The sequence below is a fragment of the Flavobacterium bizetiae genome (genome assembly GCF_024271895.1).
GTDB lineage: Bacteria > Bacteroidota > Bacteroidia > Flavobacteriales > Flavobacteriaceae > Flavobacterium > Flavobacterium bizetiae.
Map to the genome: position 1 here is coordinate 3,884,459 of NZ_CP091861.1, position 57,671 is coordinate 3,942,129.

The 57,671-nt window shown below is 33.3% G+C and carries 57 protein-coding genes (2 of these 57 running past the window's edge); 42 read left to right on the top strand and 15 right to left on the bottom strand.

Going from position 1 to position 57,671, the window contains the following annotated elements; translation table 11 throughout:
- The 3 genes from hisA to hisIE all read left to right on the top strand — a co-directional run.
- Positions 1 to 356 carry the final stretch of a 1-(5-phosphoribosyl)-5-[(5-phosphoribosylamino)methylideneamino]imidazole-4-carboxamide isomerase gene (hisA, locus tag L0669_RS16485; protein WP_263758870.1) on the top strand. 370 nt of this gene lie to the left of the window's left edge, so only the last 356 of its 726 coding nucleotides appear in the window; its start codon lies beyond the left edge, outside the window; its stop codon occupies positions 354 to 356.
- A gap of 80 nt (positions 357 to 436) precedes the next feature.
- Positions 437 to 1,192: an imidazole glycerol phosphate synthase subunit HisF gene (gene hisF / locus L0669_RS16490; protein WP_263758871.1), complete on the top strand. Its 756-nt coding sequence runs from the start codon at positions 437 to 439 to the stop codon at positions 1,190 to 1,192.
- 90 nt (positions 1,193 to 1,282) lie between these two features.
- On the top strand, positions 1,283 to 1,879 hold the full coding sequence (hisIE, locus tag L0669_RS16495; protein WP_073481261.1) for a bifunctional phosphoribosyl-AMP cyclohydrolase/phosphoribosyl-ATP diphosphatase HisIE: 597 nt from the start codon (positions 1,283 to 1,285) through the stop codon (positions 1,877 to 1,879).
- Between the two features lie 227 nt (positions 1,880 to 2,106).
- On the opposite strand, the gene L0669_RS16500 is transcribed toward hisIE, so the two are convergent.
- On the bottom strand, positions 2,107 to 2,805 hold the full coding sequence (locus L0669_RS16500; protein ID WP_263758874.1) for a carbohydrate-binding family 9-like protein: 699 nt from the start codon (positions 2,803 to 2,805) through the stop codon (positions 2,107 to 2,109).
- A 180-nt stretch (positions 2,806 to 2,985) separates the two neighbouring features.
- Between L0669_RS16500 and L0669_RS16505 the strand changes: the two genes are divergently transcribed.
- Both L0669_RS16505 and L0669_RS16510 read left to right on the top strand, forming a co-directional pair.
- On the top strand, positions 2,986 to 4,641 hold the full coding sequence (locus L0669_RS16505) for a M1 family metallopeptidase (protein ID WP_263758876.1): 1,656 nt from the start codon (positions 2,986 to 2,988) through the stop codon (positions 4,639 to 4,641).
- A 473-nt stretch (positions 4,642 to 5,114) separates the two neighbouring features.
- On the top strand, positions 5,115 to 5,321 hold the full coding sequence (locus tag L0669_RS16510) for a hypothetical protein (protein ID WP_263758877.1): 207 nt from the start codon (positions 5,115 to 5,117) through the stop codon (positions 5,319 to 5,321).
- A 191-nt stretch (positions 5,322 to 5,512) separates the two neighbouring features.
- Here L0669_RS16510 and L0669_RS16515 read toward each other — a convergent pair whose 3' ends face one another.
- Positions 5,513 to 7,057: a hypothetical protein gene (locus L0669_RS16515; protein WP_263758879.1), complete on the bottom strand. Its 1,545-nt coding sequence runs from the start codon at positions 7,055 to 7,057 to the stop codon at positions 5,513 to 5,515.
- A 155-nt stretch (positions 7,058 to 7,212) separates the two neighbouring features.
- Between L0669_RS16515 and L0669_RS16520 the strand changes: the two genes are divergently transcribed.
- The 7 genes from L0669_RS16520 to acs all read left to right on the top strand — a co-directional run bounded on the left by L0669_RS16520 (position 7,213) and on the right by acs (position 17,903).
- A complete protein-coding gene (locus L0669_RS16520; protein ID WP_173972243.1) occupies positions 7,213 to 8,388 on the top strand; it encodes a 2-isopropylmalate synthase in 1,176 nt (391 codons plus the stop codon).
- A 96-nt stretch (positions 8,389 to 8,484) separates the two neighbouring features.
- Positions 8,485 to 9,603 carry a 3-isopropylmalate dehydrogenase gene (gene leuB / locus L0669_RS16525; protein ID WP_263758880.1) on the top strand — a complete coding sequence of 373 codons (1,119 nt, stop codon included), beginning with the start codon at positions 8,485 to 8,487 and terminating at the stop codon, positions 9,601 to 9,603.
- A gap of 267 nt (positions 9,604 to 9,870) precedes the next feature.
- Positions 9,871 to 11,544 (top strand): dihydroxy-acid dehydratase, encoded by a 1,674-nt coding sequence (gene ilvD / locus L0669_RS16530; RefSeq protein ID WP_173972247.1) that lies wholly within the window; start codon positions 9,871 to 9,873, stop codon positions 11,542 to 11,544.
- Between the two features lie 142 nt (positions 11,545 to 11,686).
- Positions 11,687 to 13,375 carry a biosynthetic-type acetolactate synthase large subunit gene (gene ilvB, locus L0669_RS16535; protein WP_263758881.1) on the top strand — a complete coding sequence of 563 codons (1,689 nt, stop codon included), beginning with the start codon at positions 11,687 to 11,689 and terminating at the stop codon, positions 13,373 to 13,375.
- Between the two features lie 67 nt (positions 13,376 to 13,442).
- Positions 13,443 to 13,964 (top strand): acetolactate synthase small subunit, encoded by a 522-nt coding sequence (gene ilvN / locus L0669_RS16540; protein ID WP_173972251.1) that lies wholly within the window; start codon positions 13,443 to 13,445, stop codon positions 13,962 to 13,964.
- Between the two features lie 64 nt (positions 13,965 to 14,028).
- On the top strand, positions 14,029 to 15,498 hold the full coding sequence (gene ilvC / locus L0669_RS16545; protein ID WP_173972252.1) for a ketol-acid reductoisomerase: 1,470 nt from the start codon (positions 14,029 to 14,031) through the stop codon (positions 15,496 to 15,498).
- 494 nt (positions 15,499 to 15,992) lie between these two features.
- Positions 15,993 to 17,903: an acetate--CoA ligase gene (gene acs / locus L0669_RS16550; protein WP_263758882.1), complete on the top strand. Its 1,911-nt coding sequence runs from the start codon at positions 15,993 to 15,995 to the stop codon at positions 17,901 to 17,903.
- Between the two features lie 226 nt (positions 17,904 to 18,129).
- On the opposite strand, the gene L0669_RS16555 is transcribed toward acs, so the two are convergent.
- The 4 genes from L0669_RS16555 to L0669_RS16570 all read right to left on the bottom strand — a co-directional run bounded on the left by L0669_RS16555 (position 18,130) and on the right by L0669_RS16570 (position 21,899).
- Entirely contained in the window at positions 18,130 to 18,726 is a 597-nt protein-coding gene (locus tag L0669_RS16555; RefSeq protein ID WP_173972864.1) for a 3'-5' exonuclease, read from the bottom strand.
- A gap of 2 nt (positions 18,727 to 18,728) precedes the next feature.
- Positions 18,729 to 20,645, bottom strand: coding sequence for a DUF294 nucleotidyltransferase-like domain-containing protein (locus L0669_RS16560; protein ID WP_173972865.1), 1,917 nt, complete (start codon positions 20,643 to 20,645; stop codon positions 18,729 to 18,731).
- Between the two features lie 361 nt (positions 20,646 to 21,006).
- A complete protein-coding gene (locus tag L0669_RS16565) occupies positions 21,007 to 21,387 on the bottom strand; it encodes a hypothetical protein (RefSeq protein WP_263758883.1) in 381 nt (126 codons plus the stop codon).
- Positions 21,388 to 21,479: 92 nt separating this feature from the next.
- Positions 21,480 to 21,899, bottom strand: coding sequence for a hypothetical protein (locus tag L0669_RS16570; RefSeq protein WP_173972867.1), 420 nt, complete (start codon positions 21,897 to 21,899; stop codon positions 21,480 to 21,482).
- Positions 21,900 to 22,054: 155 nt separating this feature from the next.
- Here L0669_RS16570 and L0669_RS16575 point away from each other — a divergent pair, with 155 nt between their 5' ends.
- Entirely contained in the window at positions 22,055 to 23,284 is a 1,230-nt protein-coding gene (locus L0669_RS16575; protein WP_263758885.1) for a multidrug effflux MFS transporter, read from the top strand.
- 370 nt (positions 23,285 to 23,654) lie between these two features.
- On the opposite strand, the gene L0669_RS16580 is transcribed toward L0669_RS16575, so the two are convergent.
- From L0669_RS16580 to L0669_RS16600, 5 genes are all read right to left on the bottom strand, one after another.
- Complete coding sequence (locus L0669_RS16580) at positions 23,655 to 24,923, bottom strand: NAD(P)/FAD-dependent oxidoreductase (protein WP_263758887.1); 1,269 nt, start codon at positions 24,921 to 24,923, stop codon at positions 23,655 to 23,657.
- Positions 24,924 to 25,040: 117 nt separating this feature from the next.
- Positions 25,041 to 25,565: a GNAT family N-acetyltransferase gene (locus L0669_RS16585; RefSeq protein WP_263758889.1), complete on the bottom strand. Its 525-nt coding sequence runs from the start codon at positions 25,563 to 25,565 to the stop codon at positions 25,041 to 25,043.
- Positions 25,566 to 25,648: 83 nt separating this feature from the next.
- The gene (locus L0669_RS16590; RefSeq protein ID WP_263758891.1) at positions 25,649 to 26,983 is read right to left on the bottom strand and encodes a DEAD/DEAH box helicase; all 1,335 of its coding nucleotides are present in this window, start codon (positions 26,981 to 26,983) and stop codon (positions 25,649 to 25,651) included.
- Positions 26,984 to 27,198: 215 nt separating this feature from the next.
- Complete coding sequence (locus L0669_RS16595; RefSeq protein WP_173972871.1) at positions 27,199 to 28,743, bottom strand: DEAD/DEAH box helicase; 1,545 nt, start codon at positions 28,741 to 28,743, stop codon at positions 27,199 to 27,201.
- A gap of 108 nt (positions 28,744 to 28,851) precedes the next feature.
- Positions 28,852 to 29,385 (bottom strand): DUF6155 family protein, encoded by a 534-nt coding sequence (locus tag L0669_RS16600; RefSeq protein WP_173972872.1) that lies wholly within the window; start codon positions 29,383 to 29,385, stop codon positions 28,852 to 28,854.
- A gap of 103 nt (positions 29,386 to 29,488) precedes the next feature.
- Here L0669_RS16600 and L0669_RS16605 point away from each other — a divergent pair, with 103 nt between their 5' ends.
- Entirely contained in the window at positions 29,489 to 29,776 is a 288-nt protein-coding gene (locus tag L0669_RS16605) for a DUF3817 domain-containing protein (protein ID WP_173972873.1), read from the top strand.
- Entirely contained in the window at positions 29,769 to 31,025 is a 1,257-nt protein-coding gene (locus L0669_RS16610) for a mechanosensitive ion channel family protein (protein ID WP_173972874.1), read from the top strand. Before L0669_RS16605 ends, L0669_RS16610 begins: the two co-directional genes overlap by 8 nt.
- A 97-nt stretch (positions 31,026 to 31,122) precedes the next feature.
- Here the strand turns inward: L0669_RS16610 and L0669_RS16615 are convergent, their stop codons facing one another.
- The gene (locus tag L0669_RS16615) at positions 31,123 to 31,551 is read right to left on the bottom strand and encodes a hypothetical protein (protein ID WP_263758892.1); all 429 of its coding nucleotides are present in this window, start codon (positions 31,549 to 31,551) and stop codon (positions 31,123 to 31,125) included.
- A 174-nt stretch (positions 31,552 to 31,725) separates the two neighbouring features.
- Here L0669_RS16615 and L0669_RS16620 point away from each other — a divergent pair, with 174 nt between their 5' ends.
- The 4 genes from L0669_RS16620 to L0669_RS16635 all read left to right on the top strand — a co-directional run bounded on the left by L0669_RS16620 (position 31,726) and on the right by L0669_RS16635 (position 34,576).
- Positions 31,726 to 32,130 (top strand): glyoxalase, encoded by a 405-nt coding sequence (locus tag L0669_RS16620; RefSeq protein WP_263758893.1) that lies wholly within the window; start codon positions 31,726 to 31,728, stop codon positions 32,128 to 32,130.
- Between the two features lie 132 nt (positions 32,131 to 32,262).
- Entirely contained in the window at positions 32,263 to 32,646 is a 384-nt protein-coding gene (locus tag L0669_RS16625) for a hypothetical protein (protein ID WP_263758894.1), read from the top strand.
- A gap of 11 nt (positions 32,647 to 32,657) precedes the next feature.
- Positions 32,658 to 33,233, top strand: a complete 576-nt coding sequence (locus tag L0669_RS16630; RefSeq protein ID WP_263758895.1) for a Crp/Fnr family transcriptional regulator — start codon at positions 32,658 to 32,660, stop codon at positions 33,231 to 33,233.
- Positions 33,234 to 33,604: 371 nt separating this feature from the next.
- The gene (locus L0669_RS16635; RefSeq protein WP_263758896.1) at positions 33,605 to 34,576 is read left to right on the top strand and encodes a quinone oxidoreductase family protein; all 972 of its coding nucleotides are present in this window, start codon (positions 33,605 to 33,607) and stop codon (positions 34,574 to 34,576) included.
- A gap of 384 nt (positions 34,577 to 34,960) precedes the next feature.
- Here the strand turns inward: L0669_RS16635 and L0669_RS16640 are convergent, their stop codons facing one another.
- Both L0669_RS16640 and L0669_RS16645 read right to left on the bottom strand, forming a co-directional pair.
- The gene (locus L0669_RS16640; protein WP_263758897.1) at positions 34,961 to 36,703 is read right to left on the bottom strand and encodes a DUF885 domain-containing protein; all 1,743 of its coding nucleotides are present in this window, start codon (positions 36,701 to 36,703) and stop codon (positions 34,961 to 34,963) included.
- Positions 36,704 to 36,771: 68 nt separating this feature from the next.
- Positions 36,772 to 38,748 carry an alpha-ketoacid dehydrogenase subunit alpha/beta gene (locus L0669_RS16645; protein WP_263758899.1) on the bottom strand — a complete coding sequence of 659 codons (1,977 nt, stop codon included), beginning with the start codon at positions 38,746 to 38,748 and terminating at the stop codon, positions 36,772 to 36,774.
- Between the two features lie 172 nt (positions 38,749 to 38,920).
- On the opposite strand from L0669_RS16645, the gene L0669_RS16650 reads away from it, so the two are divergent.
- From L0669_RS16650 to L0669_RS16745, 20 genes are all read left to right on the top strand, one after another.
- Entirely contained in the window at positions 38,921 to 39,871 is a 951-nt protein-coding gene (locus tag L0669_RS16650; RefSeq protein WP_173972669.1) for an isopenicillin N synthase family dioxygenase, read from the top strand.
- A 102-nt stretch (positions 39,872 to 39,973) separates the two neighbouring features.
- Positions 39,974 to 40,306, top strand: a complete 333-nt coding sequence (locus tag L0669_RS16655) for a translation initiation factor (RefSeq protein WP_199000842.1) — start codon at positions 39,974 to 39,976, stop codon at positions 40,304 to 40,306.
- Positions 40,307 to 40,610: 304 nt separating this feature from the next.
- Positions 40,611 to 41,480 carry a nucleoside phosphorylase gene (locus L0669_RS16660; RefSeq protein ID WP_173972671.1) on the top strand — a complete coding sequence of 290 codons (870 nt, stop codon included), beginning with the start codon at positions 40,611 to 40,613 and terminating at the stop codon, positions 41,478 to 41,480.
- A gap of 80 nt (positions 41,481 to 41,560) precedes the next feature.
- On the top strand, positions 41,561 to 41,998 hold the full coding sequence (locus L0669_RS16665) for a DinB family protein (RefSeq protein WP_263758901.1): 438 nt from the start codon (positions 41,561 to 41,563) through the stop codon (positions 41,996 to 41,998).
- Positions 41,998 to 42,471, top strand: coding sequence for a DUF4265 domain-containing protein (locus L0669_RS16670; protein ID WP_263758903.1), 474 nt, complete (start codon positions 41,998 to 42,000; stop codon positions 42,469 to 42,471). Before L0669_RS16665 ends, L0669_RS16670 begins: the two co-directional genes overlap by 1 nt.
- Before the next feature lie 48 nt (positions 42,472 to 42,519).
- Complete coding sequence (locus tag L0669_RS16675; protein WP_263758904.1) at positions 42,520 to 43,371, top strand: substrate-binding domain-containing protein; 852 nt, start codon at positions 42,520 to 42,522, stop codon at positions 43,369 to 43,371.
- A gap of 21 nt (positions 43,372 to 43,392) precedes the next feature.
- Entirely contained in the window at positions 43,393 to 44,325 is a 933-nt protein-coding gene (locus L0669_RS16680) for a transglutaminase-like domain-containing protein (RefSeq protein ID WP_263758906.1), read from the top strand.
- Positions 44,326 to 44,793: 468 nt separating this feature from the next.
- On the top strand, positions 44,794 to 45,162 hold the full coding sequence (locus L0669_RS16685) for a hypothetical protein (RefSeq protein ID WP_173972676.1): 369 nt from the start codon (positions 44,794 to 44,796) through the stop codon (positions 45,160 to 45,162).
- Between the two features lie 263 nt (positions 45,163 to 45,425).
- Entirely contained in the window at positions 45,426 to 47,012 is a 1,587-nt protein-coding gene (gene abc-f / locus L0669_RS16690; protein ID WP_263758907.1) for a ribosomal protection-like ABC-F family protein, read from the top strand.
- A 648-nt stretch (positions 47,013 to 47,660) separates the two neighbouring features.
- Complete coding sequence (locus tag L0669_RS16695) at positions 47,661 to 47,981, top strand: ArsR/SmtB family transcription factor (RefSeq protein ID WP_263758908.1); 321 nt, start codon at positions 47,661 to 47,663, stop codon at positions 47,979 to 47,981.
- 9 nt (positions 47,982 to 47,990) lie between these two features.
- A complete protein-coding gene (locus L0669_RS16700) occupies positions 47,991 to 48,458 on the top strand; it encodes an SRPBCC domain-containing protein (protein ID WP_263758909.1) in 468 nt (155 codons plus the stop codon).
- 6 nt (positions 48,459 to 48,464) lie between these two features.
- The gene (locus L0669_RS16705) at positions 48,465 to 48,848 is read left to right on the top strand and encodes a DoxX family protein (RefSeq protein ID WP_263758910.1); all 384 of its coding nucleotides are present in this window, start codon (positions 48,465 to 48,467) and stop codon (positions 48,846 to 48,848) included.
- 10 nt (positions 48,849 to 48,858) lie between these two features.
- The gene (locus L0669_RS16710; RefSeq protein ID WP_263758911.1) at positions 48,859 to 49,416 is read left to right on the top strand and encodes a DUF4256 domain-containing protein; all 558 of its coding nucleotides are present in this window, start codon (positions 48,859 to 48,861) and stop codon (positions 49,414 to 49,416) included.
- Positions 49,417 to 49,436: 20 nt separating this feature from the next.
- Positions 49,437 to 50,015 (top strand): YdeI/OmpD-associated family protein, encoded by a 579-nt coding sequence (locus tag L0669_RS16715; protein WP_263758914.1) that lies wholly within the window; start codon positions 49,437 to 49,439, stop codon positions 50,013 to 50,015.
- An 86-nt stretch (positions 50,016 to 50,101) separates the two neighbouring features.
- Entirely contained in the window at positions 50,102 to 51,061 is a 960-nt protein-coding gene (locus L0669_RS16720; protein WP_263758915.1) for a hypothetical protein, read from the top strand.
- Positions 51,062 to 51,088: 27 nt separating this feature from the next.
- Positions 51,089 to 51,595: an endonuclease V gene (locus tag L0669_RS16725; RefSeq protein ID WP_263758916.1), complete on the top strand. Its 507-nt coding sequence runs from the start codon at positions 51,089 to 51,091 to the stop codon at positions 51,593 to 51,595.
- 59 nt (positions 51,596 to 51,654) lie between these two features.
- Positions 51,655 to 52,305 (top strand): hypothetical protein, encoded by a 651-nt coding sequence (locus L0669_RS16730; protein WP_263758917.1) that lies wholly within the window; start codon positions 51,655 to 51,657, stop codon positions 52,303 to 52,305.
- Positions 52,306 to 52,316: 11 nt separating this feature from the next.
- Complete coding sequence (locus L0669_RS16735; RefSeq protein ID WP_263758918.1) at positions 52,317 to 52,691, top strand: hypothetical protein; 375 nt, start codon at positions 52,317 to 52,319, stop codon at positions 52,689 to 52,691.
- A gap of 83 nt (positions 52,692 to 52,774) precedes the next feature.
- A complete protein-coding gene (locus L0669_RS16740; RefSeq protein ID WP_263758920.1) occupies positions 52,775 to 53,182 on the top strand; it encodes a VOC family protein in 408 nt (135 codons plus the stop codon).
- 11 nt (positions 53,183 to 53,193) lie between these two features.
- On the top strand, positions 53,194 to 53,484 hold the full coding sequence (locus tag L0669_RS16745; RefSeq protein ID WP_173973232.1) for a hypothetical protein: 291 nt from the start codon (positions 53,194 to 53,196) through the stop codon (positions 53,482 to 53,484).
- Positions 53,485 to 53,519: 35 nt separating this feature from the next.
- On the opposite strand, the gene L0669_RS16750 is transcribed toward L0669_RS16745, so the two are convergent.
- Complete coding sequence (locus tag L0669_RS16750; protein WP_263758922.1) at positions 53,520 to 54,590, bottom strand: serine hydrolase domain-containing protein; 1,071 nt, start codon at positions 54,588 to 54,590, stop codon at positions 53,520 to 53,522.
- Positions 54,591 to 54,794: 204 nt separating this feature from the next.
- Between L0669_RS16750 and L0669_RS16755 the strand changes: the two genes are divergently transcribed.
- The 3 genes from L0669_RS16755 to L0669_RS16765 form a co-directional block, all read left to right on the top strand.
- Positions 54,795 to 55,871, top strand: coding sequence for a calcium:cation antiporter (locus L0669_RS16755; RefSeq protein WP_263758924.1), 1,077 nt, complete (start codon positions 54,795 to 54,797; stop codon positions 55,869 to 55,871).
- A gap of 204 nt (positions 55,872 to 56,075) precedes the next feature.
- Positions 56,076 to 56,843 (top strand): T9SS type A sorting domain-containing protein, encoded by a 768-nt coding sequence (locus tag L0669_RS16760; RefSeq protein WP_263758925.1) that lies wholly within the window; start codon positions 56,076 to 56,078, stop codon positions 56,841 to 56,843.
- Positions 56,844 to 57,191: 348 nt separating this feature from the next.
- Positions 57,192 to 57,671, top strand: the 5' portion of a protein-coding gene (locus L0669_RS16765; RefSeq protein WP_263758926.1) for a serine hydrolase. It continues 1,083 nt past the right edge of the window; 480 of the gene's 1,563 nt are visible here — the first part of the coding sequence; its start codon is at positions 57,192 to 57,194; the stop codon falls past the right edge of the window.

The window sequence follows — 57,671 nt, forward strand, 5'->3', positions numbered from 1 at the left end:
AAATTATTCTTGGGGCTGATGCCAAAGATGAAAAAGTATCAATTTCAGGTTGGTTAGAAGATTCAAACGAAGATTTGATTCCGTTTATTCAGGATTATCAAAGCAAAGGAATTCAGTACGTTATTTGTACTGATATCGCAAAAGACGGAATGCTTGAAGGACCAAGTTTTGATTTGTATGAAAAAATATTAAAAGAAGTAATTGGCATAAAATTAATCGCTTCGGGAGGAATTTCAACTTTCGATGAATTACCAAAATTAGCTGAGTTAGGTTGCGAAGGAACCATTATTGGAAAAGCAATTTACGAAGGAAGAATTACTTTGAAACAATTAGAGGATTACATAATTAGAAAATGAGATAATTTTTAACATTGCGTTTAAATTATCTCATTATCAAATTTTCTAATTGACACATTATAAATTGACACATTAAAAAAATGTTAGCAAAAAGAATCATTCCTTGTTTGGATATAAAAAACGGAAGAACCGTAAAAGGGGTTAACTTTGTTGACTTGCGTGATGCGGGAGATCCTGTGGAGTTGGCAGAAATTTATTCAGCGGAAGGTGCTGATGAATTGGTTTTTCTGGATATTTCGGCTACTGAAGAACGTCGTAAAACATTGGTGAATATGGTGAGAAGTGTTGCCGAGAAAATCAATATTCCGTTTACAGTTGGTGGTGGAATTTCGTCTGTAGAAGATGTAGAGATTCTGCTGAATAACGGAGCTGATAAGGTTTCTATTAATTCATCGGCAGTAAAAAATCCACAATTGATTAATGATTTGGCGCAAAAATTCGGAAGTCAATGCGTTGTGGTTGCGATTGATGCCAAACAAATTAACGGTCAGTGGATTGTACATTTAGTTGGCGGAAAAGTACCTACAGAACTGAACCTGTTCGATTGGGCTATTGAAGTAGCTGAACGCGGCGCAGGAGAAATTCTATTTACATCAATGGATAACGACGGAACTAAAAACGGTTTTGCAAACGAAGCTTTGGCTAAATTGTCAACGTTGATTAATATTCCGATTATTGCTTCGGGAGGTGCCGGAAATATTCAGCATTTTGTAGATTCTTTTAAAGAAGGAAAAGCTGATGCAGCTTTGGCAGCGAGTGTTTTTCACTTTAAAGAAATCGAGATTAAGGCTTTGAAAGAGGAACTTAGAAGTAATGGTATTGAGGTTAGGCTTTAAAAGAAGTAAGAAACAAGAACAAAGAGATTAAATCTATAATAATAAGATTTCAGAGTATCAAAATCTAAAATCTAAAATCTAAAATCTAAAATGGAAATCGATATAAAAAGCGCACACGGATTAATTCCGGCGATAATTCAGGATTCAGAAACAAAAAATGTTTTAATGCTGGGATATATGAACGAAGAATCACTTCAGAAAACAATTGAAACTCAAAAAGTAACTTTCTTTAGCCGTTCCAAACAAAGACTTTGGACAAAAGGCGAGGAGAGTGGTAATTTTTTGAATCTGGTAAGTATTAAAAATGATTGCGATGGCGATACACTTTTAATTCAGGCAAAACCTGTAGGACCAACGTGTCACACAGGCGCTGATACTTGCTGGCAGGAAGAAAACAAAGAAAATTACGGTTTTATTTCTCAGTTAGAAAACACCATCAAAACCCGTAGAGAAAATGCCGATTCTGAGAAAAGCTACGTAGCTTCATTATTCGAAAAAGGAATCAATAAAATTGCTCAAAAAGTGGGTGAAGAAGCTGTAGAAGTGGTTATTGAAGCCAAAGATGATAATGATGATTTATTCTTAAGCGAAAGCGCTGATCTATTATTTCACTATTTGATTTTATTGCAAGCAAAAGGTTTTCAGTTGAATGATGTTGTTGATGTTTTGAAGAAACGTCAGAAGTAATAAAAAATAAAATTTTTCACCCAGTTTGTCATCTTGAGGAACGAGGGATCTTCTTTAGTAGCTCGACAATGTAGAAATTCTTTGTGTTAGTTTCTTGTGGGGATCCCTCGTTCCTCGGGATGACAAGATTGCGTAAAGAACATTGAGAGGAAAATCAAACTGAAAAATCCGCCTAAATCCGTGCTTTCGTGCAAGCGAATCCGCGTCATCCGCGTGCCATCTCAACGTTACTCCATAAACTCAAAAACCGCAAATTCCTCAGGTTGATGAAAACCATATTTTAAACTCTTATAATGTTGTAATGCAAGATATTCAGTTGTGTTACCGTAATCAATTCTAAAAGGATTCCCTCTCCATTTTGTTCCTGCTTTTGGTGGAGTAAAATTACCGTTTTTAATAGTTTTAAGGCTCGAAAACGGAATTTTAATCTCGGTATTAAAACCTTCAGGAGTTATTTTACTTACGGTTTCTAATCCTGCAATATCAAAATTCATAGCGGTATTCCAACCGCCGCAAAGGGGTGAAATACATTTAAGCAATAGATCATAATTGGATGAAAAAGCATTCACTCCAATTTCTACATAATTCTGACCATCACCATCTGGATCAATAAAAAGCTCTACCAGATCATCCGTATTAAAAATTTGGGAATCTTTTTTTTGAGGTGTTCCAACGATTTTAGAATCTGTAGAACGATAGGCGATGTATAGGTTTTGATCATTCCACGAAAGTGAAACAAAAGTATCCTCAGAAGCTTTATTTCCAGAATCATGAATCACAAATGGACCTAAGAATGGTGTTTTCCAATCAGATAAATCTCCGTCAATAGTGATCTTGTCGCTTGTTTTATGAATCGGAATAGTTTGCGAATAATTTACTATCGAAAACATAAATGATGAAACGGCAAGGATCGTACTGATTTTCATAAAATTATTAAAATGAATTTATTGGCTAAAATACAGAAGAATAAATAAATTTTAACAATAAATTTTCCGAATCGGGATTGTAAAAACAGTCAAAACTTGATTCGAATGTTTACATTTGTTGAAGTTTAAGTTTATGAAATACGCTACGTTATTTCGATTAAAACAAAATATCTACTTCGTATGAAAAAATACTTTGGTGGCGTTTTTATCGCCTTTTTGTTTGGCTTTACGGCCAATGCGCAAGGACTTCTTAATAAGTCTGAAACCGTTTTTACTCATCAGGATTCTTTACGCGGAAGCATTACAAAAGAAAGAGCATGGTGGGATTTAAAATATTATCATCTTGATGTAAAAGTAGATCCGAAAGAAAAAACGATTACAGGCTCAAATACCGTTCGTTATACTGTTTTAACGCCGTATAATAAAATGCAAATAGATTTGCAGGAACCAATGAAGATCTATAAAGTGACGCAGGACGGCAAAGAATTGAAATTTGAAAGAGACGGAAATGCGTTTTTTATTGAATTAGCCGCTGCGCAAAAAGTAGGTGAGACGAAAGAAATCGTAATTTCATTTGGAGGAAAACCTAAAGAAGCCGTAAATCCACCGTGGGATGGCGGAATTACCTGGAAAAAAGATAAAAACGGAAAAGATTTTATCGCTTCATCTTGTCAGGGATTAGGTGCAAGTGTTTGGTGGCCGAATAAAGACCATATGTATGACGAAGTCGAAAACATGTTGATTAGCGTGAATGTTCCGGGGCATTTGACTGATGTTTCAAACGGAAGATTACAGAGCGTTAAGAAAGAAAAAGACGGAACGAAAACCTTTAATTGGTACGTTTCTAATCCGATTAATAATTATGGTGTAAACATTAATATTGGAGATTACGTTAATTTTTCGGAGAAGTTTAAAGGAGAAAAAGGCGATTTAGATTGTAATTATTATGTTTTGAGTTATAATTTGGCTTTAGCCAAAGAACAATTTAAAGACGCTCCAAAAATGCTAAAAGCGTTTGAAAACTGGTTCGGACCTTATCCTTTCTATGAAGATAGTTATAAACTGGTTGAAGCGCCGTATTTAGGTATGGAGCATCAAAGTAGTGTAACTTACGGAAATGGTTATAAAAATGGTTATTTAGGGCGTGATTTAAGCGGAACCGGTTGGGGATTAAAATTCGATTTTATTATTATTCACGAATCAGGACACGAATGGTTTGCAAATAATATTACCTACAAAGATATCGCTGATATGTGGGTTCATGAAAGTTTCACCAACTATTCTGAAAGTCTTTTTCTGGAATTTTATTACGGAAAAGATGCTGCTGCAGAATATATAATTGGATGCAGAAAAGGAATTAGAAATGATAAACCAATTATTGGTCATTATGATGTAAATAATGAAGGATCAGGCGATATGTACCCAAAAGGTGCTAGTATGTTGCACATGATTCGTCAGGTGATTAATGATGATGCTAAATGGAAATCGATTCTAAGAGGTTTAAACAGCACTTTTTACCATCAAACGGTTACCGGAAAGCAAATTCAGGATTATATCAATACACAATCAGGAATTAACTTTAACAGAGTTTATGCACAATATTTAACTACAACTCAAATTCCTGTTTTTGAATATATGTTTAAAGACGGAACTTTTGGATATCACTGGACGAATTGTGTTGCCAAGTTTGATATGCCGGTAAAAGTAACTTTAAACGGCGAAGAAATGTGGTTAAAACCAACTACAGAATGGAAATCAGAAAAAACAATCAATAATAACAGAACTGTTGAAGTAAGTAAAGATTTTTATGTAACGAGTTCTAATATTGTGGAATAACAATATTTTAATTTTCAATTTTTTAAAATCCCAAATTCCAATTTTGTTGGAGTTTGGGATTTTTTTTTGTTGATGAGATTTAACGTAGAGTTTGTCATTTCGAGCGACGGGAGAAATCACACTAGAAACTCCGTAAAGCATATCGACAATCTTTGTAGATTAACGAGTGTGATTTCTCCTTCGTCGAAATGACAAAAAAGCTGAAAAGATTAATGTTTTCAGCTTTTTTTATTGGAATTTGGAATTACTCGTAATCTTTGTCAAAGTTTAAAACTTTGACAAAGATCTCTATGCGTAAACCAATTGGAATTTGGATTTTTTTAATTAGGATTTTTTCTTAATGTTAATTACATAGTTTGTACGAATATTACCGTTTTATTTTTCTATTTTAGATTGTATTAATTTGAAAATGAACAAATAAAGCGTAATCCGAAAAGCTAATAGAGTAGGAAACAAATCAAATCAAACTATTTATGAAAAATTTAAAAAACCTAAAAAATGTTGAAATCCTAAGTAAAAATGCTCAAAAAAATATTTTTGGAGGCGTACTTCCGTACGTAAATCCAACAATTGGTTTGTGTGACAGATTATGTGGTGAAGCTGGAGGAGTTCTTTCTAATACACCAGGAAGAGGAGATGTTTGTTTGCAAGGAACTTCTACTTGTTGTTATTGCAGATAAAATATTCTGAGGAATGAATTAAACTCACAATTTCATTCCTAAAAGTAAACCCGACAGTTTTTTGAAACCTGTCGGGTTTGTTATTTTTAGAGGATATTGTTATTCGTAATCTTTGTCAAAGTTTTAAACTTTACAAAGATCTATGCGCAAACCAATTGGAATTTGGAATTTAAAAAATTGGAATTTTACTCTTAACGACTATTCAATTTCGCCTTTTCCTTAATGATATCCGCAATTTTGCGATTCTCGATTTTGCTTTCCAACCATGAAATAATATCCAGATACAAGAAAGCTCTTTTTTCATAAGTATTTTTTTCAAGCTCTACGAAACGAGCGTGCATTTTTTTGAATTCTTTCTTAATATCAGCTGGATAAAAATTATTCAGGTTTCTTAAAAACTTAATAATCTCTTTTTGAACTTCGTGTAAGTCATTCATTTTCAATAAGAACTTATACGTGTTTTTAAGATGGTTTTCTAAGTAATAATCTTTTCCTAGTTCATAATGTGCAATCAAAGACAAAAGTCTCGCAAAACACATTAAATCTTCGCGCATTGATAAGTTCTTGTTATTGATGATCTTATCCAAATAAAGAATGCATTCATTGTATTTTTCATTTCCAAAATAAATAGAAGCAATTTTATAGAAAAACAACATTTCGTGATGTTCATCAAGATGCTCACTGTGTATTTTGATCTTCTCTAAAATTTCAGGAATTAAATATTCGCTTTCGGCAAAAGTTCCTTCCAGAATGTGCAGGTTGAGCTTATTATTGTAAACGTATAGAAATGATAGCGATGCAATGTTGTCATTTACAGGAAACTTTTCATCCTGAATTGTTTCTTCCAAAAGTGATAAATATTTCTTGAAATTCGATTTGTATTTCAACATATATAATGACTCTAAAAAGTAATGATTTCCTTTTAGAAAAAATACTGGATTCTGGTAAATCATATTGGGATTATCATAAAATAAAGTCACCCATTTATAAGCATATTTATAACTGGATAAGAAATCCTGAACCAGGAAACTTCTCCATAAATTAGCATTATAAAACCAATATTTCTCACGGAAACCAAATTTACTCTCATCTAACTTGGCAATATGTTTGTTGAAATAGTCATCAATATATTTGTATTCTTCATCATTCTTTACATAACCCGTTTTTAGCATGATTCCGTAAAGCTGAAGTGATAAATTCGATAATTTGCTTGAAATGGTATTGCGGTAATTTAATTCCTTGGCCTGAATCACCAATTCATCAGCACGACCCTGAATACTTCGCGTAATATATTGCGATTCGATTAGTTTTTCGAATTCAACAATTTCATACGCCATATATTTCTCATCATTTTCGAGCGCAATGATTTTTGTTTTATCCAGAATCTTCAAACTCTGTTTGTACAAACCTTTATTATATAGGATACCGGCAAAATCTATTTGTTCACGCAATTGATAACGGATGTTCTGACTCGGAATATTCAGTCGGATACTTACCAGAATTTGTTTATATAAGTATGATTTTAAGTTAGATAGCTGTACTTTTTTTATGATGCCGCTCTTTAGAATAAGCTTTTCATCATAGTGTTCAGATTTATCTAAGATGTTGAATAATTCGATGAATTTCGTATTTGAACTCGTCTCTAAACGGCTTGCAAAAATCTTAAACTGTCTTTTTTCGGATTTAGAAAGTGATTTTATTAATACAAATAAGAAATCTTTTTGATGGTTAGCCATTGTAAAATATAATAATGTAACTTATTGGTTTTTAGTTGTTTAATACGTTATAAATTGTGTTATGAACAGTATAATTTCATTAAAATGAATTTCGTACTGAAGAAGTACAATATATATTTGTTATCAAGATGTGAAATTACATTAAATAAATGAATATGAATAGAGAGAAAGTTCAAATTTTTGACACCACTTTGCGCGACGGCGAACAAGTTCCAGGATGTAAGTTAGATACTAAACAAAAATTAGTTATCGCAGAACGACTTGATAAAATGGGAGTAGACGTTATCGAAGCAGGTTTTCCTGTGTCAAGCCCGGGCGATTTTTTATCGGTCTCTGAGATTTGTAAAATTGTAGAAAATGCAACCGTCTGCGGACTAACAAGAGCCGTAAAAAACGACATAGATGTTGCTGCAGCTGCCTTAAAACATGCTAAAAGACCTAGAATCCACACAGGAATCGGAACATCTGAATCTCACATACTTCATAAATTAAATACCACAAGAGAAGATATTATCGCAAGAGCTAAATATGCTGTATCACACGCAAAATCTTATGTAGAAGATGTTGAGTTTTACGCAGAAGATGCCGGTCGAACTGATAACGCTTTTTTGGCTAAGGTTTGTGAAGAAGTGATAAAATCTGGTGCTACCGTATTAAATATCCCTGATACAACAGGATATTGCTTACCAGAAGAATACGGAGCAAAAATTAAATATCTAAGAGAAAACGTAAAAGGAATCGAAAACGTAATCCTTTCATGTCACTGTCATAATGATTTAGGAATGGCAACTGCAAATTCTATCGCAGGAGCTATAAACGGAGCGAGACAAATAGAATGTACGATTAATGGTATTGGAGAAAGAGCTGGAAACACAGCACTTGAAGAAGTAGTAATGATTTTTAAACAACATCCTTACTTAAATCTTGATACCAACATTAATACAAGAGAATTGAACGAAATGAGCCGATTAGTTTCTGAAAGTATGGGAATGATCGTTCAGCCAAATAAAGCTATTGTAGGAGCAAATGCTTTTGCACATAGTTCTGGAATTCACCAGGATGGTGTAATCAAAAACAGAGCAACTTACGAAATCATGGATCCGCTTGATGTGGGTGTAAATGAATCTTCTATCATCCTGACAGCAAGAAGCGGAAGAGCAGCATTAGCTTACCGTGCTAAAAAAGTAGGTTACGAATTAACAAAAGTGCAATTAGACATTGTATATGTTGAGTTTTTGAAATTTGCCGATATCAAAAAAGAAGTAATTGATGCAGATATTCACCAAATTATCGAAGCTTCAAAAATTGAAGGTGATTTGATTAGAAGCTAGTTAATATAGAACAAAGAGAATAGAGATTAGAATAAAGAGAATAGAACAAAAAAGAAACAAAAAATAAGGATTTAAATACATAAAGAACGAGACGTTATGAATTTGAAAATAGCAGTTTTACCAGGAGACGGAATTGGACCAGAAGTAATTTTACAAGCCAAAAAAGCATTATACGCTATTGGTGAGGTGTACAATCATGAATTTGTATTTGAAGAGGCTCTCATGGGAGCAATTGCTATTGACAAAACAGGAAATCCGTTGCCGGAGCAAACCCTGAATCTTTGTTTAAACACAGATGCAGTTTTGTTTGGCGCGATCGGAGATCCTAAATATGACAATAACCCAAATGCAAAAGTTCGTCCGGAGCAAGGATTATTAAGGCTTCGTAAAGAGCTTGGGTTGTTTGCTAACATTCGTCCTATAAAACCTTATAAAGCATTAATCGATGCATCTCCTTTAAAAAGAGAAATTATCGACGGAGCTGATTTTACTATTTTCAGAGAATTAACTGGCGGAGCTTATTTTGGAGCTAAAACATTAAATGAAGAAGGAACACACGCCTCGGATTTATGTGAATATTCAGAAGAAGAAATTACCAGAATTGCGCATTTAGCTTTTAAATCGGCACAAAACCGACGTAAAAAACTAACAATGGTAGACAAAGCAAATGTTTTGGAAACCTCAAGATTATGGAGAAAAGTCGTTCAGAAGGTGAGCGTAAATTATCCGGATGTAGCTTTAGATTTTTTATTTGTGGATAATGCAGCAATGCAATTGATTTTAAATCCAAAACAATTTGATGTGATTTTAACAGAGAATTTATTTGGAGATATTTTATCAGATGAAGCAAGCGTTATTACAGGTTCTATAGGTTTATTGGCTTCGGCTTCTTTAGGAGAAAAAAATGCTTTGTTTGAGCCAATTCACGGTTCTTATCCACAGGCAAAAGGAAAAAATATTGCCAATCCAATCGCTTCAATTTTATCAGCAGCAATGTTGTTAGAGCATTTTGGATTGTTTACAGAAGCGAATGTAATTTACAAAGCTGTAGAAAAAGCAATTGAATACAAAGTAGTTACGGTTGATTTAAAACCAGATTCAAAATTCGGTACAAATGAAGTAGGGGAGTTTGTTTCAAATTTTATTTTCAGCAAAGATGACTTGCTATATTTTAATAATGACAATGTTCATATCGGTCAATCGACAATAGTTTAGGTTTTTTATTAAAATAATGAAATAAATAACAAGAAGTATGTGAAATGTTGAGATTTTATTTTTTTAGTCCTGTAAGTTTTCATACTTTTGTGACACTAAAAAATAAATGATGCAAATCTCAATTATTATTACTTCTGTCGTTGTTGTCAATGTGATTCACACATCTGCATCGGGAATGGTATAAATATAATTGAAAAACTATATTACAAACCTTCCAAATACTGGAAGGTTTTTTTTTGAATAAAAATTAAAAAAAATAATACAATAATGGAATTAAATAAGTACAGCAAAACCATCACTCAAGATCAAACACAACCTGCGGCGCAAGCGATGTTGTACGGTATTGGTTTAACTGAAGAAGATTTGAAAAAAGCACAAGTTGGTATTGTGAGCATGGGTTACGATGGTAATACTTGCAACATGCACTTGAATGATTTAGCAAAAGATGTGAAGAAGGGTGTTTGGGATGTGAATCTGGTCGGACTTATTTTTAATACTATTGGCGTAAGTGACGGAATTTCGAATGGTACTGAAGGAATGCGTTTTTCATTGGTTTCCCGTGATGTTATTGCAGATTCTATAGAAACAGTTGTAGGTGCACAATGGTACGATGGTGTAATTGCAATTCCTGGTTGTGATAAAAATATGCCGGGAGCATTAATCGCAATGGGTAGATTAAACCGCCCGGCGATGATGGTTTACGGAGGTTCTATTCATTCAGGAAAATGGAAAGGTGAAACATTAAATATTGTATCCGCTTTTGAAGCTTTAGGAAAAAAAGTAAAAGGAGAAATTACTCCGGAAGATTTTAAAGGCGTGATTCAAAACGCATGTCCGGGAGCTGGTGCTTGTGGTGGTATGTATACTGCCAATACAATGTCTTCTGCAATTGAAGCATTGGGTATGAGTTTGCCATACAGTTCTTCAAACCCTGCTTTAAGTCAGGAAAAAAGAGACGAATGTCTTGCTGCCGGAGCTGCTATTAAAATTTTATTAGAAAAAGATATTAAGCCAAAAGATATCATGACGCGTAAAGCTTTCGAAAACGCTATTACAATTGTAGCGGTTTTAGGAGGTTCTACAAATGCAGTAATGCATTTAATTGCAATGGCACATTCTGTTGGTATTACAATTACTTTAGATGATTTTCAGGCAATTAATGACAGAACACCAGTTTTGGCAGACATGAAGCCAAGTGGTAAATATATGATGGAAGATATTCATGAAGTTGGAGGAATTCCTTCTGTAATGAAATATTTATTAAAAGTTGGATTGATTCATGGAGATTGTTTAACAGTAACAGGAAAAACTGTAGCAGAGAATTTAGCTGCTACTCCTGATTTACAAGACGGACAAGAAGTAATCCATGAAATTCAAAAAGCGTTGAAACCAACAGGAAATATTCAGGTTTTATACGGAAATCTTGCTTCTGAAGGTGCTGTAGCAAAAATCAGCGGAAAAGAAGGAGAATATTTCGAAGGCCCTGCTGTTGTATTTGAAGGTGAATTTGAAGTAATTCCTGGTCTTGAGGCCGGAAAAATTAAACCGGGTAATGTAGTCGTCATCAGGTATTGTGGACCAAAAGGTGGTCCGGGAATGCCTGAAATGCTGAAGCCTACATCTGCAATTATCGGAGCCGGATTAGGAAGCACTTGTGCATTGATCACAGATGGTAGATTCTCCGGAGGTTCACATGGCTTTGTCGTAGGACACATTACACCAGAAGCATATGATGGTGGTGGTATTGCTTTAGTAAAAGATGGTGATTTAATCGCGATCGATGCTGTAAAAAATACAATCGACCTGAAGATATCTGACGAAGAATTCGCAGCTCGTAAAGCAGCCTGGGTTCAGCCTCCTCTAAAAGTTACAAAAGGAGTTTTGCTTAAATATGCAAGATCGGTTTCAAGCGCTTCTACAGGTTGCGTTACCGATAATTAATTTTACAAAGAAAAAATCAAAAATCAATACCAGTTATAATATCAAAAGTCAATAGCAATTACAATAAAAAACATAAAAAATTAATTTTTGCCATTGCCATTGAATTTTGATATTGAAATTGACATTGAAAAAACAATATACTATGAAAATATCAGGGGCAGAAGCCGTTATTAGATGTTTATTAGCAGAAGGAGTAGATTTAGTTTATGGATATCCGGGAGGAGCCATAATGCCGGTTTACGACGAATTATATAAATTTCAGGACCAGTTACACCATGTTTTGGTGCGTCATGAACAAGGTGCAACACATGCAGCTCAGGGATATGCCAGAGCTACAGGAAAAGTTGGGGTGGCTATTGCTACTTCAGGGCCGGGAGCTACAAACTTAGTCACCGGAATTGCTGATGCTCAGATCGATTCGACACCAATGGTTTGTATTACCGGACAGGTGGGGAGACATTTGTTAGGATCTGATGCTTTTCAGGAAACAGATATTATCGGAATTTCGACTCCGGTTACCAAATGGAATTTTCAGGTTACTGAGGCTTCTCAAATTCCTGAAATTATAGCAAAAGCCTTTTATATTGCACGTTCCGGACGTCCAGGGCCTGTATTGATCGATATTACTAAAAACGCTCAGTTTGACGAGTTCGAATTTAGTTATGAAAAATGTACAGCGATCAGAAGTTATGTTCCGGTTCCTAAATTAAAATTAGACAAAGTAGCCGAAGCTGCTGCTTTGATCAATAGCGCTAAAAAACCGTTTATTGTTTTTGGTCAGGGAATAATTTTGGGTCAGGCCGAAGAACAGTTAAAAGCATTTATCGAAAAATCCGGAATTCCGGCAGGATGGACAATCCTTGGCCTTTCGGCTTTGCCAACAGATCACCCGTTAAACGTTGGTATGTTAGGAATGCACGGAAATTATGCACCAAATTTACTGACGAATGAATGCGATGTTTTAATCGCGTTGGGTATGCGTTTTGACGATCGTGTTACCGGTAAATTAAGTACTTATGCGAAACAGGCAAAAGTAATTCACTTTGAAATTGATCCTGCAGAAGTCGATAAAAACGTAAAAACCGAAGTAGCGGTTTTAGGAGACGTAAAAGAAGCTTTAAATGCATTATTGCCGTTAATTGATGCAAAATCACATGATTTGTGGCATAATGAATTTAAAGAATTACATAAAATAGAGGTAGAATCTGTTATAAACGAAGAGTTAAACCCAACGAATGGTAAAGGGATCTCGATGGGTGAAACTATGGAAATGATCAATAAACACTCAAAAGGTGATGCGATTATTGTTTCAGATGTTGGACAACACCAAATGTTTGCTTGCCGTTATGCTAAATTTAATCAAACCAAAAGTAATATTACTTCAGGAGGTTTAGGAACAATGGGATTTGCATTGCCGGCTTCTATTGGAGCTAAAATGGGAAGACCGGATCGTGAAGTAGTTGCGATTATTGGTGATGGAGGTTTTCAAATGACAATTCAGGAATTGGGAACAATTTTCCAAACAAAAGTTCCGGTAAAAATTGTTATCCTAAACAATGAATTCTTAGGAATGGTACGTCAGTGGCAAGAGTTATTTTTTGATAACAGATATGCTTCGACCAATATGATCAATCCAAATTTTGTTGCCATCGCAGAAGGATATTACATTAAATCTAAAAAAGTAACGCAAAGAGAAGATCTTGATGCTGCTGTCGCTGAAATGATGGCCTCAAAAGATTCTTATTTCTTAGAAGTTATGGTCGAAAAAGAAAATAATGTATTTCCAATGATTCCAACAGGAGCTTGTGTTTCTGAAATTAGATTAAGCTAAAGAAAAAAAGTTTCAGGTTTTAGTCCCGATAGCTATCGGGATTGAAACAAATAAAACTAAAAAACAAATGGAAGATAAAACATTTACCATATCGGTATACTCAGAAAATAACGTGGGTTTATTAAATAGAATATCAGGAATATTCTTAAAGCGTCACATTAATATATTAAGTCTAAATGTTTCAGAATCAGAAATAGAGAATGTTTCAAGATTTATTATCGTTGTAAACACAACTGAAAAATGGGTTCAGAATATAGTAGGGCAAATAGAGAAGCAAATAGAAGTGATAAAAGCTTTTTATCACACAGACGAAGAGACTATTTACTTAGAAAATGCTTTGTTTAAAATTGCTTCAAGTTTGTTGTTTGATGAAAAACAAATTCAAAATATCATCAAAGAAAGCCAGGCAACAATCGTAACTGTTTCTCGTGATTTCTTCGTGATTTCGAAATCTGGAAGACGTTCTGAAATTGAAGAATTATATGCAAAATTTAAACCGTACGGCATTATGCAATTTGTACGTTCGGGCAGAATATCAGTTTCTAAAGAAAAAATGGAGATTTCATCATTATTAGAAACATTCAAATAGTATCATCTTAGTTACATAATAATCAATTATTAAATTACAACATTCATTAAATATTAAAAACAAAATGGCAAATTATTTCAATACATTACCACTTAGATTACAATTAGAACAATTAGGAGTTTGCGAATTTATGGAGCAATCTGAATTTGCAGACGGGATTTCAGCATTAGCAGGAAAAAAAGTTGTCATTGTAGGCTGCGGTGCACAAGGTTTGAATCAGGGTTTAAATATGAGAGATTCAGGATTAGATATTTCATATGCATTACGTGCAGATGCAATCGCTGAAAAAAGAGCTTCTTATAAAAATGCTACTGAAAACGGTTTTACAGTAGGTACTTACGAAGAATTAATTCCAACTGCTGATCTAGTTTGTAACTTAACACCAGATAAACAACATACTGCTGTAGTTACCGCCATTATGCCATTAATGAAACAAGGTTCGACTTTAGCTTACTCTCACGGTTTTAATATTGTTGAAGAAGGAATGCAAATTCGTAAAGATATTACAGTAATTATGTGTGCGCCTAAATGTCCTGGTTCTGAGGTTCGTGAAGAATACAAAAGAGGATTTGGTGTACCAACACTTATCGCTGTTCACCCGGAGAATGACCCAAACGGTTTTGGTTTAGATCAGGCAAAAGCTTATGCTGTTGCAACCGGAGGACACAAAGCGGGAGTTTTAAAATCATCATTTGTTGCTGAAGTAAAATCAGATTTAATGGGGGAGCAAACTATCCTTTGCGGATTATTGCAAACTGGTTCTATTTTATGTTTTGATAAAATGGTAGAAAAAGGAATCGAGCCTGCATATGCTTCAAAATTAATTCAATACGGATGGGAAACTATCACAGAAGCTTTGAAACATGGTGGTATCACAAATATGATGGATCGTTTATCTAATCCTGCAAAAATCGAAGCTTACGAAATTGCTGAAGAATTAAAAGACATCATGCGTCCTTTATTCCAAAAACACCAGGATGATATTATTTCAGGAGAATTCTCAAGAACAATGATGATTGACTGGGCTAATGACGATAAAAATTTATTGACTTGGAGGGCTGCTACAGGAGAAACTAATTTTGAGAAAACAGCTCCAACAGATGCTCCAATTGCTGAACAAGAATATTTTGATAATGGAGTTTTAATGATTGCTATGGTTAAAGCTGGTGTAGAATTAGCTTTCGAAACGATGACTGAAGCAGGAATTATCGAAGAATCAGCTTATTATGAGTCATTACACGAATTACCATTAATTGCAAATACAATCGCTAGAAAGAAATTGTTTGAAATGAACCGTGTTATTTCGGATACAGCAGAATATGGTTGTTATTTATTTGACCATGCTTGCAAACCGTTATTGACAGATTACATGAAAACTGTTGAAACTAACATTATAGGAAAACCATTCTCAACTTCTAACGGAGTAGATAATGCTATTTTAATTGCTGTAAACAAAGAAATTCGTCAACATCCTATCGAAGAAGTAGGAGCATGGTTGAGAGAATCAATGACAGCAATGAAAAAAATTGGATAATAAATTGGGAATTACCGCACATTCGGTTGTGGAATTTGCACTGTATCTTTGTTTTGTATGATATTTTGAATTAGTAAGCACTTATTAAAAAAAATGGATATAGATGCATATTGCATTCACTTAACTTCGGCGAGCAAGTAAGTTAAGTGAAGCTAATCCCTAATGAGGGGTATATTTTATAAAAAAAATATACTTGTTGAATTTTCATTATAATTAATAAAGCTGCTGCTATTTTCAAAATAGAAGGACGCATTGTAGTACAGAATTACAAAATTAATTGTTATTGAAATTGTTAAAATAAAAAGGCATGGTATTCATTTATCGTGCCTTTTTTGCGAAAAGCTTTTTTGTTGAAAAAAGTAAAATTTTATAATATATGCAGAAAAAGACAATATTTTTTTTAATATGTGTTTTTTTTAGACATAATTTATGAATTAAATAATTTTAAGAATACGCTGATATTTAATACATTTATAAAAAAATTCCAAAAACATATGAGTTATTATAAAATTGAAAATTTAGAACAATATTTTAAACATTACAATAAGTCAATAAGGGAGCCAAGGAAGTTTTGGGGGAAAATTGCTGAAGAAAATTTTACATGGTATCAACACTGGGAAAAAGTAGTTGATTTTAATATGGCTGATGCCGAAGTGAAATGGTTTACTGACGCAAAAGTTAACATTACCAAAAATTGCATCGATAGACACTTAAGTAAAAGAGGAGAAAAAACGGCTATTATTTTTGAACCGAACGATCCTTCAGAAAGTGCTTTACATATAACATATAACGAATTATACGAGAGAGTTTCGAAAATGGCGAATGTTTTGCGTGAGCAAGGCGTACGTAAAGGAGACAGAGTCTGTATTTATTTACCAATGATTCCTGAATTGGCTGTTGCTGTTTTAGCTTGTGCCAGAATAGGAGCGATTCACTCTGTTATTTTTGCAGGATTTTCAGCTTCGGCAGTTTCTGCAAGAATTAACGATTGCGAATGCAAAATGGTGATTACTTCTGATGGAGGTTACAGAGGAAATAAAAACATTGATTTAAAAGGAATTGTAGATGAAGCATTAGATACTTGCCCATCTGTTACTAATGTTTTGGTTGTAAAAAGAACCAATACTAATGTAAAAATGAAAGAAGGACGTGACAAATGGTTACAGCCTTTATTAGATGTTGCTTTAGACAATAGTGTTGCCGAAATTATGGATGCAGAAGATCCATTGTTTATTTTGTATACTTCAGGATCTACAGGAAAACCTAAAGGAATGGTTCATACTACAGCCGGGTATATGGTTTATACAGCCTATACTTTTAAAAATGTTTTCAGTTACGAAGAAAATGATATTTTCTGGTGTACGGCAGATATTGGATGGATTACTGGTCACTCTTATATATTATACGGACCATTATTAAATGGAGGAACAACGGTAATTTTTGAAGGTGTACCATCTTATCCGGATTTTAGCCGTTTTTGGGATATTATCGAAAAACACAAAGTAACTCAGTTTTATACAGCGCCAACTGCAATTCGTTCGTTAGCAAAAGAAAGTTTAGATTATATTCAAAAATATCCTCTAAAATCGCTAAAAGTAATTGGATCAGTAGGAGAGCCAATCAACGAAGAGGCTTGGCACTGGTTTAATGACCACGTTGGAGATAAAAGATGTCCTGTTGTAGATACATGGTGGCAAACTGAAACTGGCGGAATCATGATTTCACCAATTGCTTTTGTAACACCTACAAAACCAACATATGCAACTTTGCCATTACCAGGAATTCAGCCTGTTTTAATGGATGAAAAACGCAATGAGATTGAAGGAAATCAAGTTGTGGGAAGTTTATGTATTAAATTCCCTTGGCCTGGAATCGCCAGAACAATCTGGGGTGATCACCAACGTTATAAAGACACTTATTTCTCTGCTTTCCCTGGAAAATATTTTACAGGAGACGGAGCTTTAAGAGACGAAGTAGGGTATTACAGAATCACCGGTAGAGTAGATGATGTTGTAATTGTTTCAGGACATAATTTAGGAACAGCGCCTATCGAAGATGCTATCAACGAGCATCCTGCAGTTGCAGAATCTGCAATTGTTGGATTCCCACACGATATTAAAGGAAATGCTTTATACGGTTTCGTGATTCTAAAAGAAACGGGAGAATACAGAGACAGAGCCAACTTAACAAAAGAGATCAATCAATATATTTCTGATCACATTGGTCCAATTGCAAAATTAGATAAAATTCAGTTTGTATCTGGTTTACCAAAAACACGTTCAGGAAAAATCATGCGTAGAATTTTACGTAAGATCGCCGAAGGTGATTTCTCAAATTTTGGAGATATTTCAACTTTATTGAATCCTGAAATTGTAGACGAAATTACAAAAGAAAGAATTTCTTAATTCTGAAATAAACAGAAATAAAAAATGCCTCTTAATTTTAAGAGGCATTTTTTTATATTGTAAAAATCAATTGTAGATTTTAGCGCATTTTTTATCATTTCGACGTAAGGAGAAATCTTCGCAAGTAACTCCGCATAGAAAATGGGTTTCTTATATTTTCTTTAAATAATAATAGTAAAAATTCTAACCTTAAATTTCCTTATATAACTTATATGGTTTAACTTTTCTATTTAATCCCCAATCGAGATTTTAACTTCAAAAACAAAAGCGCAATTTTATACGCATCTTCTGAAGAAGAATTTCTGTCACTTTTTGGAATTTTGTAAATTTCGCTTAAATCATCCAAAGAAAATTGTTTATCATTGATGTCCATTAATTTTCTGTACATCATATCGATATCCAATGCTTCATTTTTTAATCTTCCACAATCCAAACGTTCTAGGGCAGCGTTTAACATCTCTATATCAAAATTAATATGATGTCCTACCAAAATAGAATTACCAATAAAATTAACAAATGCTTCAATCGCATCTGGTTCAGGCATTTTAAGCATTTTGCTCTCGATGATAAATTCATTCGAAAGTCCGTTATCCTGCAAGAATTTGTATTGCAGCAAAACAGCTTCGAAATTATCTTTTATCACAATACCATCATCAATTACAGAGAAAGCACCCAAAGACAGGATCACATCCTTGTTAGGATTTAACCCTGAAGTTTCAGTAGATAAAACCACAAATCTATTAGGTTTTGTTTCGAATTTAGTCAGGTATTCTTTCCAGAAATCCGGATATTCTTTGTTGATATTTTTAATCCAGTCTAGCATATTTATGAGAATTGTGTAAGTTGAAATTTACTCTTAATTAGTTCCTCAAGATCTTTCATTGGGGTTAAGGCATTTTTTAACTTTTCTTTGTCCGTTTTAGACATTTCTCGCAAATTTATATATTGTCCTGAGTCGTCATTCTTTAATCCTTCGACAGTTCTAAATTTTGAGAGCGTTAAAAAAGCTTCGGCACAGCTTAAGTAAATTTCAGCATTTTTAGAATCTGTAATTGCTAATTGTTTGAATCTCAAATAGGTATTTTTGATTCCTTTGATGTTAGCATTTAAAATCAACAAACGTGCAGCATCAATTAACGGCATTAATGCACGTGTTTTGATGTCGAATTTTGTTTTGTGCGGTCCTTCTTCTTCAACAATGAATTTTTTGAAGAAACTCAAAGGAGAATTTCTTTTTAAAGCATCATTACCTAAAAAGTCGAAGAACAATGTATTATTAACAGCATTTTTGAAGATAACATTTTCGATTACTTCTTCAATTTTTGGTTCTCCAAAAACAATTTCATAATCAAAGAAAATACTACTTAAATCGTTGCTGTTTTCACCTGGAGTATTCATCCAGCTGTTGTATTGTTTTGTCCAGTCTGTCAATGATTTACACCATAACATATTGCTTCCCATATGTCCGTTTGGACAATATTCGTAACCTACTTTTTCTAATATCGAAGTAGTTCTTTTAGCCAGTCTTAAAAAGTAATCTTTTACTTCTCTGTATTTCTCAGGCGCAACATCTTCAAAAATAAGAATACTATCCTGGTCTGTTAGTAATAATTGCTCCTTTCGTCCCTGACTACCAATACTTAACCATGCAAAACGGGCAGGAGGTGAGCCTAAATCTAAAATAGACAATTCGACAGCACGTTTTATAATCGCCAGATTGATTTCGCTGGCAATATTACTAATATGAGAAATCGGGATGTTTTTTTGAATTGAGTTTTGAATTAAATCAGACAAACGATCACGGATTTGTTTTAAGTCTTTTGGAAGCTGAGAGCGTTTAATTTCTTTAATTAAAACACCAGGATTACTAGCTTGAGCCACAATTAAATCGTGCTCAGAAATAATTCCTTTTACAGCAGATTTACTCGTGCCGTCTTTAGTAACACATAAATGCGTTACATTATTTTTTAGCATTAACAATTGCGCTTCGGCAAGAGAAACATTTTCTATTACGGTAACTACCGGCGACGACATGATTTTATCAATCGTTTCTGTGATAGGATAGCGGCCTGTCGCAATTTTAGACGATAAATCAGCATTTGTGACAATACCAATTGGATTGTTTTTTTCGCAAATCACAATATTATCTACCATAGATTCCGTCATCAGGATCGCAACATCTTTTATAATGCTGTTTGATTCTGTTGTTAATGGCGAATTATTATAGGCAAGTGACTGAATATATTGCATTTCTGATTGTTGATCTACATAAAAAGCAGTGTCAGAAATCAATTTCCCATTAGAGTTTACGTTGTCTTTTGCATGTCTTGAATTGATAGCAAAATTCTCTAATAAAAAGTTTAAAACATCAGAATTATTAGCCACAAAAGGTCTGAAAACAGCGATAGGAATAGCATAAATAATACTTTCTTCACGTGCTTTTGCCGTCATCATATAGTTATTTTTGGCAAAAAACGGACGTAAACCAAAAATATCGCCTTCATGACATTTGTTTATAATCGTTTCTTCGGCATCAGCAATTGTTGTTAAATTTATGACACCCGAAGCCACTACATAAAAGCTATCATGTAGTAAATCATTTATTTGAAAAAGTACAGCGTGTTTTTCTAAATTGATAACACGAATGTTTGTAGCAATATCAGATAATTCCTGAAAAGTTAAATTATCAAATGGCGGGTATTCTTTTAAAAAATCTGCAATATGCTCAGCAATTGTATTCATACGTTTGATAATTTTTTTAAAGTATCGAATGTAAAAATAATAAAATAAACTCTTACAATGAAAGCATCTTTGCGAGAATGTAATTATTTTAATAAAATGTTAAAATTTAATGATTTACGGGCTTTAAAAAAGCTTTTTTAGGAGTTTAAAATCATTATTATCATTTGAGTTTTTATTTCTGTCCGGAAATAGAAGCACAATCGATCGTCAAGAACTTATTTATGATTAAACGTTTGGTATTTGACTGAAATAAGAAAGATCAATAGAAAGGCGAGTTTCGAAATATTCTATTTTACATAATATAAATTATAGTTCAAATTGTATAAGTCCTAAAACGGTGCAAAACACCGTAAATCCAGCCTTATTCGTATAGTTTCGTGAGAATCGTTTCTTTCGGAACTAAATCAGAACCACCTCTTTTGGTAAACTGTATCACTCCATCATTTACATAAAGTACTGCGCTTACAGAACCATTTTTGGCTTTCATACTAATTTGAGCTTTTTCACCAAGCGTATATACATATCCGGTAACTTCCATAACACCGGTTACGAATTTTTCATTAGCGCTTGTAATTTCTGCAGTTCCAAATATTTTACTGTTAGATTGCGCTATATTTAAAGTCAAAACATATTCTTTGCTACAATCCTTGCAATTTTCTGTGCTCCATGTACCTGTAAATCGATTTGTTTGTGAATGTGCTGAAAAAGAAATAAATAGCAACAGTAGAATGAATTTTTTCATTAGAATTAGGCTTTGTTTGTAAAATATCTTCAAATATAAACGAAAAAAGCATTCACCGTGGCGAATGCTTTTCTTTTCGTTATAAAATTAAATTATTTTATTTTTTTCAAATAAACAGATTTTCCGTTTAATGCAACGTTAATTTCATTGTTTTTCTCTGAAAAAGTCGTTCTCAAAGCATTTCCTTTAAAAATGGTAACATCACCGTAAACTTTTCCAGTTTCATCAGAAATATATTCAAATAATAATTTTTTGTTATCTGGCTCAATTCCAATTTTATAACTTGAAAATTTCGAAGTTTCTAAATTGAATTCCTGTTGAGTGTCGATGATTTTGCCATCAGCATAAAAATTGGTAACTGATTTGTTTAAAGTTATGTCAGGATAATACTGATTAACTTTTTGAAGAAGTGCGTATTGCTCCGGGCTTGCATCTTCTTTTTTAGATGTAATTGTCTGTGCAAACGAAATTGATGTAAAAATAAGAGCGAATAGTAAAGAGAAATTTTTCATAAATTTTAATTTTTAGGATTAGTTTGAAAATCAATTATTGAAATTCAATTTTTGGCTTAAAACGAACGCGGTTTTTATATAAAAACGCGTTAAATTATATAACAAGGTACTAAATATTTACCTTTGCAGGAAATTAAAAGCAATTTTTTAAGAAAATGACAACAAAAAAATACATTAAACTCATCCTTATTTTAGGTTCTCTAACCGCACTTGGCCCTTTTTCAATAGATATGTACTTGCCTGGTTTCTCAGGTATTGCTAAAGATTTACATACAACTGTTGCAAAAGTTTCAATGAGTTTATCGAGTTATTTTATCGGAATTTCCGCCGGACAATTGCTTTACGGACCATTATTAGACCGTTTTGGGCGTAAAAAACCTCTGTTTATTGGTCTTTTGGTTTACATATTAGCCTCATTAGGTTGTGTTTATGTAGCTGATATTGATTCTTTTATTCTTTTACGATTTGTCCAGGCCATTGGTAGTTGTGCCGCGACAGTAGCTTCTGTAGCAATGGTTAGAGATTTATTTCCGGTTAAAGATATTCCGAAAGTATTTTCTTTATTGATGCTGGTTCTTGGGCTTTCGCCGATGTTGGCGCCAACAATTGGTGGTTATGTTACCGAAGATTATGGCTGGCATACGGTATTTTTTATTTTAATGTGTATGGGAATTGCAATTTTAATTGCCGCCCAGGTCGGTTTGCCAAATAGCTACAAACCAGACACTTCGATTTCATTGAAACCAAAACCGATTATTTCGAACTTTTTAAAAGTTTTAAAAGAACCTCAGTTTTTCACTTACGCATTTACGGGATCTATCTCTTTTTCTGGCTTATTTACTTACGTAGCGGCCTCTCCTATAATTTTTATGGATATTTATCATGTAGACGCTAAAACTTACGGATGGATTTTTGCCTTTATGTCGGTAAGTTTTATCGGATCGAGCCAGCTAAACTCAGTTTTGTTGAAGAAATTTTCAAGTGAGCAAATGATTTTTGGAGCATTAATTACACAATCTGTCATTGCCAGCGTTTTCCTGATACTTGCTGTAAATAATTTACTGGGATTATACGAAACAATTGCAATGCTTTTCTTGTTTTTAGGATGCTTGGGAATTTCAAATCCTAATACAGCCGGACTTACAATGGCGCCTTTTGCTAAAAATGCCGGAAGTGCTTCCGCTTTAATGGGTGCAATTCAGCTTGGTTTGGGAGCTTTGGCATCATTTGCTGTTGGGGTGTTTGTTAAGGATTCTGTAGCGCCTATGGTAGTTATTATGACATCAACAACCATTATTGCTTTTATTGTTTTAAATATTGGAAAACGTTTTATTAAAGAAAAAGTCGAAGTCTCTAAAGATGATGATGTTTTGGTTGGGCATTAAAAATTAATAATTTTCAATTTTTTAAATCCCAAATTCCAAATTTTACGCAATATTTCTATTATTTTTTTAGGAGCTAATCCCGCTATTCGTTCCACCCGAGCGATAGCGAACTGACAAAGTAATCTTTTGTGGCGAACACCGCCACAAAAGAATTTCCTCTGCTATCAGGGCTAGAACAATCATTTTCATAACAATATTTTCGTGTAGCTAGTCATTTCTTATTAACTAGATCTAAACTGAAGCATTTAAGATATATTCTAAATGAACTAAAAAAGCCAGAATTTAATAATTCTGGCTTTTTCTATATATGTAAATATTCACAATTCAATTGGAATTTGGAATTTTTTAAAATTGAAAATTTAAAATTCATCTATTCACTTTGTTGTCTTTTATCAGGCCTAATAATCATTCTCAAAGACTGATCTCTGGCAAAATAAGCAACCATCCAGTTCCAGAATGTATTTAATCTGTTTCTATAAGTAATTAGGGATATTAAGTGGATAAACAGCCAGATAACCCAGGCAAAAAATCCTTTAAAATGCCATTTTGGACTTGGTAAATCGACTACGGCTTTGTTTTTTCCTATAATTGCCATAGAACCTTTGTCATTATAAGTAAAAGGTTTTAAAGGTTTATTTTGAACTAAAGCTTTAAAGTTTTTAGCCAGATTTAAACCTTGCTGAATCGCAACCTGAGCAACTTGCGGATGTCCGTCAGGGAAATTTTTATCACCGGCGGTAATGGCTGTATCGCCAATAGCGTAAATATTTATAAGTCCGTCGACTTTATTGTATTGGTCTGTCGCCATACGTCTTCCGCGAGCGTAACTTTCTTTTGGGATTCCGTCAAAAATTTTAGCCGAAACTCCCGCAGCCCAAATTAAATTTTTGGTTTTGATGGTTTCTCCATTTTCAAAATGCACCGTATCATCTACATAATCTACTACGCGTGTGTGCAGCTTTACTACAACGCCTAATTTGGTTAGCGCGTCTAAGGTATCTTGTTGCGAAGCTTTACTCATAGGAGCGAGTAGTGCGTCTCCCCCATCGACCAAATACACATTACTGGCTGATGTTTCGAGTTCCGGATATTCTTTTAATAAAATGTTTTTACGCATTTCGGCAAACATTCCGGAAACCTCTACTCCTGTTGGTCCTCCTCCGGCAACAACAATCGTTAATAATTTACGACGTTTACGAATATCTTTGGTGATAGCTGCTTTCTCCAGGTTTTTAAGCAAGGTATTACGCATTTCGATGGCATCATTTAAGGTTTTCATCGGAATGGCGTTTTTCATTACGTTTTCCATGCCAAAATAACTGGTTTCGGCTCCTGTAGCAAAAACCAAATGATCGTACGTTAATTCGCCGTTATTAAGGATTATTTTATTTTCGGCAGGAACTACAGAAAGTAATTCGCCTAAACGAAACTGAAGATTTTTTTTGCCTGCAAAGAATTTTCTAAAAGGATAACTGATACTTGATGGTTCTAAAAACGCTGTAGCAACCTGATATATAAGTGGTGGGAAAAAATTGTAATTGTTTTTGTCTACAAGGGTTACTTGTATTTGAGGATGGTCTACAAGCTCTTTCGCAAGATTTATACCTGCAAAACCACCTCCTATGATGACTATGTTCATATATTATTTATTAAGTAGGATTCGTGATTAAACTGTTTCTGCTTCAGCAGTTGTATAAATTTAACATTATAATTCCATATATAAAACCCAATTTGAGTTTTCTTTTTATAGTGGAAATTAATTAATGAGTTTTAGTCTCATCATAATATCTGTTTGTTCGTCATTACCCAGTTTAAAAATGTGCTTGTCAAATTCAACAAAACCATTTTTTGTATAGAAATTGATGGCTCTTAGATTTTCTTCCCAGACTCCTAACCATACGTAGTGAACATCTTTGTCTTTTGCAATTTGAATTGCTTTTTCATAAAGTAATTGTCCGACTTTTTTTCCATGAAATTCTTTTGAAACGTAGATTCTTTCGATTTCAAGTGCTGTATCGTCTTTTAATTCGGTTTGAGATTCTCCGAAATTTACTTTTAAATAACCAATTACATTATTTTCAAGCGTTGCAAAATAAAATTCAGAATCAGTGTTGTTAAGTTCTTCTGTTAGTTTGTCGCTGGAAAATTTTTCATCTAGATATTTTGTCATGTTTTCGTCATCGTTTGATTCCGAAAATGTTTCATGAAAAGTTTTTCGACCAATTTCTTTCAATTGATCGAGTTCTTGTACTGTTATTCTTTTTATTTCAATAGTTTCCATAGGTAACTTTCTGTTGTTTTTTTAAGGTTTAGAATACCTTATAAAAATACAACAGAAACTATGAAAAGTAATAATTGAGGATATTACTTTTTGAATTTTTTAACAGGTTTTTCTGTTACTTCAACTTTGTTTTGCAAAACGTAATTGGCTAGCAATTTTTCGATCAATTCATCTTTGGTAAGATGGTGAAAAACGGTTTTTACTTTCGTTTTTAAATCGGCTGAAATATCGTGATTGGGTTTTGTTTTGAAGATTTGTTTTGCCCATAAAAGCGTATTATTTTCTTCTAAACTTACAACTGAAGGTTTTTGAAATTGAGTGAATTTAATTCCTAATTCTTTTTCGAATTCCGGAATTTCGGCTGTTTCTTCTTCTTGCAAAACGGTTAAAGAAAGCCCCTTTGCTCCTGCCCTTGCAGTTCTACCACTACGGTGAACGTAATTTTCGTACGTATCCGGTAAATGGTAATTAATTACATAAGAGATTTCTTTTACGTCGATTCCTCTTGCTGCTAAATCTGTTGCAACCAGAATATTGATGTGTCCTTCACGAAATTGCTCCATGATTCTGTCACGAATTCCCTGAGATAAACTTCCGTGTAATGCGCCTGAAGAAAAACGATTAATGGCTAAGTTTTTAGCCAGTTTGTTTACTGCAGCTTTGGTTTTGCAGAAAATGATTCCGCGTTCTCCGTCTCTTGAGTTTAAGAAGTGCATTAAAACATCTAATTTGTCAATTGGATCCACTACAATATATTCGTGATCAATTCCTTGGTTACCAACGGTTTCCATATTGGCGCTCACCTGAACTACATTTTTGTTTAAGTAATTCTGAATCAATTGTTTGATTGTTCCAGGCAAAGTAGCCGAAAACAATAAAGTTCTGTGTTTTTTAGGAAGTTCGGCTACGATTTCGTCTAAGCTTTCTTTTAGGATCGAAACCATTTCGTCGGCTTCGTCTAAAACTAAATATTGTGCTTGTTTTAAATCGATTGCTTTACGCTGAATTAAATCAATTAAACGTCCCGGAGTTGCAACAACGATATGTGTTGGTTGTGATAAACGCTCGATTTGAGGTTTTATCGGGATTCCGCCACAAGTTGAAGCGATGGAGATGTTTGGAATGTGTTTTCCGAAATCTTCTAAGTTTCTAAAAATTTGTTGTCCAAGTTCTCTAGTTGGTACCAAAATAACAGCTTGTACAATTGGTGATTTAGTATCGATTAATTGTAATAATGGTAATCCGAAAGCGGCTGTTTTACCGGTTCCGGTTTTGGCTAAACCTACCACATCGTGGGTTTCAGTCAGCAATAACGGAATTGTTTTTTGTTGAATTTCTGTTGGTTCAACAATGTTCAATTCGCTTAAAGCTTTTAAAATTGGTGCTGAAATTCCTAATGATGAGAATTGTTTAGACATTGTTTTTTTAGTTTAGTCCCGATAGCTATCGGGATGATTTTAGATTTTAGAATCTGCCACAGATTACTCCGATTAAAATGATTTTTTAGAACCTTTGGTTCTGTTTTATTTTTATCATTTCGACGAAGGAGAAATCACATCCAATATTTGACAAACTTTGTCTGATACTAGTGTGATTTCTCCTTCGTCGAAATGACAAAACTGAGAAAACTTTATTATTCGTCGTCTGGTTCGTTCATGATTTTCTCACGATACTTTTTACCTATTAGTAAAACCAGTTTTAGTTTGTAATCGTCAACCAGCCATTCGCGGTAGTTTTTACTACATTGGCTCAAACATTTAGAATAACGTTTGATACGACAATCGATATCGTCGTCAAGCTCTTTTCCTAATGATTTAGCTTCCTGAAGCGTTTCGGTATTATCAACACACATTGAAGCGTGTTGCTCTAACGATTTGTCTAATACTACTTTAGAACGTAAATTTTGTTTAATGATTAGTTTGTGTTCTTCATCAACATCAAAAGTAACATCGGCAGTTTTAGCGAATTTTGCACGTAATTCCGGCGGCATACTGTATTTGAAATACAATTCGATTTCGGTATCATCACGAAGGTTTTCCAGATAAAATTCCGGTGATTTAAAGATGTGTTGCCAGTTTACAGGTTCGCTCCATAAACCAAAACGTGCTGCATTGTTTCCTAAATCGATTACTGTAAACTCGTCTTTACCAGGTAATTTACGAGATCCACGACCAATCATTTGGTAATATAATGTAAGCGATTTTGTCGCTCTGTTTAGTATAATAGTTTCTACTGTAGGTTCATCGAAACCTGTGGTTAAGATTCCAACAGATGTTAAAATGGCATCCGGAGTCTTTTTAAACCAAGCCAGGATATCTTTACGCTCCTCTGAACTACTTGTGTTATCAAGGTGTCTGATGTCGTAACCTGCTTCTCTAAAGGTTTCATATACATATAGTGAGGTATGAATACCGTTATTGAAAATCAGGGTCTTTTTGCCTAACGAACGTTCTGTATACGCATGCAAAAGTTTTTCCTGCATTATGGTATTGGTATACAGATCATCTGATGATTTTACGGTGTAATCTCCGTTGATACCTACTTTTAATGATGTTAATCCCACATCATAACTATAGGTGGTTGCACGTGCAAGGAATCCCTTGTCGATTAATGAGCTAATGGTGTCTCCCACAATAAGTTCATCGTAACTCTGGTGCATTGGTAATTTTATATTCGAACTCAATGGTGTTGCTGTTACCCCAAGGATAAAGGCATTTTTGAATGAGTTTAATAATTTTCTGAATGAGTTGTAATGCGCCTCATCGATAATAACCAAACCAATGTTGTCAAGATGCAATTTCTCATCATTAATACGGTTTTTCAACGTCTCAACCATGGCCACGAAACATGAAAAATCGTTTTGGTCAGGTAATTCTTTTACTTTACTGTTAATGATTTTATTAGAAACGCCAAACCCTTTAAGCATTTTTGAGGTTTGTTTACAAAGTTCGATACGATGCGTTAAAACCACCACTTTTTTATCATTATTAGCTAAATAACGACGTACAATTTCGGAAAAAATCACTGTTTTTCCGCCACCTGTAGGCAATTGATACAATAAATGATGTTTCGAAGGAGCATTGTCTAAACGTTCAAAAATGGCATCGATATCGCCTTTTTGGTATGCATAAAGTTCTTTTTTCTCTTCTCTTTCTATTTCTAAAGTGTTTTGAGACATTGTTTATTTTTGGATTTTTGCAAAAATACACCGAAAAAACAGTTATTCATCTTATTTTAACGTAAAATAAATGATTTTTTTAAATAAGATTTTTTATGAGAAAAGCCTTTATAAGTCGATTTTTTCTAAAATTGCCTCAAAATCATACTTGTTTTTCCATTTTTGTTGCATAGTTTCTTGCTGAATTGACATAATTCTTTCTTTAAAATCATGTAAAATTCCGTTAGAAATTACAAAATTTACTGCTTGCTCAAATGAATTTAAAATGCTTTTGTAAAATAATTCCTGCTTTATAAAATTATTTGAGGAATAGGTTTGTGCTATTTCGATGTTATAGAGCATGATATCGGCAATGACAAAAGGGTCTACTCCTATCATTATAAAATGTTTTATAATTTTTTGCGCAACAGAACGACGCATTTTGGCTTTTGGACGCCATTTTGCATTGGGTTTCTTTATAGGAAAATATTCGTGTGATATTTTGACCTTAGATTCCTGAAGCAGTTTATCTTCTTTAGGATTAAAAACAAAATCATAATACACTTTTACCGGAGCAAATTTTTCGTACAGCTCGATAATTTGTTCTTCGAGTTGTTCTTTGTTTAATTCGGCCAGATATTTTTTTAAATCGCGTTTACTCATTATCAAACTTTAAGATTACAAAAGTAAATTACTTTCCTGATTCATACCGCAAAAACCAACGATAATACTTAATTTTGCTTGCATAAATTTAAAATATATATACATGCTCAAGATTTTCAAAGTTACCGCAATTTTAGAAGGAATCTCTTATTTAGTATTATTTGCTAATATGCTCGTTATCAAAAACAGTAATCCTGAACTTTATCATACTTTTTTACGCCCATTAGGAATGACGCATGGTGTATTATTTATAGGATATATTATATTGGCAGTTTTATTAAGAAAGTCTCAGAATTGGGATTTAAAAACTTTTGGAATTATACTGATTGCTTCTCTTATTCCGTTTGGAACTTTTTATATAGAGAAGAAATACTTAGAAAATAATGCATAAACTTTTGGATAAAATATTTAACTTTTTATATCCGCTTTTTAGGGATTGGGGAATGAGCCGCAACTTTGCGTCGTACATAAGCCTTGTCCTTAATATTGCTATTATGGTAGCTCTGGCATTTGCCATCTATTATGTAGCAAAATTTGTTTTAGTAACCCTTACTGCAATTTTTGCCCAAAAAACAAAAACCAAGTTTGATGATTATCTAATTCATAATAAAACCACTAAGTATACTGCTTATTTAATTCCGTTTTTCTTTATATACAAAGCGGTTCCTATTATTCTGGATAAGTATGAATATTGGGAATCTCTTTTTGGAAAAATAGTAGGTATTTATATCGTTCTAATCAGTTTATGGATTATAAGAACGATTTTTAATGCTTTACGCGATTATTTAAAACAAAAACCTGAATACAGCGACAAGCCTATTGATAGCTTTGTTCAGGTTATTATGATTGTTCTTTGGATTTTTGGTGTGGCGATGATTATTTCGACGCTTTTCGGAATCAAAAAAGGAGAATTATTAACTATTTTAGGAACACTTTCGGCGATTATTATCTTGATTTTCAGAGATACGATCTTAGGATTTGTTTCGAGTGTTCAGGTTGCTATAAACGACATGGTGCGTATTGGTGACTGGATTACGATGGATAAATTTGGTGCCGATGGTGATGTGATCGAAATAAACCTGACTACGGTAAAGGTTCGAAATTTTGACAACACCATTACCACGATTCCTACTTATGCGTTGAGTTCTGATTCTTTCCAGAACTGGCGAGGCATGCAAAAATCTGACGGAAGACGTATCAAAAGGCATATTTTAATAAAAAGCAGCAGTATTCGTTTCCTGAATAATGATGATCTGAATCATATGAAACGCGTTCAGCTTATTAGTTCTTATATTGAAACCAGACAAGCCGAAATCGAAAAATACAACGATTTACGCGGTGTAGATAAATCTTTGTCGCTTAATGGTCGAAATATGACCAATTTAGGATTGTTCAGAAAATATATCATGCAATATTTGATAACGCATCCGGGATTGAATAAGGATATGCATATTATGTGCCGTCAGCTGCAGTCGAGTGCGCACGGAGTTCCGTTAGAGATTTATGCTTTTTCGAGCGATAAACGCTGGGCGAATTACGAATATATTATGGCGGATATTTTTGATCATGTTATGGCTTCGGTTGTTTATTTTGATCTTGAAATATTCGAACTACCGTCGACGATTGGGCCTTTAAGTTAGTTCTCAGTCTCAGTTTTCAGTTTTCAGTTTTCAGTCTCAGTTTTCAGTCTCAGTTTTCAGTCTCAGCTAAACTGAAAACCGAGACTGAGACTGAAAACTATTTTTTCTCTTCAAAAACAAACTTCGAGTTGTGGTATTCTATTGGTGTTCCGGGCATGAAACATGGTAGATTGAAGTACGTTGTAATAATGCCGCTTCCTAAATATAATTTGTTTTCTTTTTTTAGCAAAGCTAATGGAATTCTTTTCCAGCTTCCTCCGTTGGATATAAAATGAAAATCGCCTCTTAAAGTATCTCCTTTTATATCTCCCCTAACATCTCCTGAATCTTTGCCTTGTTGATAATACGATCTTTCGTAATGTCCAAAAAATCTTTTGTCATTAATATTTATAGATAAAATTGCGGTGTCTTTATCGTTTATAGCATGATATATAATATGCTTGTACTCGCTTTTCTTGTCTTTAGAATTGCAGGACACGATTAAGATTACGATTGAAATTAAAAACAATAAAGATTTTATATTCATAGGTTGAAAGCTTTTTTTAAACCATATAAGTCAAGTAAGTTCATTTAAAGCTTTATGCTTAATTTGAGATCACTTATACTATTTTGTATCTCTAATATGGTGAAATTTTATTTATAATTCATATAGCAAAACTAATTTTCGCATTATAATTTTTTCTAAATTTAAAGAAAAAACATGGAAGATAGAGATGCTTTTTTAAGAGAATTCAGAGGAGAAACTTTAGGAACTGTAAGCGCTCAATCTTCACCGGATGAGTTGTTTCAAAATCAGACGATTAGACCTATTTTAAAACTTCAAAATGATTTGTTTATTGCGGTTTTTATCAACTATGTTAATAAAAACAAAGCTGATTTCTATTCGTATACAGTCGAGAAGAAATTGCAAACGATCGAAAATTCCATTCAGAAAGATATTAAGTTCCGAAATTCGTTAAAAGGGATTGTTATGGCGCTTTTTACTATTGAAGAATACGATACTTACATTCAGAATTCATCTAGTTTGAATAAACGAATGATGAATTTATTGATTGATCGTTTGAAAAGCCAGGTGCAATTGTTTGAATTGGAAACTAATAATTAAATATAAATAATGTCGATTAGAACTTTTTGGATAATCTTAATTAAAATCTTAGGATTAATTTTAGTTTCTGGTGCTTTAATTTTTGTTCCACAATCAATTTACTTTTTATATTATGCTATTAAAAGCGGAGATTTGATAGATTTATTACCCATTGTGGCTTTAAATTTAGTCCTGTTCTTGAGTTATTTTTTAATAGTCCGTCTTTGTTTTTATAAAACAAACTGGATTGTTGATAAATTAAAACTCGATAAAGGTTTTAAAACAGAAAATATTGAACTAAATTTTGAATCGAGTAAAATAATTTCTATTGCTATAATTGTGATTGGAGGTTTACTATTTATTGATAATATTCCAGTTCTATTTCGAGAAATTATGATTTTCTCTCAGGATAAAAATCTATTCAAAGATTATCCCAAATCTGGCTGGATTATTTTTTCTTTTTCTAAAGTAATAATTGGTTATTTATTGATGACGAACAGTTTTAGAATTGCAAAATTGATAGAAAAACAGAAATAATTTAAGTTTTTATGTTTCATCTATTCCGAAATAAATTCCCTTTAATTGATGAAAAATGGCTGGAATATACTGGTTATTTCAATCGCGCTGAAATTCCTGCGAAAACCACTCTTCTAGAAGAAAGCGAAATTTCAAAAAAGCTTTTTATTATCGAAAAAGGCTGTATTCGGGTTTGGTTCAATAATAACGGAAAAGATCTCACGACTCAGTTTTTTTTCGAAAATCAGAGTGTGGCTTCTATCGAAAGTTTTATGAAGAAAATACCAAGTCCGGTAGTCATTGAAACTATCGAACCTGCTATTGTCTGGTGGATTCATAAAAATGATCTGGATAAAATTCTGGACGAAATCAAAGAAATTCCTGAATTAAGAGAACGTTTAATCAATATGCTTTTTGAACGTACTTTCGATTATATGAAATATTTCGTCTCTTTTATAAAAGACTCTCCTACTCAGCGTTATCTTAATTTAATTGAAGAAAGACCTGAAATTATTCAGCGCGTTCCGCAACATTATATTGCTTCTTATCTTGGTGTGACAACGGTTCATTTAAGCCGAATAAAAAGCAAATTACTACATAATAAATAATTAAATTTTACCATATATTTCACCATATAAGTAATATAAGTTCATTTAATTTTTTTGCTCATAAATTCCTTATACGATTTGTCATTCCGTAGGAATGTTTCATCGGTAGAAAAATGTTGCAGGTCACGTTTACGTTCCGTAGGAACGTTTGATATGTTAGATGGTTTAAAAAAAATGATGATGTCAAAACAAACGTTTCTACGGAACGTAAAATAACGGTAATAATATCACCGTATAAGTGATATAAGTTCATTTAAATTAAACTTATAATCTCTTATATAACTTATATGGTTTATTATTGCATTTGATAACAAATGTTATCGTCTCCCCATAAACGGCTGCCTAATTTTGCTTTATAAAATTTAATAATTATGAAAGCAGCAGTTATTTATAAAAAAGGCGAATTGCCAAAATATGCAGAATTTGCAGAACCAATTATTCAAAACGAAAATGAAGTTTTAATTTCGGTTAAAGCCGTGGGGATTACTAATCTTGATAAAGGAATCGTAAGCGGAGATCATTATTCGTCAGAAAATGAAAGTCAAAACGGAACCGTAATTGGCAGCGACGCCGTTGGTATTTTAGAAAACGGAAAAAGAGTTTACGCCCGCGGAATTAACGGAACTATTGCCGAAAAAGCTCTTGTAGAAAAAAACAGAATGATTCCGTTACCTGACGGAATAAGTGATGCTATAGCTGCATCAATGCCCAATGCTGTGGCGGGTTCAGCTATGGCGTTACGATTTAGAGCCGGAATAAAATCCGGAGAAACGGTTTTGATAAACGGAGCAACCGGTTTTACAGGGCAAATGGCGATTCAGGTTGCTAAACATTATGGCGCAAAGAAAATAATTGTAACCGGAAGAAACGAAAAAACGCTTCAAAGTCTTTTAGAAATTGGCGCAGACGAAATTATCTCTTTAAAACAAGATGATGAAGCAATTGTCGCGCAACTTAAAGTCATTCACTTAAATAGTCCGATAAATATTGTTTTGGATTATTTATGGGGACATCCTGCAGAATTAATTCTAACGGCTTTAAAAGGAAATGGTTCGTTTACCACCAAAGTTAGATATGTAACAATTGGAGGAATGGCCGGCGATACGATTCAATTATCTTCAGGAATTTTAAGAAGCGTTGATCTTCAGTTATCAGGTTCAGGATTAGGAAGCTGGACGAAAGAGGAAGTTAAATTATTGTTTACCGAAATTCTTCCGGAGATGTTTCTTTTAGCTGTTCAGAACAAATTGCAGGTAAATATTGAAACTACGAGTTTAGTTGATATCGAAAAAGCCTGGAATATTGAAGTTCCTGATGGTAAACGATTGGTGGTTTTGGTTTAATTGGACACGGATTAAGCGGATTGCTAAAGCAAAACGCGGATAAAAACGGATTTTTTTTAGCGATGTAAATTATCTGTAAAGTTTATCATCTCGACGAAGGAGAGATCACACAAGAAACTCGACAAAGATTGGCGAATATCTAAACGGAAATACTAATGTGATCTCTCCTTCGTCGAGATGACAATTTGAACTAAAAACATTCTTATGAAAATGATTGCCCTAGCCCCGATAGAAGAGGAAATCCTTTTGTGCCGGTGTTCGGCGCAAAAGATTGAAACGGATAGCGGGATTAGCTCCTAAAAAATTTCCATAAAAGCTGGAAAAGAAAAAAGGTTTGATGAAATTACTCTCATCAAACCTTTTTCTATAAAATAGTAATAAAAATTACTCTTTCGATATCATCAATTCTTTGATGTATTTTACCGGAGCGCTTCCAAAACTTAAGAATTTTTCATGGAATTTTTTCAAGTTGAATTTATCTCCTTCTTTCTTTTTAAGTTCTTCTCTTAGGTTATAAATTTCAGTATATCCTGTAAAGTAAGAACACAATTGAACCTGAGATAAAGTAACGCGTCTCCATTTTCCGTCAGCTTCAGCTTGTTGTTGAAAAGCTTCTTTGGTCAATAAATCGATTGCCGCTTCTTTAGACATGTTTTTAGTGTGAACACTAATGTCTAAAATGGTGTTACAAGTGGCTCTTAAGTTCCATTTGTAGTACATCAACCACATTTCGTCAGAGTTTTTATAACCGCTTTCTAACATCATTTTTTCAGCATAAACAGCCCAGCCTTCAACCATTGCACCGTTTCCTAAGATCGATTTAATGATACTTGGCGATTGATTGCTGTATACCAATTGTGTGTAATGTCCGGGAACTGCTTCGTGGATATTTAAAATCTGAAGAATATAATCGTTGTATTCGCGTAAATAACTTTCAGCATTTTCAGCCGTCCATCCTGCTAAACTTCCTACGTTATAATAAGTGTTTGCATTTTTATCGTAAGGTCCAGGCGCAGAAATAGATGCTCCTGCAACTCCTGCCATATAAGCTGGCTCTTTACGCACTACAAGTGGTTTCGACGGATCGATGTATAATAAATCTTTAGCTTTTACATACGCCGTTAATTCCGGAATTTGTTTTTCAATTTCAGACTGAAACTTTTCTGGTGTAGTATGTTGCAATGAAATTTTATCAATAACTTGTTTGATTAATTCCAGTTTGTTGGTTGGTTTAGCTTCGTTTCCTTTGTATTTTGTCCAAAGTTTATCAGCCAAAACAAACATTTTATCGTGTAAGTCTTTTTTATGATCGTTTGCTACTTTAAAAATCTCATCAGCTGTGTAGCTTGACTGAATATCAAAGTTGAATTTTTTAGCATATAAATCTGCTCCTAATCTAAAAGAACGTGGCGTTTTGTTTGGTGTGTTTTTTAACCAATCTGCATAATCTGCAATTGCTTTTTTAGCCACTTTAGCTTTATCTAAAAGTTCTTTTTTCTCCGTATCGCTTAATTTACTTTGTTGAACTACAGGAGTTAAGTCAGTATCAAAAACAGATGAACCGCCAAGATTTTGCGCAATTGCAAGCTCAGTATGTTCGATAGTTGGGTTTTTGATGTTCTTTTTTGCAGCTTCGTAATAAGCAGGAACATTTTTTAGTTTAGCGCTAAAAGCACGCAAACGAACTTCTAAAGAATCATATTTTCCGTTTAAAATTTCTGCGAAAGATCCGCATACATTGTATTCAGATGGATTCCATTCTGATGATTTTAATTCTTTTATGCTAAAAATAGTCGCTTCAAGCTGATTTTTAATCATTTGAAAATCGGTCTTGTTGTTATCAGACAAATTTTCGATGTCGTATTGCTTTAAAGAATCTAATTGAGCATTGACAAACTCAAGCTGAATTTTTTCTTCGCTCGCATCCGGAATAGACAAAATACTGTCGTATTTATGGTAGCCAACGCCAGAAGCCCAACCTGGATTAATTTTCCATAAAGAGGTTACAAAACCATCTTTATACTTGTCGAATTTTGCATCTAAAGCTTTATCTTCGTTAGACTTAGTGCTTTTGTTGCAGGAAATAAGTAGCGAAATTGCAAGAATCGGAACAAACAGTTTTTTCATAAGTTAATTTTTTAATGGTTTAAAGATAAAAAAAATGTTCTTTATGCAAAACAATTTGCCATTTGTAATTAATATTTCAATAATTCTGATAAAACTTTCTCGAAACGATTTTTAGGTAAAAACTGATCTTCTAATGCTTTTGTAAACGGAATTGGCGAATCTAAACTCGCGACTCTTTTTACCGGAGCATCCAGATACTCAAAACATTCCTCCATAATCAAGGCCGAGAGATCGCTTGCAATTCCTCCAAACAAAGTATCTTCCTGATAAATAATTACTTTTCCGGTCTTTTTTACAGAAGCAAAAATCGTTTCAGTATCTAAAGGTTGTAAAGTTCTTAAATCGATTAAATCAGCTTCAATTTCAGGATTATGGGCTAAAGTTTCTAAAGCCCAATGCACAGGAACACCAAACGCTATAATCGTAACCTGATTTCCTTCTTTTAATAAAGCTGCTTTTCCTAAAGGAATCGTATAATAATCTACAGGAACGTCCTGATAAACGCTGCGATACAATTGTTTATGTTCAAAAAACAAAACCGGATTTGGATCATTTATAGCGGTATTCAGCAAACCTTTTGCATCGTACGGAAAAGCCGGATAAACGACTTTTAATCCCGGAGTTTTAGTGAACCAGGCTTCATTGGTCTGAGAATGAAAAGGCCCTGCCTGCGTTCCGCCACCACAAGGCATACGAACCACAACATCGGCTTTTTCGCCCCAGCGATAATGAGATTTTGCCAGTAAATTGACAATTGGATTGAATCCTGTAGAAACAAAATCAGCAAATTGCATTTCGACAATCGCTTTATAACCATTAATAGATAATCCCATTCCGGCAGAAACTACGGCACTTTCGCAAATTGGTGTATTTCGCACGCGGTCTTTTCCGAATACATCTACAAAACCATCCGTGATTTTAAAAGCGCCACCATATTCGGCAATATCCTGACCCATAAATACAAGATTATTATGGCGTTGCATAGATTGCTCTAAACTGTTTCGGATAGCGTCTATAAAACGAACATTTTTAATTTCGTCTGATGGATTAACTTCTTCATATTGATACGGTTTATATACATCATCTAATTCACCGCTATAAGTAGGAACGATTTCCGGTTCAGCGTTGGCAATGGCTAAATTCTCATCGATTTCCTGTTTGATTTCGGCGTGTAATTGCTCATCGAATTCGGTGGTTAAAACCCCAATTTCGGTTAAATAATCTCTATAATTACTTACGGGATCTTTGGCAGCCCATTCGTCCATTAATTCCTGCGGAACGTATTTTGTACCACTCGCCTCTTCATGACCACGCATTCTAAAGGTTTTAAACTCTAATAAAACCGGATGCGGATTTTCCTGCATCTGCTCTTTTAGCTGAGATAATTTGTTGTAAACCTCCAGAATATTATTTCCGTCAATAATATAACTGTCAATACCGTAACCAATACCTTTATCAGCTAAATTTTCGCAGGCATATTGTTCGTTTGTAGGTGTCGAAAGTCCGTAACCATTGTTTTCGATGATAAACATGACAGGCAATTTCCAGACAGCAGCAATATTGAGTGCTTCGTGAAAATCTCCTTCGCTGGTTGCTCCTTCTCCCGTAAATACTGCAGTAACTTTTTTATTATGCTGAAGTTTATCGGCCAAAGCGATTCCGTCTGCGATCCCTAATTGCGGACCCAAATGCGAAATCATTCCGATAATTTTATATTCTTGGGTTCCAAAGTGAAAACTACGATCCCTGCCTTTCGTGAAGCCGTTTGCTTTTCCTTGCCATTGCGAGAATAAACGGTGCAAAGGAATATTTCTTGTGGTAAATACTCCCAGATTTCGGTGCATTGGCAACACATATTCAGAATCATCTAAAACAGCTGTAACGCCTACTGCAATTGCCTCCTGCCCTATTCCGGAAAACCATTTTGAAACTTTTCCTTGTCGAATTAAGATAAGCATCTTTTCTTCGATCAAACGGGGTTTAAGTATTTTTTTATATAAATCTAATAATTGAGCATCAGTAAGGTTTTGTCTGTAAAAGATCATTTGGTTCGTGGTTTTAGTGTTTCAAATATAGAAAAATACAACAATTTTATTGGTTTTTGTTATAATATTTTAATTTTAATATAACTTTTAAAAATCAAATTTAAAAAAATCTCTACCTTTGTTATTGAAAGGCTTAATAACACCTTTTATCCTATAAACAAAAATGTAAAGTATGCAAAACATTCCTAGTGTAGACTTACGTGATTTCCTTTCGGACGACCCGAAACGTAAACAAAAATTTGTAAATGAAATCGGCAGTGCATTTGAAAACATTGGCTTCGTAGCCCTAAAAGGTCACTTTTTAGATGATCAGTTGGTAGACGAGCTTTATGGCGAAATTAGAAAATTTTTCGCTTTGCCAATAGAAACTAAGCATAATTATGAGATTCCCGGAATTGGCGGGCAAAGAGGTTATGTATCTTTTGGAAAAGAACATGCAAAAGGACGTAAAGAGGGTGATTTGAAGGAATTCTGGCATTTTGGTCAGTATGTGGATGCAGCTTCTAAGTATGCTTCAGAGTATCCTGATAATGTAGAAGTTAAAGAGTTACCTCGTTTTAATGTTGTAGGTAAAGAAGCGTATCAAATGCTTGAAAAAACAGGTGTTTATGTGTTAAGAGCTTTGGCTTTGCACTTAGGTTTAGATGAGTTTTATTTTGATCAGTATGCAAAAGAAGGAAACTCTATCTTAAGACCAATTCATTACCCACCTATTACTTCTGAGCCTGAAAATGCAATTCGTGCAGCTGCTCACGGAGATATTAACCTGATTACTCTTTTAATGGGAGCTCAGGGTAAAGGATTACAAGTTCAGAATCATGATGGCGAATGGATTGATGCTATCGCAGAAGATGATCAGTTGGTAATTAATGTTGGAGATATGTTATCAAGACATACCAACAACAAACTAAAATCGACGATTCACCAGGTAGTAAATCCGCCAAGAGAATTATGGGGAACTTCTCGTTACTCTATTCCGTTTTTTATGCATCCTGTAAGCGATATGCGTCTGGATTGTTTAGAAAACTGTATTGATGCTGAGAATCCTAAGAAATTCGAAGATATTACTGCGGGAGATTATTTATACGAACGTTTAGTAGACTTGGGATTAATTAAAAAATAAACTTTTTTAAATCTCAATATTTTTAAATTCCAAATTCCAAGTACTCATTGGGATTTGGAATTTAATTTTTAGAAACAATAAATTTGGAATTTTTATAAAATTATGGACTTACAAGATCAATTAAAAAATTTATTCCCGGATCACGTAGAATCAAATGAGCCTGAAGAGGTTCAGGAGCAGGATCATGTGCTTTATATTCAAAAAGAGCCAATGATTTGTAAATTCGAAAAGCGAAAAGGAAAAGCCACTACTATTATCGAAGGTTACGAAGGATCTGACGAAGACTTTAAAATTTTGGCCAAAGAAATCAAAACAAAACTGAGCGTTGGCGGGACTTTTAAAGATGCTTCGATCATTATTCAAGGCGATTACCGAGATAAAATCATGGAAATCCTGAAAGCTAAAGGGTTTAAAACAAAACGTGTTGGAGGATAATAATTTTAGATTTCTGATTTTAGATTTTAGATTCCAAATTGGACGAATTTAATCGCAATCCCGATAGCTATCGGGAGCTAAAGAATAATAAATATAAGTTTTAATAAAAACGATAAATTCGCAAAGCTTTGTCTTAAAAAATTAGATTTCCAGTTATTGAAATTTCAAAAAAAAAATAAAATAAAAATCAGTGACAATCTGTTCAAACCGTTAAATCTGCGGGCATTATAAGACACAAAATTATACGTCTCGACAGAAAACCTTAAAACCTCAGAACCTTTGCCACTTTGAACCTTAAAAAATTATGATACAAAACTCAGAATTAATACTTAATCCAGACGGAAGTGTTTACCATTTAAACTTACTTCCAGAACATATTGCAAATGATATAATTTTTGTTGGAGACCAAAACAGAGTCGAAAAAATTACTCAGTTTTTTGATTCAATTGAATTTTCGACTCAAAAAAGAGAATTTAAAACTCAAACGGGAATTTACAAAGGCAAAAGAATATCGGTAATGTCAACCGGAATTGGGCCTGACAATATTGATATCGTGGTAAACGAATTAGATGCTTTGGTAAACATCGATTTAAAAACGCGTCAGCCAAAAGAAGAATTAACTTCTTTAAATATTATCAGAATTGGAACTTCAGGTTCTTTGCAGGCTGATATTCCTGTAGATAGTTTTGTTATGTCTAAATTTGGTCTAGGATTAGACAATATGCTTCGCTCCTACCTGATCGACGAAGTTTCTAATGCAGCGATTGAAGATGCTTTTATTCACCATACCAATTGGGATATTAAAAAAGGAAGACCTTACGCTATTGCCTGTTCTGAAAAATTAGAAAAAATAATCGAATCAGATAAAATATTTAAAGGAATTACAGCTACAGCCGGAGGATTCTACGGGCCACAAGGGCGTGTATTGCGTTTGAATATTCAGGACGAGGAATTAAACAGTAAAATGGATAATTTTACGTTTAATGACGAAAGAATTACTAATTTAGAGATGGAAACGGCTGCGATTTACGGGCTTTCGGCGCTTTTAGGACATAATGCATTATCATTAAATGCTATTATTGCAAATCGTGCAAGCGGAACTTTTAGTGAAGATCCTTATAAAGCTGTAGACGAATTGATTACTTATACATTGAATAAACTGGCTCAGCAATAATTAGAGAATTAGTCAATTAGAAAATTAGATAATTCTTGTTAGGGCTGGAATAGTATTCATTTTGAAAAATTAGATAATTCATGGAAGATGCTATTCTTAAATTTGAGAAATTATTGAATGAGAATGTCAATTTTTTTCCAACGATAAGCAGTGAGATTTTAGAAGCTAAAATACCTGGAAAATGGTCTAAAAAAGAGATTTTAGGCCATTTGACAGATTCAGCCATTCATAATCTGGTTCGTTTTACAGAAATTAATTATCTCGAAAAACCTTATCAGCACAGGCCATATAATCAAATAGATTTAGTAAATTTAAATCAGTATCAAACAATGGATATTGAAGAATTAACGCAATTGTGGTTTGCGATAAATAAACAAATTATCAGAATCATGAAATCTGTTGATAATGAGGCTTTAGATTACAAAATAGTTTTGAGTGATGAGTCGGTTATTGATTTAAAGTTTCTAATGACAGATTATGTAGCGCATTTAGAACACCATATAAACCAAATTAGATAATGGCAGAAACGCATAAAAAAATATTATTTAAATATTATAGTACCTATCTGGAAGAAATTGTTTCAGAAACCATGTGGGCAGAAATTATAGATCTCGAGAAAGGATATTTTAAACTGGATAATATTCCTTTTTTTGGTCCTTTGATCGCGACCGATGATATTTTTCGTGCTGAATATGATGAAAACGAGAAAGTTTTCATGCACAAAGAAACCATAGAAAACTCAGGAAATTCGATCGTTCAGGTTTTGGTTTTAGAGGAAGGATTTGACAAGGAAATTATCAGGGAAAAACTAAAAACAATCAATTGTGTTTCAGAAGTTTTAAACGACACGTTTTTTGCTGTTGAAATCGTGAGAAACACAGATTATTCATTAGTAAAAAGTATATTAGATGAGTACGAATCGCTGGCTGTTATAGAATTTGCAGAGCCATGTCTTTCTGATAAACACAGAACAGATTTATTAAAAAACTAAACAAACAACAAACTTAGAATACGCTTACCAAACTTAAACTTAACTAAAATGAAAACTGTAAAAATTGTAGGTGTTCCTGAACACTTCAACTTGCCATGGCATTTATGCATCGAAAATGGCGAATTTGAAGCAGAAAATATTGATTTGCAATGGAAGGACATTCCTGAAGGTACCGGCAAAATGTGTCAGATGCTGCGTGATGGCGAAGCTGACATCGCTGTAATTTTGACTGAAGGAATAGTAAAAGATATTGTGGCAGGAAATCCAAGTAAGATTGTTCAGGTTTACGTACAATCGCCTTTGATCTGGGGAATTCATGTTGCCGCAAAATCAGATTTTCAGAGTGTAAAAGATCTTAAGGATAAAAAAGTAGCGATTTCGCGACTAGGTTCAGGATCGCAATTAATGGCATACGTTAACGCGCATGAGAATGGCTGGAAAACGGATGATTTGCAGTTTGAAATCATTAATACAATCGACGGAGCTGTTGAAGCGCTGACAAAAGGAACTGCAGATTACTTTATGTGGGAACGTTTTATGACTAAACCACTTGTAGATCAGGGAATTTTCAGAAGAGTTGGCGACTGCCCTACTCCATGGCCATCGTTTGTAATCACGGTTCGTGACGAATTCCTGAAAAAGAACCCGAAAATTGTGGAGAAAATATTAGAAATAATAAATAAAACTACGCACGATTTTACTCAGATTCCAAATATAGATAAAACATTATCAGGGCTTTTTAACCAAAAAATTGAAGATATTCAGGAATGGTTGAAACTGACACAATGGTCTCAGAAGAATTTAAGTGAAAAAGCATTCCTTAAAATTCAAAATCAGTTATTTGATCTGGGAATTATTGATAAAAAAAGTACTTTTGTTGAAACGGTAAAAGCGCTTTAAATACTTGCTTTTTGAATTCTTATGATAAAATTCCCTAAAATTGACTTTCCGCAATTAAAATCCAAACTACAGGTGAAATCTCCCTGGGACAGGATTATTATTATGCTGTTGAGTCTTTTAATTACGATTCCGATTTTTATCATACTGCATCAAAACCTGATCGATTTAGAATGGGCTTTCAATTTAGACCGTATCTTTATTTTTATATTCGTTTTTGCTACTATTTTCTTTCTGTTAATGTATTTGCGAACCATTATCATTTTATGCATCGCGGTTTATTTATTAGTTTTAATTTATGGTAGTGTTATAGGAAATTATGGTTTCAGCGAAATCTCCGAAGATTATAATTCGATGATTTACACCATGTCAGATAATCCTTTTCCACAGGATATTATTGTGGCAAAGCTGCTTCCGTTTCCTAACAAATCAAAGATTATCAATGCTATCGAATATCAGAATCCAAAAGTTCGAAATTTCGCTATTATGTCTACGACAAAGCATTTTAAAGGCATAAAAGGATATTCGGATTACAGAACCATCATTCAGTGTTTTGCTGTGTTTAAAGAGATCAATAGTCGTTGGAATTACGTAAACGATCCTAAAGAAGGCGATTATATTGCTACAGCGAGCGAATCATTAGAATATTTCTCCGGCGATTGCGACGATCATTCTATTTTGATGGCCGCGGCAATTCGCTCTATTGGCGGAACTCCAAGGTTAATTCATACCAAAGGACATATTTACCCTGAAATCCTTATCGGATCGATGATCGATCTGGAAAAAGTCAATTATTTGATTAAAAATGTACTTTTTGTAAAAGAAAGTTCCGGTAAAAAGATTCATTATCATATTGATGAACGTGGTCAGGTTTGGATGAATCTTGATTATACGGCTAAATATCCCGGCGGACCATTTATGTATGAGGAGATTTTAGGGGCTTTGACTTTGAAATAGCTTTTTTTTTGAGGCGCAAAGGTTCAGAGTTACAGAGGTTCAAAGGTTTTTTTAGCCCGCAGATTTGGCGGATTTAGCGGGTCTTACGCAGATTTTTTTTTATTTAAATCGAAAATTTTTAATATATCAGTTTTGACGAAGAGACGCACAGCAGTGCGTCTAACTCATGTATAAGACTCATTACTGTGCTTCTCTACAATTATATTGAAGATACAACAATTTAAATTGCAATACCACAACATTAGCGTGGTTTGCGGTTCATTTTTTACTCTTTACAAAACCTTAAATAGGATTTTCAATATTAACTGTTAATTTATTAATCATCACGCAATCAAAAGTTTAAAATTAGGCCTCTCAAATATAATTTTGTAGGTTTAATTACTGATTCTTTTATAAATATTTGATTTTTAGATTTTTAATTAAAAATAATTTTGTAATTTTCTGTGGTCTAACTTTAATCACAAAATCATGAAAAAATCTAAATTATTGATCTTCGGAATTGCGTTATTAGCAGTATTAATGGTTTCATGTCATAAAGGCCGAAATAAACTGGTGAACTCCTGGAAAATTACAGCAGTTGATCCTAAAATGCCTATTTCTGATTCTATAAAAAATATAATTCTGACTCAGGGGCAGCTTACTTTTACAGAAGACGGACATGTGACGGGATATTTACAAAGAGAAATAACTGATGGTACTTTTGCTTTGACAAAAGGTGGGAAAAGTTTAGTGATAAAAGATGAAACAGGAACCCCGTATCCTTGTGAAAGCACTATAACAGATGACGAACTGATATTAGACAGCAAAGAGATGAAAATTACACTCAAAAAAATATAAACTGAGTTACTATAATTTTATAAAACCACGTTGTACAAATACAGCGTGGTTTTTTATTTTAATTTAAATCGAGTTATTCTTTAGCTTTTTGAATGTGAACCATTATTAATTTCTTCTTTTTTAATAAAAATAAATTGCAAATTGTATCTTTGCAATCTTAGATAAGTACAATATTTTATGTGAAAAATAATTTCTTTCAGACAATTTAGAGGGTAAACGGCAATTGCGGTTACTCTATTTATTCATCTTTATAGAAAGAAGTTATGCTTACTCTACAAAACATTTCATATAAACACAACAACGGTGATTTATTGTTTGACACTATTAGTTTTACAGTAAATAATCAGGAAAAAATAGCGCTAATTGGTAACAACGGCGTAGGAAAATCAACTTTATTAAAAATCATTGCAGGCGAATTACAGCCATCCGCTGGAGATCTCAGAATTAGTTCTGATCCTTATTATATTCCGCAGATTTTTGGACAATACAATCATTTTACAATTGCCGAAGCTTTACGTGTTAATCATAAACTAAAAGCTTTTAAGGAAATACTGGACGGAAATGTCACTGAAGAAAATCTGGCGATATTAAACGATGACTGGACTATCGAAGAACGTTGCGCCAATGCCTTAAAGTACTGGCAATTATCTGACCTGGATTTAACTGAAAAAATCGGAAATTTAAGCGGCGGACAAAAAACAAAAGTCTTCCTGGCCGGTATTTTAATTCATGAACCTGAATTGGTTTTACTTGACGAACCCAGCAATCATCTCGATAAAGCGACCAGAGAATTGCTGTATAACTTTATCTCGTCTACAAATTGTAGTCTGATTATTGTGAGCCATGATCGAAAGCTGCTCAATCTCTTGAATACGGTTTACGAACTTAGTAAACGCGGTATTACTATTTACGGTGGTAACTATGATTTTTATGCTGAACAAAAGCAAATTGAAAATAATGCTTTGAATCATGATCTTCAGAGTAAGGAAAAAGCGTTGAGAAAAGCCAAAGAGAAAGAGCGTGAAACTTCAGAAAGGCAACAAAAACTTGATGCACGAGGGAAAAAGAAACAGGAAAAATCAGGTGTTGCACGCATTATGATGAATACTTTGCGTAATAATGCCGAAAACAGTTCGTCGAAACTCAAAAGTGTTCATGTCGAAAAAATAGATGGAATCTCGAAAGAATTGAGAGAACTTCGCTCCTCTTTGCCGGATATTGATCAGATGAAATTTGGTTTTGATAATTCGGTTTTACATAAAGGCAAGATTCTTTTTAAAGCAAATGAAATAAACTTTAGTTATAAAGAGCAATTGCTTTGGAAGAAGGATTTAAACCTTGAAATCACAAGTGGCGAAAGAATTGCGCTTAATGGCCAAAACGGATCCGGTAAAACCACTCTTATTAAAATTATTTTAGGCAAACTGATTCCAAAATCAGGAACGGTTTATATTGCAGAAAATAAATCGGTTTATATCGATCAGGATTATTCGTTGATAGATAACGAACTCAAAGTTTACGATCAGGCACAGCGATTTAATAGTTCAGGATTAGAAGAGCATGATATAAAAATGAGATTGAATCGTTTTTTATTTCATAAAGAGTATTGGGACAAGCCTTGTAGTGCTTTAAGTGGCGGTGAAAAAATGCGATTAATGCTTTGTTGCTTAACGATCAATAACGAATCGCCGGACATTATTATATTAGATGAACCAACCAATAATCTGGATATTCAGAATGTCGAAATCCTGACCGCTGCGATCAATGAATATCTGGGAACATTAATCGTGGTTTCTCACGATGAATCTTTTTTGGAACAAATTAATATTCAAAAAAGCATTTCGCTTTAAAAAATGAAGGAATTTATTGTTAATATATTGTTAATTTACTTTTTAATTCTTACTTTAGCTAAACTAAAACATTTATAATCAATTAAGTAAAAAGAATTATTTAAAAAGTAAATCTATGATCTTAAACCATAAAAAAATATTTTTAATAGATAGTTTGGGTGCTTTAATTTCTGCTTTTTTGTTGGGAATTGTATTGGTTCGATTTGAAATAGTTTTTGGTATGCCTAAAGAAGGATTGTTTATACTGTCTATTTTGGCTTGCTTTTTAGCGCTCTACTCTTTTGTGAATTATATACTTGTGATAAAAAACTGGCGGTTTTATCTTAAAATTATTGCCTGGATCAATCTTATATATTGTTGTTTAACGATTGGTTTTATCACTTATTTTCATAGAAAAGTTACTGCTTTGGGATGTGCATATTTTTTCATCGAGATTATAATTATACTCATTTTGGCTAATATTGAAATTAATGTCGCAAAAAGCAAAGAGACATGATTTTGATTTAATATATACAATTTTAAAGCCTTTAGAAACAGCTGTTTTTAAAGGCTTTTTTGTGTAACTGTTTGATATATAGTAAAAAAAATAGCTAAAAAATTTTGCGCAGTCAAATAACTGCATTATATTTGCAGTCAAATAACTGCACAATGGAAATTCGTAGAGATGTATTTCAGGCCATAGCCGACCCTACCCGCAGGGCTATATTAAGTTTAGTTGCAATGCAAGCCATGACACCTGGCGTTATAGCAGAAAACTTCGATTCGTCGCGACAGACGATTTCAAAACATATTCAAATCCTTACTGAATGTGAATTGCTAAGTCAGCAGCAAAACGGAAGAGAGATTTATTATCTAACCAATGCAAAGAAAATGAAAGAAGTAGCTGATTTTATTGAGCCATTCCGCCAAATGTGGGACGATCGCTTTAATAAATTAGAAAATATTATGAAAAACTACAAACCTAAATAATAAACTACTATGGAATTAAAAACAAAAATTAATGCCAAAGACGGTCAACAGGATCTTTTCATTACAAGAGAATTTGATCTTCCGCTAGAATTACTTTTTAAGGCCTACACTGAGCCTGAAATTGTAGCGCAATGGATGAGTACAAATGTGCTCAGACTTGAAAATAAGAAATATGGAGGTTATCAGTTTGAGACCAGCGATCCTCATGGTAAAGTGGTATTTAAGGCCAATGGCGTAATTCATGAATTTAGCCCTAACCTGAGAATTACACGAACTTTTGAAATGGAGAACTCCCCTTTTGCCGCGCAACTTGAATTTTTAGATTTCGAATCCATTTCTGAAGAAAAAAGTAAACTGACAATGCATGTTATTTATAAAACAGCTGATCTTCGTGACCAAATGCTAAAATTGCCTTTTGCACAAGGTATTAATATGGCGCACAATAGATTACAAGAAACAGTAAACCAACTAAAATAAAACATCATGACAAAAAGAAACAAAATTATCTATTGGGTTGCCACTCTTTGGCTTTCATTAGGCATGACGGCAACGGGAATTGTACAAGTAATAAAAATGAAAGAAGAGGTCGATATGATGCATCATTTAGGCTACCCTATTTATTTTCTGACCTTGTTAGGAATCTGGAAAATATTAGGTGTCATCGCCGTATTAATTCCTAAATTTACTTTGCTAAAAGAATGGGCTTATGCAGGATTCTTTTTTGCCATGTCCGGAGCTGTTTTTTCTCATTTGGCTTCCGGTGATGAAGTTATTACTCTTTTTGGGCCGGTATTGTTGTTAGTATTGACAATTTTATCCTGGTATTTTAGACCTCTTGAAAGAAAACTTATTGCATCTCAATCCTAATTTAATCATTATGAAAAGTACATTATCTACAGATCAACAAGAAGCATTGCTGAGTGTTTTAGAAACTCGTTTTGAAAAGAATATGCAACGCCATAAAGGTTTAGAATGGAATAAAGTCCTGGCAAAACTACAAGCTAATCCGGATAAATTAGCGTCAATCGACGAAATGGAAAGAACTGAGGGAGAACCGGACGTTGTTGGTTATGATGAAAAAACAGGCGAATATATTTTTTACGATTGTTCTGCTGAGAGCCCTAAAGGGCGCAGAAGTATATGTTACGATCATGAAGCATTAGAAAAAAGAAAAGAACATAAGCCCGCAGACAGTGCCCTGAATATGGCGGAAGAAATGGGAATCAAAATCCTAAACGAAGAACAATATAAAGAGCTTCAGAGATTAGGTAAATTTGATTCTAAAACGTCGAGCTGGATCGATACGCCTTCTGATATCAGGAAATTGGGTGGTGCCTTATTCTCAGATTTTCGTTATAATACTGTTTTTGTCTATCATAACGGAGCTGATTCGTATTATGCTGCAAGAGGTTTCCGCGGATCGTTGCGTGTTTAATTTATTTAAATAAAGTTGATATGAATCCTAAAGTTGATTTTTATTTTGATGAAGCCAAAAAATGGCAAAAAGAACAAGAGGAATTAAGGCAAATTGCGTTAGATTGTCAATTAACAGAAGAACTAAAATGGGGTTCTCCTTGTTATACTTTTCAAAATACTAATGTTGTTTTGATACATGCATTCAAAGATTATTGTGCGTTTTTATTTTTTAAAGGCGCTTTACTAAGCGATACCGATAATCTGTTGATCCGCCAATCTGAAAATGTTCAGGCAGGAAGACAAATACGTTTTACGAATCTTCAGGAAATTTTAGATCTTAAATCGATTCTGAAAACCTATATTTATCAGGCTATCGAGGTTGAGAAAGCGGGACTGAAAGTACAATTAAAGAAAACGAAAGAGTTTGAAATCGCAGAAGAATTTCAAAAGAAATTAGATGAAGATTCCAAATTAGAAACCGCATTTAAAGCTTTAACTCCCGGAAGACAAAGAGCTTATTTACTGTATTTTTCGTCTGCAAAACAATCTAAAACACGAGAGTCAAGAGTCGAGAAATGTATTGATCAGATTTTGGATGGTAAAGGATTAGACGATTAAAATAAACTTATTCTTTTTTTGAAAAATGGTAAAGAATTGAAGTAGGTTTTTATCTATATTAGCATCAATTTTACCAAAACCATTTAATGAAAACAACTTTAACCCTACTCTTTTCTCTCAGCATTTTTACTGCATTTTCTCAAACCGAAGCACAGGTATTTCAGTATACTTATGAAATGTCAAAAGAATATCATAATAAGCCTGCTTATTCTTTTAAAACAAAAAAATACGTTCCCGAAAAACTTTTTATTACTTCTAAATGCAGCGCAGATGTTTTGCAAAAATCGGCTAATGTATTGGCGCAGAATGCGGTTTTATCGATAAGAGAAAAAGATCGCAATCAGGTTGATGTTATGTTTGATGCTCAGTTTCCGCCTGAATACAATTGCGAGTCATTTGGATTGGTTAAACTTCAAAGCGTTGGCAGCAATTTGTATAATTCTAAAAACAAAAAAATTGAATTATCAGATAGTGGTTTTTTGAATCTTGGAGGTAAATTCAAAGAAGATTCAAATACAGCTTTAGAATATCAAACGATTAACAAACAGTCTATTACATTAGATAATAAAGACGTGAAACTAAAAGGAAGTATTTCGTATGAATTGTCATTTTTAACCGATTATTCAATCCTGAAATTAAATAAGTCAAATGTTGGGAGTACTATCGAGATCAACGGCCTAAAATATCAGCTTGTAGAGGTTTATAACAATAAGGTTATTTTGAAAAAAGAGAACAAATCAACTTTAGAAAATAACATCAAATTGCTCATCTTCAATAAAAACAAGGAACTATTGGTTTATGATGAAGATTCATCGAATTCTTTGATCTATAGTCAGGCTTGCGGTCAGGAATATTTTGATTTTATATCAAAGAATAAAAACTACACTTTCGAGGAATATAAAAAGCAATTGAGTCTTAAAGATATTGTTACTAAAGAAAGTTTGTATATAGTGCTGCAAGGTGTTGGTGACATTGAAAATGATTTTATTTTATACGAACCAAAATATGAGCTTAAAAAACAGTTTGACGTAAAAATAAAAGGGTAATATTATACTTAAAATTAAAAAGAAACCATGATATTAGCCTTTGATACGTATTACTACGACGGAAAAGCAAAAACAGTTTGTCTTGAATTTGAAGAATGGAACGAAAGTAAAAACTTTAAAATTCACGAAGAAATTATCGATAATGTCGAACAATATATTCCCGGAGAATTTTATAAAAGAGAATTACCTTGTATTATTAGTTTGCTCAATAAGATTGATTTAACCCATATTGAAGCCATTGTTGTAGATGGTTTTGTGTATTTAGACGATGAAAAAAAATATGGTTTAGGTGGACGTTTATATGAACAACTCAATCATAAAATTCCGATTATTGGTGTTGCCAAAACCAATTTTGCTGCAATCGAAAAAGACAAACTTGCCTTGGTTAGAGGCGACAGTAAAAAGCCGCTGTATATTACGGCTATTGGTATTGCGTTAGACGATGCTTTCGCGAAAGTGGCAAGTATGGCTGGAGAATATAGATTTCCGACATTGCTAAAAGAATTAGACCGATTAACGAAAGAATTGTTGTAATTTGTCTACAAAATCATCTTTTTTAAAGAGTAATAAAATTTAATAGAGTAGAGATAGTTATGAATAATGAAATAGGAAAAAATCTTTTATATCAATTTGAAACGACTAGGGCACTCTTTTTAAATAAGAAAGACTTACATCCTTTGTTTGAGCAATTTAAGTCTTTTATTTCTGAAATAAATATAGAAAAACTTACAGTGCAATTTGAATCTGAAGTTGAATTTAATATATCAGAATGGTGGACAAATAAAGAAAAAAATATAGATTTAGACTCAAAATTATTTGCTATATTGTTTACTTATGGGGATTTAAAGGAAAAATCACCGCAAGCACTTGTCTATGGAATTAACCAAATTGGAGCGCCACTGAAAAAACAAGTTGAGACTTATGATTTAGGTTGGCATGAATATGCTGAGGGATACTATGCTTTGCCGGGAGTAAACTTAAATTTTTGCGAAGTCCTGCAAAAGTTGAATTACAGAAATCTTGAAGAAACTCCATATGAGGGAATTGACTGGTATGAATTGGATGGCAGGTTAGAGCTTTTTAGCACTTATAAGTTTGCTATTGCTTATGCGCTTCACGAAAGTTTAAATAGGCTGTTGCAACGAAAAAAATTTACGGGCATAAATTCCATAATGTCATTTCATATTTTAATACAGCAATATGATGAGGATGTAACTCCTTTATTATTAGTAGAGCAAAATTAATTTTATAGTTTATGATTATAGAATGTTACAAATTATTAAAAGAAATAGAAAAAAGACCAGCTATGTGGACTGGCGAGGCAAGCCTTAAAAGTATAAAAATTTTTGTTTCAGGCTATTATCAAGCGCTTAGAGATAATAAAATTGTTGAGGAAAACATCGACGAACCATTTTTTGATTGGGTTGCTAATAAGTTAGGCTATTTTGAGTCAACCGCAGGATGGGCAAATATGATTTTAGCTTACAGTATAGGATTTAAACCTGAAAGTATAATTTGGGAAGAAGTGTTTGATTATAATGTTACTAAAGAACAACATTTAAGATCAATACAAATATTTTATGAGCTTGTTGAACAATTCAAGGATGAGCTTGAAGGTAATTTAGACTAAAAAGTTACTGAATTATATTTTAATTAATTTACTAAATTTATAAAAGCTAAATCTCGACCAACTTTCTAACTGAAATAAACATTATGGACGATCAAAAAAATCAAGCAGATAAAACGACACCAAAAGTAACAGGAATTGGTGGTGTTTTCTTTTTTTCAGACAATCCTAAGGAAACCAGAGAATGGTATGCTAAAAATTTAGGTTTTGATGTTAATGACTGGGGCTCGACTTTCGAATCGAGAGATATTAATAAGCCTGAAGAAATAAGTTCACTGCAATGGAGTCCTTTTAAAAAAGGAGACGAGTACTTCTCCCCTTCTAAAAAAGATTTCATGATAAATTATCGCGTTCAGAATATTGAAGGACTTGTAGATCAGCTCAAAGAAAACGGAGTAACGGTTCTTGATGCTATTGAAACGTATGATTATGGCAAATTTGTTCACATCATGGATGCTGATGGTAACAAAATAGAGCTTTGGGAACCAATTTAAAATAAACTCTGATGGAAGATAATAATTACGATTTTTTGCTTAAAAATGTGGCTTCTCCATTAGATTATTCAGAGGGATATTATTTGGTGTATGTCGAAGTTCCTAAGCCAAGTAAAACGATATCCAATATAATTTCAAAACATGCCAAAATAACCTCAGAATTAGAATTTGGTTATTTATGCGAAGTTCATATGCAGGGTATTCCCGAAATCGCGCGTTCATTATCTTTAAAAAATCATGCTATATATCAAATGGTACGATTGGTTCGATTGTCTAAAAGCTCTGATAACAAGCAAGTTTAAAGCATTTCATATTTCACTAAAAAAAAATGTAACTATTAGTTTTTAAAGTTGGGTAAAATATATTTTGCCATAATCTCAAAAGCTTGTTTCGCTTTAAAAGATCCGTAATTGCCCTGAGTGAAAACAACGGTTAAATTTAATTTTTCGCATATAAAAATATACTGTCCTCCATTTCCCGATGCAAAGAGTAAATTTTCTTCTATATCATTCGTTTTAAGGGTTTCGCGGTACCAATAATAACCATAATAAGCAGGTTGCGGAGTTCCAATTTTGCTTCTGCTGGTTTTCATATACGAAAAATCAGGAATTGCAATATCACAAACTGTAGATTGCAATATCCATTTTTTAGAAATAATCTGTTTACCTTCCCAGATGCCTTTATCTTTTACCATCTGCCCTATTTTAAGCATGTCTATTGGCTTGATATAGAACGAGCCACCGGTCATACCATTTCCGCTTGGATCGATCGTCCATTTATAATCTGAAATTCCCATAGGATCAAATAAATATTTTTTAGCAAAATCCATCACAGACATATTCGTTGCTTTGCGTATTATTCCGCTAAGAATTACCGGATCTACTGAGGTATAAGCCCATACTGCGCCAGGTTTATCTTTCATTGGAATTTTTAAAGAATATTCGACCCAGTTTTTGCTTTTGCTCATTTCGTCTTCACAATCTTTTGTGTCATTAAATTCCTCACAGTCAAAACCGGATTTCATTTCAAGTAAATTTTTAATGGTCATGAGTTTTTTTAATTCATCTTTTTTAAGAAATGGATATTCGGGAAAAAACTCATAAACTTTCTGATCTACATTTTTTATAAATCCTTTGTCTATAGCAATTCCGACCAATAAACTTGCTATAGATTTAAAAGAAGAACGAGAATCGTGAAGAGAATCCCTTTTAAAACCATTAAAATATTGTTCATAAACCAATTGCTTATCCTTTGAAATCAGTACACTATGAATGCCGGGATAATGTTTGCTTTTAATAGAATCTGTCATTTCGCTTAAAAGAAAATTATCCGGTTTATTTTTAGTTTGTCCGGATATACAAAAGCTATTGAATAAGAGTAAAGTATAAAAAAGATAAATGGTTTTCATATTTGATAAGTTGGTTTTTGGCTAAAAAAAATAGATTTCTAATTTTATAAAACAGAAGCTATCAGATGCTAAAGATACTATTATAAATGATGGTTTTTTAAGAAACATACCCCTGTCTTTTTGGTATTTGCGGCAAAAATCCCTATATTACGGAAAATTAAAATGTCGATTTTAAAGTAAAACTATTGACAAAAAAATACATATATGAAAAGATTACTTCAGTGGACCATTATCATTCCGGCACTTGCCTGGATTCTATTTTTTAGCGGACTTGTAGACAACAGCAGCTTTTTTCAGGTTATTGCCAGTATCCTACTTATCCTTAGTGTTATGTCGGCCGTTCATCATTCAGAAATAATAGCAGAAAGAGTTGGTGAACCTTACGGAACCATTATTCTGGCTATATCTATAACCGTAATCGAAGTTTCGATTATTGTGTCTCTCATGCTGTCAGAAGGATCTGCGGCGGCTTCATTAGCAAGAGATACCGTTTATGCAGCCACTATGCTTATTTTAAATGGAATTATCGGACTTTGTCTTTTAATAGGTGGTTTGAAACATTACGAGCAAAACTTTTCTGTATCGTCTGTAACCATTGGTTTGGTGTCCTTGGTTTCTATTATCGTATTTACATTGGTCTTCCCTACTTTTACAGAAAGCGTTAAAGGATCTTATTATTCCATCCCGCAGCTTGTTTTTGCTTCTGGCGCCTGTATTATTATATATGCTTCGTTTTTGTTTGCACAAACTACAAGATACCGTCAATATTTTTTGACTGTTGGTGATGATGAAAATGACGATACAGTCGAACCAATAGCAATTGACAATAAAACATTCTATACAAGTCTTGTTTTTCTTATTGTAAGTTTAGGTATTGTGGTATTATTGGCTAAAACCCTTTCTCCTACTATCGAAAGTATTATTATTGGATACAATTTGCCTAAAACTCTGGTTGGGGTTGTTATTGCAGCCATTATTTTGCTTCCTGAAGCTATTGCAGCGATTATAGCAGCGAGAAAAAACAGGTTGCAAACAAGTATCAATTTAGCTTTGGGTTCAGCTTTAGCAAGTATTGGTTTAACGATTCCGAGTGTTGCCGCGGTTTGCGTGCTGATGGATATGCCGATTATTTTAGGACTTGATATTAAATCGATTGTTTTATTGGCTTTATCTGTATTTACCGTAATGTTATCTTTAAGCAAAGGAAAATCAAATGTTGTCTATGGTGTCGTCCTGCTCGTTAACTTATTTGCATTTATATTTCTGATGATATATCCTTGATTCGATATTTATAAAAAAACTATAAAAACTCCATTATTTCTGATGGAGTTTTTTATTTAAAAAATAAACAAATTAGTAGATTTAGTTTTACAAAATCTTAATAAAAATCGATTACATTTACTATAGCTATAATAATAGCATTAGACAATAATACCGCAGTTTTTAATAAATTTAAAAAATGAATATCAACCAAAAACCAAAATTATGATCAGAAAAATTACTCTATTTACTTTATTTTTAACTTCTACACTTTCTTTTTCTCAAGCAACACTTGAACATTCGTATATCATTAATCAGGATGAAGGCGGCGATCAAAGCTATTTTTTTAATACCGAAACAGCATCGTATCATTATACGTTTGATAGTAGTAATGTTTTAAAAATCTATACCGAAAATCATTCTGTTTATAAAACTTTAACCTTACCAGTTGATAGTGGTTACACGATAAATAATATGTATTTGTTTACAGATAAATTATTCAATTCTGATAATCTTATAGAGTTTTTACTCGTGACGAGAAGTCCGACAGGAACTCACAAAATGTCACTTATAAACGAAAATGGAGTGGTATTGCAGCAATTTGGAGACAAGCAAGATGCGTTGATCGTGAAGACATTATCTAATAACTATAAATTAATTACACAAAAAGCGACCTATGCTTCAAATATCTACACCACAGCAAAAGATGTATATGCGTTAACGGGATCATTATCAGTTAATCAGTCTAAAGCTTTGTCTAAATCATTAGTGGCTTATCCTAACCCTGTAAAAGATGTTCTGAACATTACAAATCCTTCTGATAAAACAGCAGACGCAAATCTTAAAGTGTATTCTATTAGCGGAAAACTGGTTTTAGAAAAAAATATTGCTGATAACAACGAGGATTTTATCAAACTAGATGTTTCCGGTTTACAATCTGGTGTTTATGTATATAAGATTAACGAAGTTTCTAATAAATTCGTAAAAGAATAAAAATATAGAAGTTTATAATTTTAAAAAGCAAATTCAGAACTGCACGTTGCATTATAAACGGTATTTTTTCTGGTTTAAACTAATTAAATACTGTTTTAAAATATATTAAGCTTTCAAAATTTATGATTTTGGAGGCTTTTTTTTGCTCTTTTATCCGTTTATAAAAATATTGTTAATAACTCTGGCAGTAACTTATATAGATTCATTATTTCGATTAAGGATATTTCTTATATTCGTCAGCAATAAATGTTAATTTTTAGAACAAAATACTTATAATTTAAGAATATTGATGCTCTTTTTTAATGTTTAATGAATGACGTTATCAACCCACCAAAAACAGAAATTTATATGAAAAAAGTGAAAATTCGTTTAGCTTCCCTCCTCTTTATGTGCTTTGCATCAACAGCATCATTTGCTCAGTTGTCATCTGCAAAAATCGATTCCTTAATGCAAAATGCGCTGCAAAAGTTTAAGGTTGCAGGAGCCTCAATTGCTGTTGTTAAAGATGGAAAAGTAATACACTCAAAAGGATACGGGATTAGTTCTGTCGAAACAAAAAAGCCTGTAGACGAATACACTAATTTTCAGATCGCCTCTAATACTAAAGCCTTTACAACCGCTGCACTTTCTATTCTGGAAGACGAAGGTAAATTGAAATGGACTGATAAAGTAAAAGATTACCTGCCGGAATTTAAAATGTATAATGATTATGTAACAGAGAACTTCAATATACAGGATTTATTAACGCATCGCAGCGGACTTGGATTAGGGGTTGGTGATTTGATGTTTTTTCCTGACGGATCTGACTTTACGGCTAAAGACGTGATG

What these genes read in the sequence shown, in the direction of transcription:
- hisF (WP_263758871.1), top strand. Translation starts at nt 437, where the DNA reads ATGTTAGCAAAAAGAATCATTCCTTGTTTGGATATAAAAAACGGAAGA.
- hisIE (WP_073481261.1), top strand. Translation starts at nt 1,283, where the DNA reads ATGGAAATCGATATAAAAAGCGCACACGGATTAATTCCGGCGATAATT.
- L0669_RS16500 (WP_263758874.1), bottom strand. Translation starts at nt 2,805, where the DNA reads ATGAAAATCAGTACGATCCTTGCCGTTTCATCATTTATGTTTTCGATA.
- L0669_RS16505 (WP_263758876.1), top strand. Translation starts at nt 2,986, where the DNA reads ATGAAAAAATACTTTGGTGGCGTTTTTATCGCCTTTTTGTTTGGCTTT.
- L0669_RS16510 (WP_263758877.1), top strand. Translation starts at nt 5,115, where the DNA reads ATGAAAAATTTAAAAAACCTAAAAAATGTTGAAATCCTAAGTAAAAAT.
- L0669_RS16515 (WP_263758879.1), bottom strand. Translation starts at nt 7,057, where the DNA reads ATGGCTAACCATCAAAAAGATTTCTTATTTGTATTAATAAAATCACTT.
- L0669_RS16520 (WP_173972243.1), top strand. Translation starts at nt 7,213, where the DNA reads ATGAATAGAGAGAAAGTTCAAATTTTTGACACCACTTTGCGCGACGGC.
- leuB (WP_263758880.1), top strand. Translation starts at nt 8,485, where the DNA reads ATGAATTTGAAAATAGCAGTTTTACCAGGAGACGGAATTGGACCAGAA.
- ilvD (WP_173972247.1), top strand. Translation starts at nt 9,871, where the DNA reads ATGGAATTAAATAAGTACAGCAAAACCATCACTCAAGATCAAACACAA.
- ilvB (WP_263758881.1), top strand. Translation starts at nt 11,687, where the DNA reads ATGAAAATATCAGGGGCAGAAGCCGTTATTAGATGTTTATTAGCAGAA.
- ilvN (WP_173972251.1), top strand. Translation starts at nt 13,443, where the DNA reads ATGGAAGATAAAACATTTACCATATCGGTATACTCAGAAAATAACGTG.
- ilvC (WP_173972252.1), top strand. Translation starts at nt 14,029, where the DNA reads ATGGCAAATTATTTCAATACATTACCACTTAGATTACAATTAGAACAA.
- acs (WP_263758882.1), top strand. Translation starts at nt 15,993, where the DNA reads ATGAGTTATTATAAAATTGAAAATTTAGAACAATATTTTAAACATTAC.
- L0669_RS16555 (WP_173972864.1), bottom strand. Translation starts at nt 18,726, where the DNA reads ATGCTAGACTGGATTAAAAATATCAACAAAGAATATCCGGATTTCTGG.
- L0669_RS16560 (WP_173972865.1), bottom strand. Translation starts at nt 20,645, where the DNA reads ATGAATACAATTGCTGAGCATATTGCAGATTTTTTAAAAGAATACCCG.
- L0669_RS16565 (WP_263758883.1), bottom strand. Translation starts at nt 21,387, where the DNA reads ATGAAAAAATTCATTCTACTGTTGCTATTTATTTCTTTTTCAGCACAT.
- L0669_RS16570 (WP_173972867.1), bottom strand. Translation starts at nt 21,899, where the DNA reads ATGAAAAATTTCTCTTTACTATTCGCTCTTATTTTTACATCAATTTCG.
- L0669_RS16575 (WP_263758885.1), top strand. Translation starts at nt 22,055, where the DNA reads ATGACAACAAAAAAATACATTAAACTCATCCTTATTTTAGGTTCTCTA.
- L0669_RS16580 (WP_263758887.1), bottom strand. Translation starts at nt 24,923, where the DNA reads ATGAACATAGTCATCATAGGAGGTGGTTTTGCAGGTATAAATCTTGCG.
- L0669_RS16585 (WP_263758889.1), bottom strand. Translation starts at nt 25,565, where the DNA reads ATGGAAACTATTGAAATAAAAAGAATAACAGTACAAGAACTCGATCAA.
- L0669_RS16590 (WP_263758891.1), bottom strand. Translation starts at nt 26,983, where the DNA reads ATGTCTAAACAATTCTCATCATTAGGAATTTCAGCACCAATTTTAAAA.
- L0669_RS16595 (WP_173972871.1), bottom strand. Translation starts at nt 28,743, where the DNA reads ATGTCTCAAAACACTTTAGAAATAGAAAGAGAAGAGAAAAAAGAACTT.
- L0669_RS16600 (WP_173972872.1), bottom strand. Translation starts at nt 29,385, where the DNA reads ATGAGTAAACGCGATTTAAAAAAATATCTGGCCGAATTAAACAAAGAA.
- L0669_RS16605 (WP_173972873.1), top strand. Translation starts at nt 29,489, where the DNA reads ATGCTCAAGATTTTCAAAGTTACCGCAATTTTAGAAGGAATCTCTTAT.
- L0669_RS16610 (WP_173972874.1), top strand. Translation starts at nt 29,769, where the DNA reads ATGCATAAACTTTTGGATAAAATATTTAACTTTTTATATCCGCTTTTT.
- L0669_RS16615 (WP_263758892.1), bottom strand. Translation starts at nt 31,551, where the DNA reads ATGAATATAAAATCTTTATTGTTTTTAATTTCAATCGTAATCTTAATC.
- L0669_RS16620 (WP_263758893.1), top strand. Translation starts at nt 31,726, where the DNA reads ATGGAAGATAGAGATGCTTTTTTAAGAGAATTCAGAGGAGAAACTTTA.
- L0669_RS16630 (WP_263758895.1), top strand. Translation starts at nt 32,658, where the DNA reads ATGTTTCATCTATTCCGAAATAAATTCCCTTTAATTGATGAAAAATGG.
- L0669_RS16635 (WP_263758896.1), top strand. Translation starts at nt 33,605, where the DNA reads ATGAAAGCAGCAGTTATTTATAAAAAAGGCGAATTGCCAAAATATGCA.
- L0669_RS16640 (WP_263758897.1), bottom strand. Translation starts at nt 36,703, where the DNA reads ATGAAAAAACTGTTTGTTCCGATTCTTGCAATTTCGCTACTTATTTCC.
- L0669_RS16645 (WP_263758899.1), bottom strand. Translation starts at nt 38,748, where the DNA reads ATGATCTTTTACAGACAAAACCTTACTGATGCTCAATTATTAGATTTA.
- L0669_RS16650 (WP_173972669.1), top strand. Translation starts at nt 38,921, where the DNA reads ATGCAAAACATTCCTAGTGTAGACTTACGTGATTTCCTTTCGGACGAC.
- L0669_RS16655 (WP_199000842.1), top strand. Translation starts at nt 39,974, where the DNA reads ATGGACTTACAAGATCAATTAAAAAATTTATTCCCGGATCACGTAGAA.
- L0669_RS16660 (WP_173972671.1), top strand. Translation starts at nt 40,611, where the DNA reads ATGATACAAAACTCAGAATTAATACTTAATCCAGACGGAAGTGTTTAC.
- L0669_RS16665 (WP_263758901.1), top strand. Translation starts at nt 41,561, where the DNA reads ATGGAAGATGCTATTCTTAAATTTGAGAAATTATTGAATGAGAATGTC.
- L0669_RS16670 (WP_263758903.1), top strand. Translation starts at nt 41,998, where the DNA reads ATGGCAGAAACGCATAAAAAAATATTATTTAAATATTATAGTACCTAT.
- L0669_RS16675 (WP_263758904.1), top strand. Translation starts at nt 42,520, where the DNA reads ATGAAAACTGTAAAAATTGTAGGTGTTCCTGAACACTTCAACTTGCCA.
- L0669_RS16680 (WP_263758906.1), top strand. Translation starts at nt 43,393, where the DNA reads ATGATAAAATTCCCTAAAATTGACTTTCCGCAATTAAAATCCAAACTA.
- L0669_RS16685 (WP_173972676.1), top strand. Translation starts at nt 44,794, where the DNA reads ATGAAAAAATCTAAATTATTGATCTTCGGAATTGCGTTATTAGCAGTA.
- abc-f (WP_263758907.1), top strand. Translation starts at nt 45,426, where the DNA reads ATGCTTACTCTACAAAACATTTCATATAAACACAACAACGGTGATTTA.
- L0669_RS16695 (WP_263758908.1), top strand. Translation starts at nt 47,661, where the DNA reads ATGGAAATTCGTAGAGATGTATTTCAGGCCATAGCCGACCCTACCCGC.
- L0669_RS16700 (WP_263758909.1), top strand. Translation starts at nt 47,991, where the DNA reads ATGGAATTAAAAACAAAAATTAATGCCAAAGACGGTCAACAGGATCTT.
- L0669_RS16705 (WP_263758910.1), top strand. Translation starts at nt 48,465, where the DNA reads ATGACAAAAAGAAACAAAATTATCTATTGGGTTGCCACTCTTTGGCTT.
- L0669_RS16710 (WP_263758911.1), top strand. Translation starts at nt 48,859, where the DNA reads ATGAAAAGTACATTATCTACAGATCAACAAGAAGCATTGCTGAGTGTT.
- L0669_RS16715 (WP_263758914.1), top strand. Translation starts at nt 49,437, where the DNA reads ATGAATCCTAAAGTTGATTTTTATTTTGATGAAGCCAAAAAATGGCAA.
- L0669_RS16720 (WP_263758915.1), top strand. Translation starts at nt 50,102, where the DNA reads ATGAAAACAACTTTAACCCTACTCTTTTCTCTCAGCATTTTTACTGCA.
- L0669_RS16725 (WP_263758916.1), top strand. Translation starts at nt 51,089, where the DNA reads ATGATATTAGCCTTTGATACGTATTACTACGACGGAAAAGCAAAAACA.
- L0669_RS16730 (WP_263758917.1), top strand. Translation starts at nt 51,655, where the DNA reads ATGAATAATGAAATAGGAAAAAATCTTTTATATCAATTTGAAACGACT.
- L0669_RS16735 (WP_263758918.1), top strand. Translation starts at nt 52,317, where the DNA reads ATGATTATAGAATGTTACAAATTATTAAAAGAAATAGAAAAAAGACCA.
- L0669_RS16740 (WP_263758920.1), top strand. Translation starts at nt 52,775, where the DNA reads ATGGACGATCAAAAAAATCAAGCAGATAAAACGACACCAAAAGTAACA.
- L0669_RS16745 (WP_173973232.1), top strand. Translation starts at nt 53,194, where the DNA reads ATGGAAGATAATAATTACGATTTTTTGCTTAAAAATGTGGCTTCTCCA.
- L0669_RS16750 (WP_263758922.1), bottom strand. Translation starts at nt 54,590, where the DNA reads ATGAAAACCATTTATCTTTTTTATACTTTACTCTTATTCAATAGCTTT.
- L0669_RS16755 (WP_263758924.1), top strand. Translation starts at nt 54,795, where the DNA reads ATGAAAAGATTACTTCAGTGGACCATTATCATTCCGGCACTTGCCTGG.
- L0669_RS16760 (WP_263758925.1), top strand. Translation starts at nt 56,076, where the DNA reads ATGATCAGAAAAATTACTCTATTTACTTTATTTTTAACTTCTACACTT.